Below are 56583 nucleotides of genomic sequence, written 5' to 3'. Positions count from 1 at the left end.
GATCGAGGTGCGAGACCGCGCCCGGCGACCGCTGCGGACCGGGGCCCGGCGCTCTTCGGGCCGACCTGGGACCCGCTGGCTGCGGGTCTGCCGAAAGCCGTTGTCTACTGAGCTCCGGGCCCCGCCCGGGTCGCACCAGCCGACCAGACGAAACCCTCCGCCCCCGTGCCGCAGGCGCTGGACCTGGCTCACGGGTGGCGCTGTGCCGGTCCTGGCACCTCGCCCTCTGGCCCAGCAGCGTTCGACATGACTGCGCGAAAGGAGCGTCGGCCGGACGTCCCGTGGTGGACCCGGCCGAACCTACCGGTCGACGACCGCCGCCTGTCAACAGCTCTCTGACCTGCTGCTTCTCGCCAAAGAAGCAGGTCAGTGCGGAACGCCCGCCGCGGCCCGACAGGCGCAGGGCACGTCGTTCGGCGGTATGGCGTAACGCTGGATCACTCGTTCAGCCGCTCACCCGTCAGGTCGACGACGTGAGATCGAAGACGGTGCGGCCGGCGACCACCGTGCGCAGGCAGACGGGCGGCTCTGCTCCCGGGTCCAGGGCGGGCAGGCCCGGCGTGCGGGAGCGGGGGTCGGTGGACCAGCGGGAGATCCGCTCGTCGGGGGCCTGCACGACGAGCTCGCCCGCCTGCCACACGGCGTAGTCGGCGACGAAGCCGGGGGCCAGCACGCCGCCGTCGTCGCGGCCGATGGCGCGCCAGCCGCCGCGGGTGTGCGCGGTGAAGGCGGCCCGCACCGGTACGCGGTGCCCGGGGGTGCGGTGGAAGGCGGCGGCGCGCACCCCGCCCCACGGATCGAGCGGGGTGACGGGGGCGTCGGAGCCGAGGGCGAGCGGAACGCCGGCGCGCAGCAGCGCGGCGAACGGGTTGAGGGCGCGGGCCCTGTCCGGGCCCAGCCGCCGGGCGTACATGCCGTCCTCGCCGCCCCACGCGGCGTCGAAGGCGGGCTGCACGGAGGCGGTGAGGGCGAACTCGGCGAAGGCGGCGACGGCGTCCTCGCCGGTCATCTCGGCATGCTCGACGCGGTGCCGCAGCGCGCGGACCCGGTCGGCGCCCAGCCGGTCCGCGGCGGCGCGCACGCCCGCGACGACGGCGTCGACGGCGGCGTCGCCGATGGCGTGGAAGCCGGCCTGCAGCCCGGCCTCGGTGCAGGCGGTGACGTGGGCGGCGATCTCCTCGGCGGTCAGGTACGCCGCACCGGTGTGCGCGGCGTCGGCGGCGTCGGCGTAGGGGGCGCGCAGGTGGGCGGTGTGCGAGCCGAGGGACCCGTCGGCGAACAGGTCGCCTCCCGCCCCTGCGGCGCCGAGCTCGCGGATCCGCTCGGCTTCCTTCGCGTTCGTGACGAGTTCGCCCCAGTAGGCGGTGACCCGGGGGCCGGGTTCGGCGGCGGCGAGGGCCAGCAGCCCGGCGAGGTCGTCCTCGCTGGAGATCTCGGGCCCGGCGCACTCGTGGACGGAGCCGATGCCGAGCGCGGCGGCGCGGCGCAGGGCGGCGCGCTGGGCCCCGGCACGCTCGGCGGGGCCGAGGGCGGCGTCGGCGGCGCGCCGCACCGCGTGGTGGGCGTCGCCGGTGAGAGGGCCGTCCGGGTGGTGGCCCGGCAGCTCCCGCACGCCCGGGACCAGGTCGAGCAGGGCGGTCGTGGCCAGCGCGGAGTGGGCGTCGACGCGGCTGAGGTACAGCGGGCGTCCCTCGGCGGCCCGGTCAAGATCGGCGCGGCTCGGCGGGCGCCGCTCGCGCCACGCGGTGGCGTCCCAGCCGTGCCCGATGAGCACGCGGTCGGCGGGGCGGGCGCGGGCGTGGGCCCGGATCCGCGCCAGCGCCTCGGGCAGCGAGGCGGCGCCGGCGAGGTCGAGGCCGCTCAGGCTGAGGCCGGTGGCCGTCGTGTGCACGTGCGCGTCGGTGAACGCCGGGGTGACGAGGGCGCCGTCGAGGTCGACGATCTCGTCGGCCGCCCCGGCGAAGGCGTCGGCGGCCGTCTCCGAGCCCACCCACGCGATGCGGTCCCCCTGGACGGCCATGGCCGTGGCGAAGGGGTCGGCGGCGCTGTGGACGCGGCCACGGCGCAGCAGGACGGTGCGGGGCGCGGTGCTGTCGGTCATGGCTGCCAGTCTCCCCCGCTCCGCTCGCGCGGTCGGACGCGGCCGGGCACCGGCCAGATGCCGTCAGACGCGGGTCAGACGCGTTCAGATGCGCGGCGGGCGGGCCTCGTAGGGGGTGGAGAGCACGACGGTGGTGCGGGTGGAGACGCCCGCGAGGGTGCGGATGCGGGCGAGCAGGAGCTCCAGCTCGGCCGGGGTGGCGACGCGGATCTTGAGGATGTAGTTCTCGTCGCCCGCCACGGAGTGGCACGCCTCGATCTCGGGGACGTCCGCCAGCCGGTCCGCGATGTCGTCGGGGGCGCTGGGGTCGAAGGGCTTGACCGAGATGAACGCCGTCAGCGGCAGTCCGATGGCGTCGGTGTCGACGATGGCGGCGTAGCCCCGGATGACGCCGCGCTGCTCCAGCCGCCGCACCCGTTGGTGCACCGCCGAGGTGGACAGCCCGGTGGCCTTGCCCAGGTCGGTGTAACTCATCCGCCCGTCCCTGACGAGCAACTCCACGATCCGCCGATCCAGTTCCTCCACGGGCCGTAACCTACCCGGTACGGAGGCCGGGCCGCGCGCGGGGCGTACCACGGCGCGTGTGAGAGGAGGGCGGAGCGGACGAACGCAACCGTTCTGTGACCAACGCCACAACCGCACGTCGGCGTGCGGTTGGCCGCCGCGATTATCCCGCGGAGCTGCCGGGAAATGCTGCTGCTGTGGCCAAGGGCCAGCGCCATCCGAGGGGGATGTCAATGCGCACCACGAAGCAAGACCCGCACGCCGGGCCCGCCGGGCTCCTCGACGCGGAGGATGTGGATCCGGCACTCGACCCGGAGGCCGGGACCGAGGGGGACGCCGAGGCGGAGGGGGACCTCACGCGGGTCGCCTGCCCCGACTGCCGACAGCCGATCGCGCTCTCCGCCGAGGCGGAGGCCCTGCCGGAGCACGCGCTGTGCCCGACGCGGTGGAACCCGTTCGGCCTGACCGTCTGCCCCGGCTCGGGGCGGAACGTGGCGGGCGGCGCGGGGACCGCGCCGGTCCCGGCCGAGCCCCGGCGCGGGGAGTCGGCCGCCCGCCTCACGCTGCCGGAGGGCCTGGACTGGCGCCTCCAGCCGTTCTCCGACCCACCCGTCGCGCGTCCGCTGGTCCGCCAGGCGGCCTGAGCTCCCGAGCCCCACCCCGCCTCTCCCCGCCCCAGCGCACGCCGACGGCGGCCAGCGCCTGCTGCTGCGCCGCCGGCAGGACCCAGGACTTCGGCCACGGCGAGATGATCCGCGACGGCTACGACCAGACCCTCACCATCGACCCCCGCAACCCCCAGTTCCTCTACCAGGGCCTCGACCCCGCCGCCACGACGTTCCCGGCATGTGTGAGGAGCGGGAACCGCCCGTGGCGGTTCCCGCTCCTCCGGGGTCCGATCCGTTTCCTCAGCCCTTGAGCCCTCCGGCGAGGAGGTCCGCCCGCCAGAACCGCTGCAACACCAGGAGCAGGGCGATCAGGGGGAGGATGGAGATGGCCGAGCCGACGATGATGAGCGGGTAGAGGTCGGTGTCCCCCGCCCCCTTCGCGATGAAGGAGTACAGGCCGAGCGTCATCGGGTACTTGTCCTGGTCGGACAGCATGATGAACGGGAGCAGGAAGTTGTTCCAGATCCCGACGAACTGCAGCAGGAACACGGTGACGAGGCCCTGCGTCATCATCGGGAGCACGATCGTCGCGAAGATCCTCATCTCCCCGCAGCCATCGACGCGTGCCGCTTCGAGGCTCTCGGTCGGCACCGCCGTCTGCGCGAAGACCCGGCAGAGGAAGATCCCGAAGGGGTTGATGACGGACGGCAGGAGCACCGACCAGTACGTGCCCGCGAGCCCCACCTTGGCGAGCAGCAGGTACTGCGGGATGGCCAGGACGATCCCGGGAACGAGGACGCCGGCGAGGATGAAGCCGAAGAGGACCTCGCGGCCGCGGAAGACGAATTTCGCCAGGGCGTAGCCCGCCATCGCGGAGAGCAGGGTGGACGCCAGGGCGCCGACCCCGGCGTAGATCACGCTGTTGAGGCCCCAGCGCCAGAACTGCCCGTCGCCGTAGGTGCTGATGTCGGCGAGGTTGTCCCACAGGCCCGTGCCCGGGGCGAACGAGAAGCTCGTGAAGAGCTCACGCGGCGACTTCGAGGACGCGACCAGCACCCACACCACCGGCACGAGGCAGTAGATCGCGCCGACCAGGAGCACCAGGGTCGCCACCGGAGCCACGCGCGGCCGCGGTTGCCTTCGCGTGACGCCGCCGCTCATGAGGCGCCGCCGAACGTGCGCCTCTGGAAGAAGCGAAGGATGACGAGCGAGACGAGGAGCGTACCGACGGCCAGGACGACCGACGCGGCTGCGGCTCCACCCAGGTTGTCGTTCATGAACGCCTCCTGGTAGATCTTCATCAGCGGCACCCACGTCGAGGAGATGGTCGTCGAGAGCGGCCGCAGCGTCGTGGGCTCGCTGTACAGCTGAATGGTCCCGATGATCGAGAACAGGCCCGTCAGAACGAGAGCCGGGGCCACGAGAGGCACCTTGATACGCCAGGCGATCGTCCATTCCCCGGCGCCGTCGATCCGCGCGGCCTCGTATATCTCCGAGGGAATCGACCGCAGCGAGGTGTAGATGATGATCATGTTGAAACCGACTCCCGACCACAGGGCGATGTTGGCCAGGGCGAAGTAGAGGGTCGGGTAGGACAGCATGTCGAGCGGGCCGTGGCCCAGCGACCGTGCGAGGTCACTGATCGGGCTGGTGCTCGGCAGGTAGAGGAAGCCCCACAGCAGGCTCGCGATCACGCCGGGCACCGCGTACGGCAGGAAGATCGCGGTCCGGGTGAAACTGGCGAAGCGGACCCGGGGGGTGTCGAGCAGCAGGGCGAAGAGCAGCGCGAGGCCCAGCACGCTCGGCACCGCGATGAGGCCGTAGACGAGGAGCCGGCCGAGACCGGCCGCGAACTCCGGGTCGGTCAGCACGCTTTCGTAGTTGTCGAGCCCGATGAATCCCTCCACCCGGCGGCCGTACGCCCCGCCGCCCTCGACCCGCAGGCCCCGGAAGCTCAGGTAGAGCGCGTAGCCGATCGGCACCAGGAGGAACGCGACGAAGAAGGCCATCGCCGGGGCGACGAACAGCCACGGGACGAGGCCCCGCCGGACCCGGCCGCGGCGGCGGGGCCGCGCCGGGCCCCGCCGGGCGCCGACCGCGGTGGGATCACCTGGGGGGAGGGCGGCGCCACCCTCCCCCAGGCTGCTCTGACCGAGGGTCATCGCCTCACCGTGTATCCGGACTTCTCCAGGTCCTCGATCACAGCCTCCTGCGTGTCGATATAGACGTCGCGGAAGGAGGTGCCGTCGAGCGCCGCCTGGTTGAGCGCGTCCCCGAACGCGCTCTGCGCCACGTTGACGTTCGGACCCCACGTCACCGGGATCGTCGTGTCCTCGATGACCTGGTCGGCGATCTCGTAGAAGTTCCTCTGCTCCGGCATCAGACGCGGCGGATCGCTGGCGAGCGTCGCCTCACGTCCCCCGTTGCCCGCGGGGTAGATGTCGAGGTCGAGGAGCAGCTTGGATCCCTCGTCCGAGGCGCCGAGCCAGGCGGCGAACGCGGCGGCCTCCTCGGCGTTGTCCGACTTCTCGGGAACCAGGAAGGTGGACCCGCCGAGGAACGGCACGGACGGATCGCCGGGCGTCCACTGCGGCAGCGGCGCGGACTCCCACTTCCCGGCCGTGTCGGGGGCCACGGAGTAGATGACGCTGGGCGCCCAGGCGGCGGCCGGCCAGCTGAGGATCCTGCCGTCGTTGACCTTGGCGTTCCACTCGGGCGTCAGCAGCGGCTCGACGGAGACGAGGTCGCGCTCGACGAGGTCCTGCCAGTAGTCCGCCGTCTCCAGGGACGCCTCGTCCGCGATGCCAACCTGCCACGCCTCGCCGTCGGTGCTCCACCACTGGGAGCCGGCCTGGGCGGCCTGCGCGGCGAAGATCTCCAGCCCGGTGGCCGAGAAGCTGGTGATGTAGACGTCGGGGTCCTGCTCGTGGATGGTCTCGGCGGCCTGCGCGTACTCCTCCCAGGTCGTGGGCACCTCGACCCCGTACTGCTCGAAGAGGTCCTTCCGGTAGGTGAGCATCATGGGCCCGATGTCCTCCGGCACGCCGTAGACGCGGCCGTCGAGGCTGCTGAGCGCCCAGATGTTCTCATCGATGCCGTTCTTCGATCCGGCCACGTCGTCGGTGATGTCGCGGACGGCTCCGGACACCACGAGCGAGGGCAGGCCCCGGTACTCGACCTGCACGATGTCGGGCGTGTCGTCCGCGCGGTCGGCGGCCAGGAGCTTGGAGGAGGTCTCCTGGGTGCCCCCGACCTCCGAGAGCTTGATGTTGACGCCCGGGTTCTCCTCCTCGTACCGCTCGATGATGGCCTGGGCGGCGGGATCGGCGGCCTTCAGGCTCCAGGTCCAGAACTCCAGCGTGACGGGATCTCCCTCTCCGTCCGATCCGCCGCCGCACCCGGCAAGGGCGGTGGTGACCCCCGCGATGGCCAGGGCCGCCAACGCACGGGCGAGGCGGGAAGCGCCGATGGGTCTACGAGTTCGAGGCGGCGCGGGCATTGCACATCTCCTTTGACGCGGGGGAAACCATCCGGCTTGTCCCTGCTTGGGGTTGCCCTATGCTCATGGAAACGTTGTCACTCGTCAAGCCCTCGCTTGGCGACAGCCCGGGGAGCCGCTGTGCCCGCTGCCGTGCCCGCCGCCGAGATCAACCCCGTCATCGCTGGCTGCCACCCGGATCCGTCGATCTGCCGCGTCGGAGAGGACTACTACCTCGTCACGTCCTCGTTCACGTACTTCCCCGGGCTTCCCGTCCACCGCAGCCGGGACCTCGTGCGGTGGGAGTGCGTCGGGCACGTCCTCGCCGAGCCGTCCCACGTCGACCTCGACGGCCTCGATGTCTCCGACGGCGTCTGGGCGCCCACCATCCGGCACCACGACGGCCTTTTCTACGTCGTCTACACGGTCGCGGAGGACCGCCAGGGCCGTGGCACCTTCGTCACGACCGCCTCCGACCCGGCCGGCCCCTGGTCCGCGCCGGTCGACCTCGGCGCCGAGGGCATCGACCCGTCGCTGTTCTTCGACGACGACGGCCGCTCGTGGTTCACCGCCACTCGTGACACGCTCACGCCCGACGCCACGGGCCCCGGCGAGATCTACCTGCGCGAGTTCGACCACCGCGCGCTCCGCCTCACGGGCCCGACCCACGTGCTCTGGCACGGAGCACTCGCCGGCGCGTGGGCCGAGGCCCCCCACCTGTACCGGCGGGGCAACCGCTACCACCTGCTGGCGGCCGAGGGCGGCACCGGGCACCACCACTCCGTCACCGCCGCCGTGGCGAGCTCACCCACCGGGCCCTACGCGACCGACCCGCGAAGCCCGCTCCTCACCCACCGCCACCTCGGCGCGCTCACGCCGGTCAGGAACGTCGGCCACGCCGACCTGGTCGACGCCCCGGACGGGGACACCTGGGCGGTAGTGCTCGGAGTCCGTCCCGTGGACGGCGTCCACACCCTCGGCCGCGAGGTCTTCCTCGTGCCCGTCTCCTGGGAGCCGGAAGGACCGGTGTTCGCCCCCGGTGTCGGCGCGGTCACCGGCCTGGGTGGCCGTGCCGGCCTGGGAGACGGCACCGAAGGCGGCACCGCGGACTGGGTCGGCGTACGGGGTCCCGTCCGCCACCGGTGGGACGGCAGCGATCTCTTCCTCGCTCCCTCACCCGACGACCGTGCCTCGCGGGGTCGCCCCGCGTTCCTCGGCCGGCGCCAGGACCGGCACGCCTTCGCGTTCTCCGCGACCGTCCCCGCCCCGGCCTCGGCGGAGGAGCACAGCGCGCTGGTGGCGTTCCAGAGCCAGGACCACTTCGTCACCCACACGGTGCGGCACTCCTCCGGCGGCATCGTGGTCGAGACGGTCCTGTGGGCCGGCGGGGAGCACGCCCTCCTCGCCCGCCGCCCGGGCTCGGGCCGGCAGCGGCTCGGCATCCGCTCCGACGGACAGCGCTACGCCTTCGGCACGGTGACGGGCGGCGCCTTCGACGCCCACGCCACGATCGGCGCGCGGGTCCTCAGCAGCGAGGAGGCCGGCAGCTTCGTCGGCGTCCTCCTCGGCGTGGCCCACCACGGGCCGGCCGGAACGCCGTGGGTCCGCGTCGAGGGCGTCACCTACGCGGGCGCGGGCACGGGCGCTGTCCAGGACGAGCCCGTCACCGGGGCGGCGCCGCCGATCTCCGGACGATGAGGGTCGGCGCGATGAGGTGGTGACGCGGCCGCGCCCCGCCGATCATGCCGACGAGCACCTCGATGGACGTGCGGCCGAGCGCGACGAAGTCCTGGCGCACCGTCGTCAGGGAGGGGACCAGGTACTCCGACCCCTTCATGTCGTCGAAGCCGACGAGCGAGACGTCCCCGGGGACCGCCACGCCCTCCTCCGCGAACGCCGCGAGGACACCTATCGCCATCTGATCGTTCCCGGCGAAGACGGCCGTCGGCCGCCGCCTGCGGCGCGCCAGTTCCAGCCCCAGCCGATAGCCGCTCGCGGCCGTGAAGTCGCCCTCGAGCATCTCCGGCGACGTCACCCCCGCCTCCCGCATCTCCGCGCGCCAGCCGTCCACGCGCGCGCGGGCGTCAAAGACCGCCAGGTGACCCGTCAGGTGCACGATGTCCCGATGACCGAGCTCGAGCAGATGGCGCGTGGCGAGCCGGGCGCCGAGCTCCTGGTCCAGCTCCACCGAACCGATGGCCGGATTCGTCAGGTCGCCGGACGTGACCACCGTCATGGGCACGCGCGTGACCATGCGCTCCAGGGCGCCGGCCACCAACGGACGATCGGCGATGACCGCGATGCCCTCGGCCGCCTGGCTGATCAACCGGTCCACCGTCGCGGCGAGCTGGTCGGCGTCGCCCCCCTGCCAGCTGCTCATGTTCACCCAGTAGCCGGACTGCTGTGCGGCTCCCTCGACGCCGCGCAGAGTGCGAGGGAGCTCGAAGAGATCGGACCCCGCGATGACCAGGCCGATGGCCATCGACCGCCCGCTCTTCAGCGACCGCGCCAGGTCGTTGCGGCGGTACCCCAGGCGCTCGATGGCCGCGACCACCCGCTCCCGGGTCTGCGGGCGCACCGAGGGGTGACCGTTGAGCACGCGGCTGACGGTGACGTGCGCCACGCCCGCTTCCCTGGCGACGTCCACCATGCTCGGGGGACGCGTAGAACGCGCCGAATCCTGCCCGGACACACCGCTCCACTCCCGGCCGGCCCTCGTGGCCGGCGACGATGGCACTGTATCTCCCCTCCGGAAGACCCGGCATGCAGGGGTTACTCGCAGTATCCCGACGATTCCGTCCGTACGGGTTTCGGCGACGCCTACCGGACGGGGACCAGGCCCGTCGCTCGTATGGGTCGCGTCGCGTACGCCGGTGTGCATGCGTGACCCGCCCAGGGGCCATCAGAAGGGCCGCCTCGCCCACCAGACGGCCGGAGGTTGCCGGGATTGTTGCCGAAGTCGGTGACCCCGACGAGACCGCCCCTGCCAATACTCCTTCAGCCGCCGTACCTGATGCATTGAGCCGTTCGGACAGACGCCGCTCATCGAACCTCCCCGAAGATGCGATCCCGGGCTGAACGTACCGCCGACCACCGACAAGGACGGGCCGAATCCGGACATGACAACGAGCCTCACCTGTCTCACAGGTGGGGCGTTGCGCTCATCCTCGGCCCGGCGCTGAGGGCTGGACTGCTTCCGTGGCCACTGCACCCACCTCCCGTGCCATCGTCCGATTCCGGCGCGTCACTCGGTGGTCACGCGGGGAGATATGGCTACGTCATTGAGCTACGGCAGCAGGGGGCGATACATGGCGTTCGGCGCTCGAGACATCAAGGCAGCACTTGGCCGCATCGAGACGCAACTCACGACCCTCACCACCTCAACGCTCACGGCGCTGAGCAGCGCGATCAGTCAGGGCATCGAACGTCTTGCAATCGCCATCAGCAGCACCCAGAAGTCCATCAGCGACGCCCAGGAGTCGATCAACGCCAGAATCAGCGCTGTGAACACCCGCATCGAGGCGGTGAATTCGGACATCAACGCCCTGCGGTATTCGGTACAGACAACCGCAGACGCCCGGGAGATCCGGCGCGACATCGCCGCACTCCACGCGCTCATCGCCGAATGGAAAGCTGAAGCCGCAGAAGCACGCCGCCGCTACGAAGCTGCCCACCAGCAGATCCCACCCGGACCACCAACCGAAGACGCCGATCCTGCACCGGCCGGCGAACCGGCACGCACCGACGAGCCAAGCCAGAGCCAACTCCTCCGCACCGCGGCTGGCATCTCCTCCGCCACACTCACCTGTCACCGGGACCTGTGGGCGTTCTTCGTCGAACGCTCAGCGGCCGGTCGCCACTTCCGGGTACCCGGCCTCGTCAAGCAGGTCGGTGACGGGAACGTGGAGGTCAGACTGTCTGGCCGCACAATCATCGCCTCCCTCACGGCACTCGACCAGGTCCGACGCGACCACGAGCGTGACGAGAACGAAGACTGGGCACTCGCGAGCGAGTTGTACGACGCGATCGCCGACGTTGTGAAAGCCGCAGGCAACGGCCCACGCTCCGGAGCCGAGGGACAGGTGGTCATCGTGATCGACCGCAAGCCGGGTGTCGAGGCCCAGCCGACCATCGCAGAGGAAGGCGGGGACGACGAAGGCGAGGACGACGAAGGCGACGACAGCGCAACGGGCTCGGAATCTGACAGTTGAGTGAGCCAAGCCACGAGACGCCCCGCTCCGAGTTGGGAGCGGGGCACACCGATGTTCGGCGGGCCTGTCAGGAACCTGATCGAAGATGTCGCCGTGCGCGACTCACGCGACTTCGGCGATCTTCTCCTGGTCGCCCACGGTCGCCTCGCCGGAGTCGGGGGTCACCTCGGCCGCCACGTAACTCATCTGCCTGCCGACGGAGCACCAGGAGGACACCGCCGTCGCGGACGATGGTGGCGGCGGAGATGAGCACGGTCACAACTCTGCCGTGAGGATGTAGCTCTGCTTGAAGAGCCGAACGGGACGCGGCAGCCAAGAAGGCCGCCGACGAGACCCCTCCGGGTCGAGTACGTCGATGCCCGGCTACATGCGGGCGTACCGAGAACGGCTTGCTGCCGCTGCCGGGCGCCTCGCCACGGTGTCGCTGGAGTGCCTGCCCGCGCTCGACCTCGGGGCCAAGTACGGGCGCGGCGTCGACGTCCTGCTGTACGTCGACCCGCAGATTCTCGGCAGCACCCGGCCGCCCTCCAACCACCGCGTGGAGATGGCTGGCGAGGACGACCACCGGCACCTCGAGGCCGCGCTGCACGCCTGCCGCGCGGCGGTCGTCCTGTCTGGCTACGACTCGCCGCTGTACGCCGAGTTGTACGGCGGCTGGCACCGCGCCGAGCGCAGCACCGTGACCGGCAAGGCGCAGGGCGCCAAGGGCCGCGTCGAGGTGCAGTGGTCGAACCGGCCCGCCGCCCTGCTCCCCCGCGCTGCCGCCTACACGGGCCGCGAACTCGGCCCGCTCCCCGCCGTCCTCGGCGAAATCGCCGCCGAACACGAGCGGCAGGACGGCCGATGGGGTGAGCAGAACCACCCCGACGGTACCGGTCTGCAGGGCGACGAGGGACAGGCCATCATCGCCCGCCGCTGAGGGTGCTCTCGCCCGGCGCCACGTCCTGCAACAGGAGTCCGCGAAGCTATCGCCGGGACCGCACTCGCCGACGCATACGACCGACTCCGCCGCCACATGCCCAAGCATCCCGAGAAGCATGCTGCCCGTGGGGGCCTGCGCGGGTCGGGATGCCCGAGGGCGAAAACGGGCCGCAGCCGGACGCACGCAGCGGCTCACCTCGGACGAGATCCCCGACCAACTCGACGAGTTCATCGCCGACACCGGGCAGCGCGGCGCCGACCCGGCATGGCTGCGCGGAGCCCGCTGTATCCCCGGACGCCTCCGCCTCTCCGACCCTGGCGCGCTGGCGACCTGAGCCGGGCGGCGTGCTGCGCGAGCGCATCGCCGACGCCCTGTGCGACTGCGCGATCCCCTGCCACGGCACCGAGCCCGCGTGCGCCTCGTGGGACGGCACCGCACCCCCATGACGGAGGTCGAGCCCGAGCTGAACCGGCTCCGCGAGCAGTTCATCGACTCCGAGACGCTCCGGGCCGGCGAGGCCGACGCCACCGACGAAGCCAAGAAGCAGCGGGGACGCGCCGAGCGGGCCGAAGCCGCACTGAAGCGCGTGCGCGCAAGAGCGCGACGCCATCGACCGCGACCGCGACCAGCCTCGACACCGACGGCGGTCCTTCGGTGACGGGATGGCCGACGCCCGTCGCCCGCATCCTCCTCGCCCTCGACGACACCGACACCCCCACCCCATGACCGCGGCCCGGGCCAGGCGCCGGGCCACCTACGGGGCGAGCACGAAGATCCCGAAAGCCATGAAACCGCCACCAGCCGCCAGGATCGCCAAGGCGACCGCGATCTTCGTCCCAAGACTGGGCTCACGACGGCGCCCCCACGCGGACCGGCTGAAGATGCCAGGAGGATACATCTGCATCCCCTCCCTCTCCACGTCCGAACATCGCCTACCTCACACCGCTACTGCCACACCCCGAGCCCGAAACCAGCCGACAGGGGCACCACCGCCAACCGCCCGCCCGACCTGGGCACGACGTGACCAACACCCGTTCGGGCATGGCCGCAGGATGGCACGGGCGCGCATGTGCGGCGCGGGGGCGGGATGCCGTAGAGTGGTTCCCACATCGCGAGGTGGAGCAGCTCGGTAGCTCGCTGGGCTCATAACCCAGAGGTCGCAGGTTCAAATCCTGTCCTCGCTACGACAGAAGCCCCGGACCGTCTGGTCCGGGGCGTCGTCGCGTCCTGGGGCCGGAAGGCGACTCCCGGCGGGGAGGCCCACACCGCCCGGCCAGCGGCGGGAGCGCGAAGGGTCGCGACGCCGACCCACGCAAAAACGTTCCCCTACGTGCGGCGCTGGTCGCGCTCCTGACGCTCGAGCCGCCGCAGGACCAGCTTGCACTCCCACAGCGTGTGCCGCTGCTCGCGAGTCAGGTGGTGAGGCAGCAGCTGCCTCGCGCACATTGCAGCTGTGGCAGAGCAGGCCTTCTCCGAACGACGACTGCTCTGCCTTGTCGGGCTCAGAGAAGGAACACGTAGACAGGTCGACAGCCTCAAGTTCGGCCAAATCCGGGCAGTCGGACCTCCGCGCCTTCGGAACGGCAGACCGAGGGCGTCGGCCCTGGCGGCAGCGGCGCGAGCGAAGACGCTGTGATACTCCCCCGCCAAGGCAGCCACGCCCAGGCGAGCCAGTTCATCTACGGCCGCCGCGGCCCTCCGTGGATCTGCCGCGGTGTCTCGTACCACCAGCTCGAGTGGCCTTCCGACGATCCCGCCAGCGGCATTGACTTCGCGAACGGCCATCTCGAGGCCGGCGAGCAAGTGCTGGCCTGCCTCGACCCAGCCAGGCCGGGTCAGTGGAACGAGAGCGCCGATCTGCGCTGATGATGCTTCAGTCCATCCCGCGCCAGATGACGCTAGTGACGTGTTCATGCGTTGGCGTCTCCCGCCTGACGATTCGGTCGCAGGTTGCCCAGATCGCCGAGCGGTTTGTCCAGAGGGCCGGCGTCGGTCTCCCGGCTCTCGAGGTCCGCCGGACGGGCCAGTACCAGCAGGCGGGCTTCAGCATGAGGAAGCGTTCGATCGCGGCTTGGCGCCCGACTTCGGCCTTCCGGACCTCGCGGTCGTACTCCGCTCGCTCCTCCAGCGTCAGGTGCCCGCAGCCTCGAGGCCGTCGCGACGGAGGAGCGCCTGGTCGGGCTTGGGACGTGAGGCGAGCTTGCCTCCAGCCTTCCGATGGTCGGTCAATACTGGCCGTTCACATCCTCCTCACGGGCCTTTTCGGTTGCTCAGGCGGGATGAGTTGGCGGGCTTGCCGAACCAGCGGGAGAGGTGGTCGTCCAGGTCCTGCTGATCGTCGCCGATCCAGGCGACGTGGCCGTCGGGGCGTAGCAGGACGCACGGAACATCCAGTGCCGCAGTGGGATCCGCGAGGTAATCGACCCGGTCTGACCAGCCGCCGACGGTCAGGCGTTCGGTGCGGTCCAGCAGCAGGCCGCGGCCGCGATGCAGCAGACCGTAAAGGTGGCCCTGTTTCACGTCGATGTCGCGCAGGCGACGGCCGAGCAGGGCGGGGCCTTCGCCGAAGTCGTAGCGGATGCCGATCGCGGTGATCTTCTCGATCAGATGGCGGTTCACCTCGTTGAAGTCCATCAGTTCGGTGAGCAGCCTGCGCACGGCCTGCGGGCCCGGTTCGGTGGACAGCAGTTCCATCTGGGCGCGGGTGTTGTCCAGCACGTCCTCGGCGACCGGATGACGTTCGGCCTGGTAGGTGTCCAGCAGTGTCTCCGGCGCCCAGCCGCGGATCTGTGCGGCCAGTTTCCAGCCGAGGTTGAATGCGTCCTGAACGCCCAGGTTGAGGCCCTGTCCGCCGGTGGGTGGATGGATGTGTGCCGCGTCGCCGGCCAGCAGCACCCGCCCGACCCGATAACGTTCGGCTAGCCGGGTGGCATCCCCGAAGCGGGACAACCAGCGCGGGGAGTGTACGCCGAAATCGGTTCCGGCGATGGTGCGCAGCTGTTGTTTGAAATCCTCGAGGGTGGGCGGTTCCGCGCGATCGCTGACTCCCGCGGCGGGGACTACGACGCTGTAGACGCCTTCGCCGAAGGGCCGGAGCCAGAATCGCTGATGTGTCTCGCGGACTTCGGCCATCTTGGCGGCGATCTCCTCCTGCGGCACACCCACTTCCATCTCGCCCATCAGTGTCTCGTTCCGCGAGGGCTCGCCGGGGAAGCCGACGCCGAGCAGTTTGCGCACCGTACTGCGACTGCCGTCACAGCCGACGAGATAGCGCGAACGCAGCTGTTCGCCGTCGGCAAGTTCGACGGTCACACCCTCGTCGTCCTGCTCGAAACCGGCCACCGCGCAACCGCGCCGGACCTGCGCACCCAGTTCGATCGCATGGTCTTCGAGCAGGTCAACGATGACCGGCTGCGGAATGCCCAGCAGATAGGCGTACGCGGAATCCAGGCCCCTGGGCGCGGGTTTGGGGATGGCGGCGAAGAAACCGCCGGCCGGACGCCGTCTTCCGCGTTCGAGAATGCGATCCAGCAGTCCGCGCATTGCCATCAGCTCGATACTGCGAATATGCAGACCGACTATGCGGGCGAACGACACGGGCTCGGTTTCCTTCTCCAGAACGAGCACCCGCACATCGTGCAGCCGCAGTTCGGCGGCCAGCATCGCGCCAGTCGGCCCGCATCCGGCAATGATCACGTCGAACATGAGGGGCGCGCGATCGGCGCCGGAGGCCGAGGACCGGAGTCCGGGGGCGTCGCCCACGGTGAAGTCTCGCTCGACCGTATCGCTCGACGACGGCTCGGCGGTGAACTGCGGAGAGTGCACAGGTGTTGCCTTTCGGGAGTGCCTTGGTGGCGAGGCGCTCCCGGCGACACCTACGTCAATCGCCCGGCCGTGACGGGAAGGGGGAGCACCCACATCGATACAGCGTTCATGGGTCTCACCTCCTCGGGCGGTGTCACGGTCCACTGCAAGCTATAAGCCCGAGCATCGCCCCGTCCACTCCTTTCCCAGCCACGTGATCACGACTCCGAACGGGCCCGTGCGGTTGCAGGGCGAACCCGGCGTGGCGGCCCAACTGGTAGCGGTCAGGCCGACGATCTGATCCTTGGCCGCTCCGAGGTGGAGACCGGAGGCCTACTTGCCCCACCCGCTGCGCAGGGTGTTTGATTCTCTTTCATTCTGTTCTTCGGGATTGTTCTTATCGGATGGATCCGTGCGAGCTTTCCCGGACGCCGCATCTCCGTCAAGAACACCGACAGGACCGGTACTCGTCGGCAAAGCAACGAGACATCCGATGTAACCCAGAGGCCCTTGCCGGGAGTTCCGGGGGCGTGACCTGCGGCGTTGGAGAAATCCCGTCCGCCCCTCTGGACAGAGGAGGGGACGGGCGTCGTTAATACATCCCATGTGCCCTGGCGGAGCGCGGCCTGCCCGTGCGCATCCCCTGCGCCCTGCTGCCCGTAGGCCCTTCGTCCGAATCTGTCGCATCTCAGGTTCGAGCCGCAGCACCGATGGTGCTGGACAGACAGGAGAGGAATCACCATGCCAGGACCGACACGCCGAAGCGTGCTCACGGCCATGGCCGCGACGACCGTCGGCGCCGCCACGGCGGCGACCATAACCACGCGCGCGGCCGCGGCGGCGCCGGGCAGTTGGACATCGGTCCAGCCCGGCGTCCCGTCATCCGGCTGCGACGGCGTGCGCGCCACCGTGGCCCTGGACGCGAACGGGGCGCTCACCCTGGAGGCCACGTGGGACTGCCAGCCGGTCCTGTTGCCCGCTCCGATCGGGCTGGTGACCGCGGAGGCCGACTACACCACCGGGCTGGAGTTCGTCAGCCGCGGCGACGAGGCCAGCTCGTTCACCTACGACGTCGTGGCGGGGAAGTCCCGCGTCCGGGAGCGGACCGCCACGGAGACGCGGCTGGTGTTCGCCAAGGGCTCCGCCGAGATCACCGTGTGCGTGCGTACCTCCGCGGACGGCGTGGCGCTGCGCTACGAACTGCCGTCGGACGCCACGGTCCTGGGCGAGGCGACGTCGTTCGAGCTCCCGGCCGACGCCCAGCTGACCTGCGAGCCGTTCGCGAACGACCACGAGAACCTGTACACGACCTCGGCGGTGTCCTCCGTGCCGAGCGGCGAGTACGGCATGAGCATGTTCGCTCAGCTCGCGGACGGCGCCAGCGTGCTGCTGGCCGAGTCCGGCGTGGACGGCGGCTATTCGGGGGGCCGGTTCGCCCACGACCAGGGCACGGGCCGGTTCACCGTGGCGCTGGCCGACGCGGAGATCCAGCGGACCGGGCCCTTCGCGACCGCGTGGCGCGTCGCCGTCATCGGCACCACCGGGACCGTCGTGGAATCCACGCTGGTCGATGACGTGGCGGCGCCGTCGCAGGTCACGGACATGTCGTGGATCCGGCCGGGCGTCTCCGCGTGGCCCTGGTTCGACGGCATGCACGAAACCCAGCGCGACCTGGAGAAGCTCAAGCAGTGGGCCGACTACGCCGCCTCGCAGGGCTGGCCCTACCTGCTGGTGGACGACGGCTGGAAGGAGTCACCCTCGATCATTCCCGAGCTCGTGGCCTACGCCGGCGACCGGGGCGTGCGGATCATGCTCTGGTACCACTGGCTGGACCTGGACACCGCCGACAAACGCCGGGATCAGTTCACCACGATCACCGAGTGGGGCGTGGTGGGCGTGAAGCTGGACTTCATGGGCTCGGAGACCCAGGCCCTCCACCAGTGGTACGACGCGACGCTGGCCGACGCCCGCGACCACCAGCTGATGGTCGACCTGCACGGCTCGCGCCTGCCGGTCGGGGTGCACCGGACGTGGCCGCACGTGCTGACCTCCGAAGCCATCCGGGGCGAGGAGTACGGAGCGGACCGCACCATCGAGCACGTGGCCTCGATCCCGTTCACGCGCGGCGCGATCGGCCCGACCGACTATTCGCCGATGAGCTTCCAGATGTCCAACCCGAACAGCGACGGCGCGGAACTCGGCCTCGGCGTGGTGCTCGACAGCGGCATCCTGCTGCCCGGCAGCACGGTCCCGGACTACCAGGCGCGCCCGGAGGCGCAGCGATGGCTGCGCACGCTGCCGAGCGTCTGGGACGAGACGCGGTACGTCTCGGGCGATCCGCTCACCGGCGCCGTCATCGCCCGCCGCAACGGCGACCGGTGGTTCGTCGGCTCGTTCCGGCGCGGGGGCGCCGGCACCACGTCGTACCCGACGGCCTTCCTCGGGGCGACCGGAACCTGGCAGGCCGAGATCACCACCGACGGGCCCGACGGCCTGGTCCGCACCAGCCAGGTCATCGCGGCCGGCGACCCCCTCAGCGTCGAGGAGGTGGCTGACGGTGGTCACGCGGTCAAGCTGACCAGGGTCCCGTCCGTCGCGGCGGGATATCACCAGGTGACCGTCGCGGGCAGCGACCATGTCCTCGGCGTCGAGGGCGGCTCGGACGCCAACGACGCGAAGATCGTCCGGTCGCCGGGCAGCGACAGCCCGCACCAGCGGTTCGAGTTCACCCCGGTCGCCGGTGGGTACACCCGGCTCGTCATCCAGGGCAGCGGCAAGGACGTGGTCATCGGCAGCGCGCCCCGTGACGCCGGCGCGACGGTCATCCAGTACGAGTACGCCGCCGGGTCCGACACCAACGACGAGTGGCTGGTGGAGGACGCGGGCGAGGGCCGGATCCGCCTCGCCAACCGCTTCAGCGGCCTCTACCTCACGGCCGGCGACGCCGAGGGTGCCCCGTGCGAGCAGCGCCCGTACGACGGTGGCGACCACCAGACGTTCACGATCGGCTGAGATCGGCCGATCCCTGGCGGCTCACCTCCGCCGCGAGCCGGCCCCGCGGTCGCGGCCACCGCGTCGTCATCGGCCCACCGGATGGCACGCTCGTCCCGCCGATGACCAACGGTGGCCGCGCCCGCAGGCGGGCAGCAGGCCCTGTCCGGGGCCAGCGCTTCCGGACGATGGTGCACGCCCACGGACGCGAGTGCACGACGTTGGGCTGCGGAAAGAGCCGCCGGGAAGTAGAGGTAGCAGACGCCGCCGGTGCCGGAGGCGACGGTGCCATGGTCGCTGAACCCTGACCTCTTCGACATCATCGGCGTCCTGGTCTGTCTCGCTGGCATGCCCCTCGTCATGTTCGCCCCACGCAGGCTGGAGGACCACTTGGCAGCAGAGCTGGTTGAGGCCCGTGGGGCGGGCGAGGTTGCACCAGGACAGGCTGGGGCAGCCGAGGCGCTTCGATGACGGATAGACTGCGGCCCCCGGTTGGCAGGTAGCAGCGGCGTCCGGTGGACAGCGCTAAGGGGGCATCCTGTGTCGTGGACCGTGCCTGACCAGATCAAGCTCACGATGCTGCACCAGATGGAGCACAAGCACGAGCCCGGCCTGTCACGGACCAAGATCCGGGAGACCTCGTATGTGGTGCGCCGTCCTGACCACGGCGAGGCGCGGGTGGCCGTGCGGTGCGGACACTGCGGGCGCGAGGGCATGTTCATCATCCAGGACCTGGGGACCACCAAACGCCTCCGCCGCGGCCCGGTGATCCGCTCCCTGGTCTCGGCCGTCGCCCTTCTGACAGGGATCGTGTCGTTGTGGATCACCGGGTTGGCGGGCGAGAGTGCCCTCTTCCTGATGCTGGCCTTCGTCGCCTCGCTGGTCCTCGGGCCGGTCGGGATCTACCTGGTGTGCGATCCCAGCAGCAACATTGGCGTGCAGGCACCGGAGTTGGTCCACTTCGACAGCACCACCCGACGCCAGGGACTCTCGTATGTCACGCGCAGCTCCCGCCGGGGCGAGGGCGTGGCCTGCAGCGGATACGCCAAACCCGCTCGATGAGCGAACGGTTCCACTCGTGGAGAGCCACCTGTCTCCTAAAAGATCTCCCCAGATTCTCCCCAGCACCTAAGTGATCACGAAAGATGGCCCCCGTGTGGTGTCGCACGAGGGCCATCGCGTGGCTGGTCAGCGCACGCCCACGGACGCGAGTGCACGGCGTTGGGCTGCGGAGAGAGCCGCCGGGAAGTAGAGGTAGCAGACGCCGCCGGTGCCGGAGGCGACGGTGCCGTCCTCGCGGTAGCGCTGGGTGCGCAGCCAGATGTTCTCGAACTGCCGCCTGGGGTAGACGCGCCGGACCTCGGCGTTGGAGTCGCTGGCCGGGTCGTTGGCGATGACGTCGCCGTCCTCGGTGAAGCCGATGACGGTCATCAGGTGCCCGGAGGTGCCGTACCCGGCGCCGTCGAGCTCCGCCTCGTAGAAGGACTGCGAGGTGATCAGCGGGATGCCCGCCTTGATGAGCCGCTCGGCGTCGGTGAGAGAGGCGATGCGGGTGACCACGCCGCGCATGTCGCGGTAGGTGGCGGCGTAGGCGGCGTTGAAGGGCCAGTTGCCGCAGCCCTCGTACTGGTAGTCGTAGGTGAAGCGGGCCGCGTGGCAGACCTGCGGGTCGGCGAAGTCCGGGTTCACCCAGGCGACGTCCTCCGCGCTGGGGCGGCGGCCCCAGTACTCGATGATCATCTGCGAGGAGGTCGGGCTGCACCACGCCTCGCCGCCGTTGTCGTACTCCGGGTACTGACCGATGTGGATGTTCTGCGAGTACGACGGCACGTCCAGCTCGACGCCGGCGGCGACGCCGGGGGCGGTCTGGGGGACCTCGAAGCGGGCGGGGACGTCCGAGGTCATCGCGCCCAGCCGCCACACGGTGGGCGTGGCGCCGCTGCCGGGCGCGCGGTAGAGCGTGAGCCGGAGCCGGTAGGAGGCCAGGCGCAGCGCGCTGTCGGTGTCGTCGATGGCGACGGTGTCGGTCCAGACGGTCGACTTGCCGTCCTCCTGGCCGTCGACGGAGGTGCGGCGGATGTCCGCATCGCCCGAGGCCCATACGCCCAGGGTGTACCAGGGGGTGTCGGTGCCGTCGCTGTAGCTGCCGAGCATCTCGACGCGGATGAACGTTCCGGCGGGTGTGGCGGCGTTCCACGAGGCGATCAGCTCGCTGGCGGGGGTGGCCGCGGTGTGGACGGGCGAGAGCCAGCGGGCGTACTCCCAGGAGGCGGTGGTGCCGGTGTGCGGGTCGGCGTAGTCCACGGTGCCGGCCGGGCTGGCGATCGCCACGCCGGGGCGCTTGCCGTCGGCGACGGAGACGCCTTCGGCGGTGCCGCCGCGCCAGTCGGCCGCCGTGGCCCAGCCCCGGTACTCGATGGTGGAGGCGGCGGCGTCGCCGGGGCGGGGCCGGTAGGGCCGGGTGCCGCCGGCGGGGGCGGGGGCGGCCGTGCCGCTGGCGGCGTCGGCGGTGGCGGCGAGCGCGGCGGGGGTGCCGACCGCGGCGGCGACGGCGGCGGCGAGTACGGTACGGCGTGGCGTCATGGTCACGGTGATGGTCTCCCGGTCGTGTCCTTGGGCCCCGGCGCGGCGGGACGAGGTCGGCAGGGCACCACTATCTCCGCTCACGGAGCTGACGAGAAGTAATACCGGAGAACAGCCAAACAGCAATATTGGTCTGACCTGTGGCACGCCGCGCGGGCTGTCCGCCGTGACCTACGCTGTCGCGGTGAACACCCTGCCCCGGCTGGCCGCCCGGCTGAGCTCCCTGCCGCCGTCCTGCGGTCCGGTGCGGCTGGTCGCCGTCGACGGACACGCCGGCTCGGGCAAGACGACGCTGGCGGGCGCGCTGGCGGCCGAGCTCGGCGGCGCGCCGGTGCTGCACCTGGACGACGTCGCCAGCCACGACGCCCTCTTCGGCTGGACGGAGCGGGTCACCGGCGGCGTGCTCGGCCCGCTCGGCCGCGGCCGGACCGCCCACTATCCCGTTTACGACTGGGAACGCCGGGAGTTCGCGCGTACCGCCTCGCTTCCGCCCGCGCCCGTGGTCCTGGTGGAGGGCGTCGGCGCCGGCCGCCGGGCGCTGCGGCCGCACCTCGCCTTCCTGATCTGGCTGGCGGTGCCCTCGTCCGTGGCGTGGGAGCGGGGCAGGCGGCGGGACGGCCCGGGGCAGGCGGACTTCTGGCGGGAATGGACGGCGGCCGAGCTGCGGCACTTCGCTGATGATCCGTCAAGCCCCTTTGCCGATATCCTGATAACGCCGAGGGGCGCCAGTTACGATGCCTGCGCGTGATTCCCTCCCGGCGCCGGGGGTGGCCGGCGGCAGGCGGAGCACCCGTGAGTGGGGGTCAGCATGGATTCAGGCACGCAGGGCGGCCACGTGTCGCACGGCCCGGCCGATCTGGCGTGGCTGCGCGGCGTGGACGCGTACACGGCCGCCGCCTACCCCGAGGCCGAGGAGGAGTTCCGCGCCGCGGTGCGCCAGGACCCCGGCATGGCCGACGCCTGGCTGGGCCTGCACGCGCTGCGCGCCGACGTGCCGGTCGCGCTGCAGCAGATGCACCGCAACCGGGGGCGCTTCGGGGAGCAGCGGGCGCGCCACGGGCGTCCGCTGAGCTCCTGGTACTGGCTGGGCTGGTGGGTGCAGCCGGTGCTGGAGACCCAGCGTGACCTGCTGCTGGCGTACGCCTCGCAGCTGCTGGACGGCCGCCGCATGGCCGAGCTCGACCTGGCCCTGGCCGCCTGCCCCTCGCCGCAGTCCGACCCCGGCACCCGCTTCCTGCACGCCTGCCGGTGCTACCTGGCCAAGGACTGGGAGGGGCTGTTCCGCTTCACCGCCTCGCTGGTCGACGACCCGCAGCTGGGGGTGGAGGCGGGCCTGTTCGCGGGCATGGCGCGGGTGCGGCTGGAGATGTACGACCAGGCGGAGCCGCTGCTGGCCGCCGCGCTGATGCGGTGCCGCACCGAGCAGCCGCAGCGCAAGGAGCTGCGGTACTGGCTGGCGCGGGCGCGGGAGGGCAGCGGGCGCAGCGCGGCGGCGCTGCCGCTGTACCGGGCGGTGCACGAGGCCGACCCCGAGTTCATGGACACGGCGGAGCGGCTGGCGGCGATGGCGGAGGAGGACCCGGACGCCGCCGCGCTGTTCGCCTCCCCGGCCGGCGGACTCGGGGGTCTCGGGGGCCCCGGAGGCCTCGGCAGCGGGCTCGGCGCGGACGCCTGGCCCGGCGTGGGGGCGGGCGTGGGGGCGGGCGCGGGCGGCGTGCCGCCGCCGGGCGCGCTGACCTCCCCGGAGCCGCTGCCCTACGCCGCCGACGACGGCCTCTCCCCCGCCTCGCCGTCCGCGCCCTCGGCCCCCCTCTCCCCCGGCCAGCCCGCCTCGCCGAGCCCGGCGCCCGAGCGGCTGGTGCCCTCGCCCGCCGCTCCCGCGGGCGCGGCGTGGCGGTATCCGGCCGGGCCGGGCACGACCGGGGACCACGGGGCGGCGGGCGGCGGCGTTCTCGCGGGCGATCCGGCGCTGCTGGAGCGCTCGCTGAGGGAGCTGGACCGCATGGTCGGGCTGGAGCCGGTCAAGGAGCAGGTGCGGGCGATGTCCGCGCAGCTGCGGATGGCCCGGCTGCGATCCGGGCAGGGCCTGCCGGTGCAGCCGCCGAAGCGGCACTTCGTCTTCTCCGGCCCGTCGGGGACGGGAAAAACGACGGTGGCGCGGATACTCGGGCGGATCTTCCACGCGCTCGGGGTGCTCAGCCACGACAGGCTGGTGGAGGCGCAGCGGGCCGACCTGGTCGGGGAGTTCCTGGGGCAGACGGCGGTGAAGGCCAACCGGCTGATCGACTCGGCGCTGGGCGGCGTCCTCTTCATCGACGAGGCCTACAGCCTGGTCCACTCCGGCTACAGCAAGGGCGACGCCTACGGGGACGAGGCGTTGCAGGTGCTGCTGAAGCGGGCCGAGGACAGCCGGGAGCACCTGGTCGTCATCCTCGCGGGGTACCCGGAGGGCATGGACCGGCTGCTGGCGGCCAACCCCGGCCTGTCCTCGCGCTTCGCGGCCCGGGTGGAGTTCCCCAGCTACCAGCCGGCGGAGCTGACGGCCATCGGCGAGCTGCTGGCCGCCGAGCACGGGGACGTGTGGGACGAGGAGGCGCTGGAGGAACTGCGCAGCATCGGCGAGCACGTGGTGGCCGAGGGCTGGATCGACGAGCTGGGCAACGGCCGCTTCCTGCGCACGCTGTACGAGACGAGCTGCTCCTTCCGGGACATGCGGCTGTCGGAGTCGGCCACGGCGCCGACCCGGCAGGAGCTGTCGACGCTGCGGCTGCCGGACCTGATGCAGGCCTACGGCGAGGTGCTGGCCGGGCGGGGCCGGGACCGTTCGCAGGGCGGCGAGGGCGGGGGCGCGGCGGAGCTGTGATGCGCGCGGCGTCGGCCGCCCCGGGCGCAAACGTCGGGGAGCGTCGGGGATCCGGGGCGGGGCCCCTCAGCCGCCGTCGCCCGGCGGGGTGGCCGTGCCGTGGGTCTCGGCCAGGGCGCGCAGGGTCCGGGCGTCGGCCACGGCGCGGCGGCGGGCGACGCCCGGCTGGATCGCCATCACCGCCAGGGTCGTGCCGTCGGCCAGGTCGAGCGTGACCCACGGGTCGCCGGGCCGGAGCGAGACCCGCAGGATCTCGGCCCAGGCCAGCCGGCGCCGGGTGGTGAGGTTGACGACGGTCAGGCCCTCGGCGTCGGCGACCGCCTTGGGGCGGCTGAGCAGCGCGAGCACGCCCCAGGCCAGCAGGCCGCTGGAGCTGACGGCGATGCGGTCTCCCGGGCTCCAGCTCACCGCGCCCCGGGCGGGCAGCAGGAGGGCGACCAGCGTCAGGACGCCGAAGGTGGCCGCGCCGACGCACATCAGCACGATGCGGGTGACCACGGGACGGAAGGTGACGGGCAGGCCGGGCGGCTCGGGGAGCTCCGGCTCCGGCCCAGGCTCGGGCTCCGGCCCGGGCTCCCGCTCCGGCCCAGGGGGCGTCACAGCCGGGCGGCGTGGATGCCGGTGGTCAGGATGGCGCGGGCGCCGAGCTCGTACAGCTCGTCCATGACCCGCTGGGCGTCGCGCACCGGCACCATCGAGCGGACCGCGACCCAGCCCCTGTCGTGGAGCGAGGAGACGGTGGGCGACTCCAGGCCCGGGGTGAGGGCGACGGCCTTGTCGACCAGCTCGGCCCGGATGTCGTAGTCCATCATCACGTATCTGCGGGCGACCAGGACGCCCTGGAGGCGCCGCAGGAACTGCTGCACCCGGCCGTTGGCCGGGTCGCCGCCCTCGTGGCGGATCACCACCGCCTCGGACTCCAGCACCGGATCACCGATGATCTTGAGCCCGGCGTTGCGCAGCGTGGTCCCGGTCTCCACGACGTCGGCGATGACCTCGGCGACGCCGAGCTGGATGGCGGTCTCGACGGCGCCGTCGAGGGGGACGACGGAGGCCTCGACGTCGTGCTCGGCCAGGTGGCGGGCGACGAGCCCGGCGAAGGAGGTGGCGACCCTCAGGCCGCCGAACTCCCGCACGTCGGTGACGGTGCCGGGGCGGGCGGCGTAGCGGAGGGTGGAGGCGCCGAAGCCGAGCTGCATGATCTCCTCGGCCGGGGCGCCGGCGTCCAGCAGCAGGTCGCGGCCGGTGATGCCGATGTCCAGCGTGCCGGAGCCGACGTACACGGCGATGTCGCGCGGCCGGAGGTAGAAGAACTCCACCTGGTTCTCGGCGTCGATCAGCACCAGTTCCCTGCGGTCCTTGCGCTGCAGGTAGCCGGCCTCATGCAGCATCGCCGAGGCCGGCTCGGAGAGGGTTCCCTTGTTCGGGACGGCGATGCGCAGCATGGACGGGGGTTCCTTTACGGCTCGGTGCGGGGGACGGGAACGGGGACGGGACGGTCACGTCGCGGCGGTCAGAGGTGAGCGTATACGTCGTCGAGGGAGATGCCGCGCGCCACCATCATGACCTGCACGTGGTAGAGCAGCTGGGAGATCTCCTCGGCGGCGCGGTCGGCGTCCTCGTGCTCGGCGGCCATCCACACCTCGGCGGCCTCCTCGACAACTTTCTTGCCGATGGCGTGGACGCCGGCGGCGACCAGTTCGGCGGTGCGGGAGGTGGCCGGGTCGCCGGTGGCGGCCTTGTGCTGGAGCTCGGCGAAGAGGCCGTCGAATGTCTTGTTCGCCATGGTGCTCTTAGCCTACGGCCTCGCGGGCCGGGTTCCGGTCCCGGGGCCCGGCCAGGGACCGCAGGGTGGCGGCGGTGGCGACGGCCGCGGTGGCGGCCTCGTGGCCCTTGTCCTCGGCGGAGCCGGGCAGCCCGGCCCGGTCCAGGGCCTGATCCTCGGTGTCGCAGGTGAGAACGCCGAAGCCGACGGGAACCCCGTGGTCGACGCCGACCTGAATGAGGCCCTGGGTGACGCCCTGGCAGACGTAGTCGAAGTGGGGGGTGCCGCCCCGGATGACGACGCCGAGGGCGACGACGGCGTCGTAGCCCTTGGCGGCCAGCGCGCGGGCGGCCACGGGCAGTTCGAAGCTGCCGGGGACGCGCAGCAGGGTGGGCCGGTCGACGCCGAGCTCGTCCAGCGCCCGCAGCGCGCCGTCGACGAGGCCGTCCATCACGGTCTGGTGCCACTGCGCCGCGACCACGGCGACGCGCAGTCCCTCGCTGTCCTCCACCGCCACTCGTGGCGCGCCCTTGCCGCTCACCGCTGCTCCTCTCGTTCGTCGTTTCCGTGGTTGGTGCCGTCGGTGCCGTCGGTGCCGTCGGCGTCGTTGGCGTCGTTGGCGTAGTTGGCGTTCACTGGTTGCCGCAGGGGGAGACCGGGGCGGCGTCCAGCCAGGGCAGGTCGTGTCCCATCCGGTCCCGCTTGGTGCGCAGGTAGCGCAGGTTGTGGCGGCCGGCCGGGACGGGCGCGGGCTCGCGGCCGGTGACGCGCAGGCCGTGCCGCGCCAGGGCGTCGGTCTTGTCGGGGTTGTTCGTCATCAGCCGCAGCGAGCGGACGCCGAGGTCGGCGAGGATCCGGGCGCCGGCGGCGTAGTCCCGGGCGTCGGCGGGCAGGCCGAGCTCCAGGTTGGCGTCGAGGGTGTCGCGGCCCCGCTCCTGGAGTTCGTAGGCGCGCAGCTTCGACAGCAGCCCGATGCCCCGGCCCTCGTGGCCGCGGAGGTAGAGCACGACGCCGCGGCCCTCGGCGCTGATCCGGTCCAGGGCGGCCCGCAGCTGGGGGCCGCAGTCGCAGCGCTGCGAGCCGAAGACGTCGCCGGTCAGGCACTCGGAGTGGACGCGGACCAGGACGTCCTCGCCGTCGCCGATCTCCCCGGCCACGAGGGCGATGTGCTCGACCCCGTCGGGGGTGGAGCGGTAGCCGTAGGCGCGGAAGTCGCCGTGGCCGGTGGGCAGCACGGTCTCCGCCTCGCGGCGTACGGCCGGGGCGGGCTCGCGGCGTACGGGCGGCGACGCCTCGGCCTCGCCCGCGCGGCGGCGGTAGGCCACGAGATCCTCGATGGAGATGACCGCCAGGCCGTGCCGCCGGGCGAAGGCGGTGAGTTCGGGCAGCCGGAGCATGGTGCCGTCCTCGCCCGCGATCTCCACGACGACGCCCGCCGGGCGCAGGCCCGCCAGCCGCGCCAGGTCGACGGCGGCCTCGGTGTGGCCGGGCCGGGTCAGCACGCCGCCGGGGCGGGCGCGCAGCGGGAAGACGTGGCCGGGGCGGGCGAAGTCGGCGGGGGTGGCGTCCGGGTCGGCGAGCAGCCGGATGGTGGCGGCCCGGTCGGCGGCGGAGATGCCGGTGGTGACGCCGTGGGCCGCGGTGGCGTCGACGGAGACGGTGAACGCCGTGGCCATCGACTCGGTGTTCTTCTCGACCATCTGCGGGAGCTCGAGCCGGTCCAGCTCGGCGGGCTCCATCGGCACGCAGATCAGGCCGCGGCACTGGCTCATCATGAACGCCACGACCTCGGGCGTGATCAGCTCGGCGGCGATCACGAGGTCGCCCTCGTTCTCCCGGTCGGCGCTGTCGACGACCACGACGGGGCGGCCGAGCGCGATGTCCGCCACGGCGCGCTCGACCGGGTCGAGCGCCACGTCGAACGCAGGCCCAGCGGGGGCAAGGTGTGTCACGGTCATGCTGCCACTCCATCGGTTGCGGGCGTGAGGCGGGCGGGCCGGGGCGCTGCCTCGCGGGAGCGCAGCCACCAGGCGCGCATCCCCCACAGCACCAGGCCGAAGTAGACGACGTAGACCAGGCCGGAGAAGGGCAGGCCGGAGGAGAACGCCAGCGGGACGCCGACGACGTCGACCAGCAGCCAGGCGAACCAGAACTCCACCAGGCCGCGGGCCTGGGCGACCATGGCCACGAGCGTGCCGACGAAGATGTACGCGTCGGGCCAGGGGTTCCAGGACAGGTCGGGGAAGGCCGTGAACAGGCCGCCGACGGCCAGCGTGCCGACGGCCGCCCCGGCCGCGAGGGCGCCGCGCTCGCGCCAGGTGGCGAAGCGGACCGCGATCTGGCCGTCGTGGGAGTCGCGGCGGCCCCGCTGCCAGGCCCGCCAGCCCCACAGCGCCACGACGATGACCAGGAGTTGCTTGCCCACTCCCCCGCCGAGCTGCGCCGAGGCGTAGGCGGCGACGAGGATGACGCCGGAGAGCAGCTGGACGGGCCAGGTGAGCATCGAGCGGCGCCAGCCGAGCGCGAGCGCGGCCAGGCCGGCGAGGTTGCCGGCCATGTCGGACCACATGACGTGCTGGTCGAAGGCGGTGAACGCCGTGGAGTTGAGCTGGTCGAGCACGCTCATGGCGCGCTCACCCCGCTGCTCACCCCGCGGTCGGCCAGCAGGCGTTCGACGTACTTGCCGACGATGTCGACCTCCAGGTTCACCACGTCGCCGACGCGCTTGCGGCCGAGGGTGGTCAGCTGGAGGGTGGTCGGGATGAGGCCCACGGTGAAGTGGTCGTCGGCGGCGGAGACGACGGTGAGGCTCACGCCGTCCACCGTGATGGAGCCCTTCTCCACCACGTAGCGGGCGAGGTCGGCGGGCAGCGCGAAGGCGACGGCCTCCCAGTTCTCGCCGGGGGCGCGGCTGAGGATGGCGGCCGTGCCGTCCACGTGCCCCTGGACCAGGTGACCGCCGAGCCGGCCGCCGAGCCGGGTGGGGCGTTCGAGGTTGACGCGGTCGCCGGGGGCGAGCGTGCCGAGGTTGGAGCGGGCCAGCGTCTCGGCCATCACGTCGGCGGTGAACTCGCCCTCGCCGGTGGCGACGACGGTCAGGCAGACGCCGTTGACGGCGATGGAGTCGCCGTGGGCGGCGTCCTCGGTGACCACGGAGGCGCGCAGCCGCAGCCGCGCGGAGTCTCCCTCGCGTTCCAGGGCGAGGACCTCGCCCAGCTCTTCGATGATTCCCGTGAACACTCAGGTCTCCTTGGGGAGGGGTACGGCGGTGATGCGCAGGTCGGGGCCGAGGGGGACGACGGCGTCAACCCTGAGGCGCAACGCCTGTGTGATGGTGGTGATTCCGGCGTCGGCCAGGGCGTGGGGGCCTCCGCCGAGCAGGGCGGGGGCGAGGTAGGCGGTGATCTCGTCGACGTATCCGGCGGCGGTGAACGCCCCGGCGAGCGTGGGCCCGCCCTCCAGCAGGACGGAGCGGACGCCGCGCCCGTACAGCGCGGCGAGCAGCGCGGGCAGGTCGAGGCCGCCACGGCCGCCGTCGGCGCGCGGCAGGCGGGCCACCTCGGCGTGGCGCTCCAGCGGCGCGGTGCGGCCGGCGGGGGCGTCGGCTGCCACGGCGATCAGGGTGGGCGCGGCCCCGTCCAGGACGCGGGCGCCGGGCCGCACGGCGCGGGCCTCGGTGTCGACGACGACGCGCAGCGGCTGCACGGCGCCGGGCAGGCCCCGGGCGGCGAGGTGGGGGTCGTCGGCGCGGGCGGTGCCGGAGCCCACCACGACGGCGTCGGCCTCGGCGCGCAGCCGGTGCACGTCGGCCCGGGCGGCTTCGCCGGTGATCCAGCGGCTGGTGCCGTCGGCGGCGGCGACGCGGCCGTCGAGGGTGGCGGCGTACTTCCAGCGCACGAAGGGGCGGGAGCGGCGGACGGCCGTCAGCCAGGCGGCGTTGACGGCCTCGGCCTCCTCCGCCAGCAGCCCGGCCTCGGTGTCGATGCCGGCGGCGGCGAGGGTGGTGGCGCCGCCGCGCGCGGTGGGGTTGGGGTCGGCGACCGCGTAGACGACGCGGGCGATGCCGGCGTCGATGAGGGCCTGTGCGCAGGGGCCGGTGCGGCCGGTGTGGTTGCAGGGTTCGAGGGTGACGAGGGCGGTGCCGCCGCGGGCGGCGTCGCCGGCGTCGGCCAGGGCGTGGATCTCGGCGTGCGGGCCGCCCGCGGCGCGGTGCCAGCCCTCGCCCGCGAGGCTCCCGGCGGCGTCGAGGATGACGCAGCCGACGACGGGGTTGGGGCTGGTGGCGCCCAGGCCCCGGGCGGCGAGCGCGAGGGCGCGGCGCATCGCCTCGGCCTCCCGGCCGCGGGGGTGCGTGGCGCTGTCGTCCGCCACCGGATGCCTCCTGCCTCGTCGGGCACGGCTCCGGGGCGTCATACGGGACAGGGCGAGGAGGGGCGGGGGCGGCGGGCGCCCGGCCGGTGACGCGGCCACCCCTGGGGGTGGCCGACGGCTGGGGCGTCGTGTGCCCGTCCCGCTTCGCCGCGCACTGCCTCCCATCCGGACTTTCACCGTCGGTCCAGGAGTTCCACCTGGTCAACCGGCCGCTGGCGGCGGCCGGGTCGCGGACTGTTACCGCCGGTTCGGACTTTCACCGACCCCGGAGTGCGCTACGTCGCTGATACGGCATCCAGTGTGCCATGGCCGGGCGACGACGCGGCCCGGCTGTGGGAGGGTTCACAACGCCCGGGCGGCGCCGACGGGGTCGAACAGGTCCCGCCGGGCGGCGTCCAGGGCGGTGAGCAGGCCGCCGTGGAGCACCGGGCTGCCGGTGAGGGTGGCGGCGCGTACCTCGGTGCGCAGCGGCGAGAGGACCTCGTGGCAGCGCTGGACGCGGACGGCCAGCGCCGCGCCGCCGGCCCGGCCCAGCTCGCCGCCGAGGACGAGGCAGCCGGGGTCGAGGACGACGGTGACCGAGGCGACGGCGACGGCGAGGCGTTCGGCCAGCTCGCTGAGGAACGCCTCGTGCGGCTCGGCCGCACCGGAGCGGCGCCGCGCGCGGTTCGGCGGCGGAGCCGCCGCGCCGCCGGCATCGGCGCCGGGGGCCGCCGCGCCCTCCCCCGCCGTCGCGGCGCCGTTTGCGGCTGCGCGGCCCGGCGCGGCACCGCCTGCGGCTTCGGCACCACCGTTCGGCGGGACCGCGGCACCGCCCGCATCGGCGCCGACGGAGGCCGATGCGCCCCCGCCCCCCGACGCGGCACCGTCGAGGATTCCCCCGCCCGGCGCGGCGGCCGACGCGGCATCACCCACCGCGTCGGCGTCAGCCGACACCCCGGCACCGGCTGCTTCGCCCGCGGCGGCCCCTGCGGGGCGAGCGCGGGCGCCGTTCGGCGGGACCGCAGGAGCGCCCGCATCGGCGTTGGCGGAGACCGATGCGCCCCCGCCGCCCGGGGCGAGGTCGGCTGCGTCGTCGCCTTCCCGCCCCTCGGCGCCGGCCGCCTCGGCGGCGCCGGACGGGTCAACCGCCGCGCCGTCGTCCAACGCCTCGGCGGCGCGGGCCACCACGGCCACCGCCTCCTCGACGCCCTCGCCCTCCACGGCCAGGCCGTGTGCCCGGGCCAGCGCGAGGACCGCGTCGGAGCCGGCCAGCGCGTGGAGACCGCCGCCGCAGTCGACGGCCGAGGGCATGCCGCCGGTCCCCGGCACCGGGAGGAAGCCGAGTTCGCCGGCGCCGCCGGAGGCGCCACGGCGCAGCGTGCCGTCGAGGACCACGCCGGCGCCGATGCCGTGGCCCAGCCACAGCAGGACGAAGGTGTCGCGGTCGCGGACCGCGCCCAGCCGGTGCTCGGCGATGGCAGCGAGGTTGACCTCGTTCTCGACGGCCACCGGGCAGCCCAGCCGCTCCCGGAGCGTGGAGAGCAGTTCGGCGTGCCAGCGGGGCAGGTCACCGGTGGGGCGCAGGGCTCCGGTGGCCGGGTCCGCCAGGCCCGGGGCGCCCATGACGGCGGTGTGCAGTGTGGTGACCCCGGCCTCGCGCATGGCGCCCTCCAGCGAGGCGACCGCCGCGCCGACGACGCCGGCCGGGTCGCGACCCGGGCCACGCGCGGCCGGCAGCCCGGCGCCGCCCACCGCCTGGCCGGCCAGATCGGCCAGGACGAACGAGACGCCGTCGGTGCGCACGTCCAGGGCGGCGACGTGGGCGCGCTCGGCGACCAGCCCGTAGAGGCGGGCGTTGGGCCCCCGGCGCTGCGCGCCCGCCTCGCCGACGACGGCGACCAGGCCGCCGCGGCCCAGGCGGTCGAGGAGGTCGGCGACGCTGGGCCGGGACAGTCCCGTCAGCTCCCGCAGCTGGGCCGCGGTCAGCGGGCCGCGGTCGGCCAGCAGGTCCAGCGCGATGCGGTCGTTGATGGCGCGGGCCGTGCGGGGGGAGGCGGTACGCGCTGTGGTCATGCGACGAATCCTCGCCGGGTCGGGGGAGTTTTCCAAAACAACTTCTATTAGGAAGCCTTCCTGATAATATCCCGCCATGTCTTCGACTCGGTCGTCGAACCCCTCACCCACCGACCCCGTGCCCACCGACCACCCCGCCCGCATGCGCCGGTCCCGCGTGGCCATCAGCCTCGCCTTCGTGCTCCACGGCGTCGTCGCCGGCAGCTTCGCCACCCGCATCCCCTGGCTCACCGACCGCCTGGACCTCACCACCGCGCAACTCGGCCTCGCGCTCGCCTTCGCCCCGGTGGGCGCCGCGCTCGCCATGCCGCTGGCCAGCGGCGTAGCGCACCGCCGTGGAGCGCGCGCCGCGGTGCGCGGACTGCTGGCGCTGTGGTGCGCCTCCCTCGCACTGCCCGTCCTGGCGCCCTCGCTGCCGGTGCTGTGCCTCACGCTCCTCGTGCAGGGCGCGGGCGCGGGCATGGCGGACGTGGTGATCAACGCCCAGGGCGTGGAGGTGGAGCGGCGCTACGGCCGGTCGATCATGTCCGGGCTGCACGGCATGTGGAGCGTCGGCGCCCTCAGCGGCTCGGCGGTCGGCGTGGCCGCCGTCCACGCCGAGGTGGACGCCCGCGTCCACCTGACGCTGGTCGCGCTGGCGCTCGTCGCCACCACGCCGGTGGCCTGCCGCGGCCTGCTCGACACCCGGCCCGAGCCCGAGGAGGAGCCGCCTCCGCGCTTCGCGCTGCCGCCCCGCTCCGCGCTGCTCATCGGCGCCGTCGGCATGTGCGCGATCCTCGCGGAGTGGGCCAGCGCGGACTGGTCGGGGGTCTACCTCCGGGACGCCACCGGCACCTCGGAGACCATCGCCGCGGCCAGCAACACGGCGTTCAACGCCACCATGGCAGCCGCCCGCCTCGCCGGTGACCCGGTGGTGCGGCGCCTCGGCCCGGTCCGCACCGTGCGCCTGAGCGGCGCGGTGGCCCTGACCGGCGCGGTGCTGGTGGTGACCGCCACGGTCCCGGCGGCCGGTCTGGCGGGGTTCGCGCTGCTGGGCGTCGGCGTCGCGGTCGTCGTGCCGCTGTGCTTCGCCGCCGCCGGGCGCACGGGCGACAACGCCGGCCAGGCGATCGCCGGGGTGGCCACCGTCACCTACACCACCGGCCTCGTCGCCCCCACGCTCATCGGCGGGGTCGGCGAACTCGCCTCGCTGCGCGTGTCCTTCGGCGTCGTGACGGCGGCCCTCGCCGTCATGGTGCTGATCGCCGGGGCGCTGCGGCCCCGGCCCCGGAGCCGGCGGGCCCTGCGCGCGGGCGGCCGGAGCTCACCCGCCGCCGGCGCCGGCGGCAGCGGAGGCGACGGCGGCCATCCGGCGCACGGCCTCCGCGATCACCTCGGGTGAGGCCGCCAGGTTGAGCCGCACGTGGCCCTCGCCGCCGGTGCCGAAGTGGTGGCCCGGCACGAGGGCCAGCCGGCCCCGTTCGAGGAACGCCGCGGCCGGGTCGTCGCCCAGGCCCAGGCGGCGGCAGTCCAGCCAGGCCAGGTAGGTGCCCTCGGGCGGCCGGCAGCCGACCACGGGCAGGTGCTCGGCCAGCAGCTCGCCCAGCAGCGCCCGGTTCTCGTCCAGGCCGCGCAGCACCGCGTCCAGCCACGGCCCGCCGTCCGACAGCGCGGCGGTGTGCGCGATCACGCCGACGTGGCTCGGCCCGTGGCTGACCTCCTCGGGCATCCGGGCCAGGTCGTCCGCGGCGTCCTCGCCCGCCACCGCCAGCGCCGCCTTGAGCCCGGCGAGGTTCCACGCCTTCGACGCCGACATCAGCGAGAACGCGTCCGAGCCGCCCGCCAGCGAGAGGTACGGCACGTGGCTCGCGCCGGGCAGCACCAGCGGAGCGTGTATCTCGTCGGCGACGACGCGCACCCCGTGGGCGCGGGCCAGCTCCGCGACCGACGCCAGCTCCTCGGCGGTGTGCACGGTGCCCGTGGGGTTGTGGGGGCTGCACAGCAGGTACGCCGCCCGCCCGCCACCGGCCGTGGCGCGGCGGAACGCCTCCCGCGTGGCGTCGGGGTCGATCCGGCCGCCGGGGTCCAGGGGCGCCTCGACGACGCGGCGGCCGGCGTTCCGCACGAAGGCGTAGAACGGCGGGTAGACCGGGGAGTTGACCACGACGGCGTCGCCGGGCCCGGTGACCAGCCTGAGGATCTCGACGACGCCGAGCATGACGTCGGGGACGATGGCGGTGCGCTCCACCGCCACCGGCCAGCCCCAGCGCCGCCGCGCGAAGGCGTCGAGCGCCTCGGCGTACCGCGTGCCCGCCGGGTAGCCGGTGTCGCCGAGTGCCATCGCCCGGTTCACCGCCTCGACGACCGGCTCGGCCAGCGGCACGTCCATCTCCGCCACCCACAGCGGCAGCACGTCCTCGGGGTAGGCCCGCCACTTCATGCTGGTGCGGCGGCGCAGCTCGGCGAGCGTGAGCCGCGACAGGGGGTTGGCGACGGGGTACGCGGTGAGGGCGGTCTCGCTGGGACGGGGACCGGTGGCTGTCACGGGCTGCCGCTCCTTCACTCCTCGTGCGGGCCTGTGGGGCCAAGGATGCCAGCGCCGGGCGGGCGGCGCCTGACCGGCGCGGCCCGCCCGGCGTTACCGAGGCGGCGGGGTCTGCGGGTGTCCGTCAGCCGAAGGCCCTGACCGCCTGGTAGTAGGTCCAGGCCAGGCCGTCGCAGGCCGTCGCCGTGGCGCCGGAGTAGCCGTCGCAGACGCGCTTGAGGTCCTCGTAGAACGCGCTGTCCAGGCGGTCCTTGTTCGCGTCGAAGGCGCCCATGGCCTTGTAGTTGCGGTACCCGAAGTCATGGCGTGCGCATGACACCTCAAAGGGGAAGCCGAAGGGGTTGTCCGGGGAGGAGGAGCAGTAGTCGGTGGACCAGTCGAACCCGTAGGCGGACCAGGCCGACTGGTTGTTCCGGGCGGAGAGCCAGGCGCTGTAGCTGCTGGAGCTCGTCTGGGTCCAGCTGGAGAGAACCTGCGGCTTGTCGGCCGGTGCCGCGCTGGCCGGGGAGGCCGTGGTGGCGACGGCGGCGACAGCGAGGGCGGAAGCGGTCAGAGCCGTGGCGAGCCGATGACGTATGCGCATGCGCGTCCTCCGGTGAGGGGGGCGGCCCAAGTGGGCGGCGGTCTACGCGAATTGACGCTACGCGTGAGTAATCGCCCGGACAACCCCGCCTCGATGCACGGAGGTTGACCTGTCGGAGAACGCGGGGGAATGGAAGGTGACGAATCAGGAGACGGGCCTGGCCCGCACCCAGGTGCCGTCGTCGGTCAGGACCCGGTCCACGGCGAGCCCGGCCCCTGCCAGGGCGCGTTCGAAGGCGTCGCCGGTGTAGCGGTAGGAGAGGAAGGTCTGCGTCCAGCGGGCGTCGGGGTACTCGTACTCCACCCGGACGCGCGAGGTGTCCGGCAGTCCGGCCGGCTCGGACGCCGCGACCCGCACCAGGCCGCCGTCGCCGGTGCGCCGCTCCCGGGGGACGCGCGCGTGCCAACCCTCCCCCTCCCGCTGGATGAGCACGCAGCCGTCGTCCGCGACGTACCGGCGGCAGGCGCGCAGCATGCCCCGGCGCACCCGCGGGTCGCCGTTGTGCACCAGGAAGGAGGCGAGCAGCACCACGTCGAAGCGCTCGTCCCCCAACTCCAGCGTCTCGACGGGGCTCGCGACGGTGCGGGCGCCGCGCACGTGCCGGAGCATCTGCGGCGACTCGTCGACGGCGGTGACGGCGAAGCCGCGCGCCAGCAGCGGGTGCGTCATCCGCCCGACGCCGCAGCCGAGTTCGAGGATGCGGGCGCCGGGCGGGACGGCGGCCTCGATGATGTCGGGCTCCTCGCCGGGCGGGAGGCGCAGCCACAGCTCCACGGCGCAGCCGTCCGGGGTGATGGCGCCCGGCCCCGTGCCGGCGTAACCCTCGCGTGCCCGCTGCTGGTTCATGCCCGCCATCCCACCACACCGGGACGGAGGGCGGGCCTCACCCCTCAGCGCTTCAGCCCTTCAGCCGCTCAGTCCCAGCTGACGTGAAGTGGCTGGCCCTCGGCGTATCCGGCGGCGCTCTGCACGCCGACCACCGCGCGCTCGGCGAACTCCTCCAGGGTGCCGGCTCCGGCGTAGGTGCAGGCCGAGCGGACGCCCGCGATGATCGAGTCGACCAGGTCCTCCACGCCGGGGCGGGCGGGGTCCAGGTACATCCGGGAGGTGGAGATGCCCTCCTCGAACAGCGCCTTGCGGGCCCGGTCGTACGCCGAGTCCTCGCCGGTGCGCTTGCGCACGGCGCGGGCGGAGGCCATGCCGAAGTTCTCCTTGTACAGCCGCCCGTCGCTGTCCTGCTGCATGTCGCCGGGCGACTCGTGGGTGCCGGCGAACCAGGAGCCGATCATCACGTTCGACGCGCCGGCCGCCAGCGCCATGGCCACGTCGCGCGGGTGCCGCACGCCGCCGTCGGCCCACACGTGCCTGCCCAGCCGCCGCGCCTCGGCCGCGCAGTCGAGCACGGCGGAGAACTGCGGGCGCCCGACGCCGGTCATCATCCGCGTCGTGCACATGGCGCCGGGCCCGACGCCGACCTTGACGATGTCGGCCCCGGCCTCGATCAGGTCCCGCACCCCCTGGGGGGAGACCACGTTGCCCGCCACCACCGGCACCTGCGGGTCCAGGCCGCGCACCGCCGCGAGCGTCGAGAGCATCGACTCCTGGTGGCCGTGCGCGGTGTCCACCACCAGCACGTCCACCCCGGCGTCGAGCAGGCCCTTGGCACGGGCCACGGCGTCGCCGTTGATGCCGATGGCCGCCCCGATGCGCAGCCTGCCGGTGGCGTCGGTCGCCGGGGTGTAGAGGGTGGCGCGCAGGGCGCCGCGCCGGCTGAGGATGCCGACGAGCCGGCCGTCGACGTCCACCGTCGGGGCGATCTTGCGGTGGGCGGCGTCGAGCGTGGTGAACGCCTCGCGCGGGTCGATGCCCGCGTCCAGCACCAGCAGGTCCTTGCTCATCACCTCGCTGAGCTGCGTGAAGCGGTCGACGCCGGTCAGGTCGGCCTCCGTGACGATGCCCACCGGGCGGTGGCCGGAGACGACGACGCCCGCGCCGTGCGCCCGCTTCGGGAGCAGCGCCAGCGCGTCGCCGACCGTCTGGGTCGGGTCCAGCACGATCGGGGTGTCGAAGACGAGGTGGCGCTGCTTGGTCCAGCCGATCACGTCGGCGACGACGTCGAGCGGGATGTCCTGCGGGATCACGACCAGGCCGCCCCGGCGCGCCACGGTCTCGGCCATGCGCCGGCCGGCGACCGCGGTCATGTTCGCCACCACGACGGGGATCGTGGTGCCGGAGCCGTCGGAGGTGGCGAGGTCGACGTCGTGCCGGGAGGCGACCGCGGAGCGGCCCGGGACCATGAAGACGTCGTCGTAGGTCAGGTCGTACGGGGGCCGTGCGTCGCCGAGGAACTTCATGGCTCTCCTCACCTGCTTCTCAGGCGGTCGGTGCGGGTGGGGACCGTGTGGCTCCTACGCCATTATCGCCGATCAGGGATGTTTCGGCCCCGCCCGGCCCTCCGGGCCGCTACTCGCGGTCGGGGTCGGCCCGCTCCAGCGCCGGGCGGCGGCCCGGGTCCTGGGCGAGCAGCCGGTCGGCCGCGACCGTGTCCGTGACCAGGCTCGTCACCAGCCCGGAGCGCAGCACGGCGGCGATGGCGTCGGCCTTGCGCCGGCCCCCGGCGATCGCGACCACCTCGGGCACCCGGCGCAGCCGGTCGGCCTCGACCGTGATGCACCGCTCCCCCAGGTCCCGCCCGATCCGCCGCCCGTCGGCGTCGAAGAGGTGCGCCGACATCTCGGCGGCGACGCCGAGCGAGTCGTAGTGCTCCCGCTCCTCCTTGCCGAGCATGTCGTGGACGGCGGAGACGCCCGGCTCCCAGGAGCCGATGGAGACGGCCGCGATCGTCACCCTGTCGAAGAACTCGAACGCCGCGGCGATGCCCGGCTGGCCGCGCAGCGCCGCGGCGGTCGCGGGATCGGGCAGCAGCATGGGGGCGTAGATCGGGTGGGCCTGCCCACCGGAGACGGCGGCGGCCCGGCGTACCGCCTCGACCGAGCCGCGCTCGGCGGCCCCCGCGTCGTACACCCCCGTCAGCTGCACCACGGTGCACGGCGGCAGCTCGCGCAGCGCCGCCGCCATGTGGATGGTGGACCTCCCCCAGGCCAGCCCCAGCACGTCCCCCTCCGCGACCAGCTCGCGCAGCAACTCGGCCGCGACCTCGCCCAGATGCTCCGGGTCGGGGTTGTCCTCGATCGCGTCCGAGGGGGACTGGGCGACCACGACGTGCCGCAGGCCGTACCGGGCGCGCAGCGCGTCGGAGCGCTCGGCGTCGAGCTCGGCCGGGACCCGGATCTCGATGCGCACCAGGTCGTGTTCGACGGCGGACTCCAGCACGCGGGCGACCTTGAAGCGGCTCACCCCGAACTCGTCCGCGATCTGGATCTTCGACTTCCCCTCCAGATAGAAGCGGCGGGCCATCGCCGCCGCCTGCATCAGCTCGGCCGGTCCCATTCGTGTGGCTGACCTTCCGGCCGACACCGCACTCACCTCACAGTCCTCACGGCTCGCGTCGCGCTCATGTCGTGCGTGTTTCATCCTCGCAGATGTGCACGGGTCTTGACGGCCTTCGGTGCATGGTGCAGGCGGTCAGCCGGCGGTGGCGCGGGAGGCCGCCGCGCGCTCGGCCCGCTCGCGCAGCGCCCGCACCGCCCCGGCCGGATCCTCGGCGCCGTAGACGGCGGATCCGGCGACGAAGACGTCGGCCCCCGCCTCGGCGCAGCGCTCGATGGTGGCCGCCGAGACGCCGCCGTCGACCTGGAGCCACAGCGGCAGGCCGTGGCGGTCGATGAGCCGGCGGGTGCGGCGGATCTTGGGCAGCATGATGTCGAGGAAGGCCTGCCCGCCGAAGCCCGGCTCGACGGTCATGATGAGCACCATGTCGAACTCCGGCAGCAGGTCCTCGTAGGGCTCGACGGGGGTGGCGGGCTTGAGCGCCACGGCGGCGCGCGCGCCCTGGCGGCGGATCTCGCGGGCCAGCCGGACGGGGGCGGCGGCGGCCTCGGCGTGGAAGGTGACCGAGCCGGCCCCGGCCTCGGCGTACTGCGGCGCCCAGCGGTCGGGGTCCTCGATCATCAGGTGGCAGTCCAGCGGGGTGTCCGTGGACTTGCGCAGCGACTCGACGACGGGGAGGCCGAGCGTCAGGTTCGGCACGAAGTGGTTGTCCATGACGTCGACGTGGAGCCAGTCGGCGCCCTCGACGGCCCTGGCCTCCTCGCCCAGGCGGGCGAAGTCGGCCGAGAGGATGCTGGGGTTGATCTGTGCCATGACCCCCAGTATTCAGCACCCCGCCCGGCGCCCGGGTCGCGGGCCGGGTGTCACGCGGTGCGGCGCAGCAGCGCCAGGTACATGGCGTCGGTGCCGTGGCGGTGCGGCCAGAGCTGGACGTCGGGGCCGTCGCCGAGGCCGGGCACGCCGGGCAGCAGCGGGCGGGCGTCGATCCACTCGGCGGCCGGCTCGCCGGGGCGTTTCAGCACATCGGTGACGGCGGAGCGGGTCTCGGCCAGGTGCGGGGAGCAGGTGGCGTACGCCACCACGCCGCCGGGGCGGCAGGCGGCGAGCGCCTCGCGCAGCAGGGCGCGCTGGAGCGGGACGAGGCCGTCGAGGTCGCCGGGCTCGCGCCGCCAGCGGGCCTCCGGGCGGCGGCGCAGCGCGCCCAGGCCGGTGCAGGGCACGTCCACCAGGACCCGGTCGAAGGCGCCGGGCCGCCAGGCGGGCCGGGTGCCGTCGGCGGCGACGACCTGGTACGGGCCGGGATTGCCGGCCAGGGCGCGGGCCACGAGGCGGGCGCGGTGGGGGCGCAGCTCGGCGGCGAGCAGCGCGGCGCCGCGCTCGGCGGCCAGGGCGCCGAGCAGCGCGGCCTTGCCGCCGGGGCCGGCGCAGCCGTCGAGCCAGCGGGCGTCGGGGCCGTCCAGCGGGGCGCGGGCGAAGGCGAGGGCCACGAGCTGGCTGCCCTCGTCCTGCACGCCGGCGCGGCCCTCGCGCACCGCGGGGAGGCCGCCGGGGTCGCCGCCCTCGGTCAGCCGCACGGCGTGGGGGGAGAAGCGGCCGGGGCGGGCGCGGCCGGGGTCGCCGGCGTTGGCCGCCGCGAGCAGCTCGGGGGCGCTGCTGCGTCCGGGCCGGGCGGCGAGGGTGACCTCGGGGCGTTCGTTGTCGGCGGCGAGCAGGCGCTCGATCTCCTCCCGGCCGCCGCCGAGGGCGTCCCAGAGGGCAGAGACGATCCAGCGGGGGTGGGCGTGGACCAGGGCCAGGTGCCCCTCGGGGTTCTCGTCGTACGGCGGGGCGAGGCGTTCCAGCCAGCCGTCCAGGTCGTGGCCGGCGACCCGGCGCAGCACGGCGTTGACGAACCGCGCGCGCCCGTCGCCCACGACGAGCCGGGCGAGCTCGACGCAGGAGCTGACGGCGGCGTGGCTGGGGATGCGGGTGCCGAGGAGCTGGTGGGCCCCGATCCGCAGCACGTCGAGGACAGGCGGGTCGACGGCCTCCAGGGGGCGGTCGACGCAGGCGGCGATGACCGCGTCGTAGGTGCCCTGCCGGCGCAGGGTGCCGTAGACGAGCTCGGTGGCCAGCGCGGTGTCGCGGGCGTCGAGCTCGCCGGACTCGCGGGCCCGGCGCAGCAGCGGGGGCAGCACGAGGTTGGCGTACGCCCCGCGCTCGGCGACGGCGCGCAGGGCGTCGAAGGCGAGCGCGCGCACCGGGTCGCGGCGCGGGGGGCGCCGCTGGGGCCGCCGGGCCCGCTCTCCCGAGGGGTGGTGGCGGGGCCGTTCGCTCACGGCTGGCCTCCGTTCGCCCCGCCGCGGCAGCGGCTGTTCACACGGCCGTCCGCGCGGCGTTGTGCGCGCGTCGTCGCTGACCGCGGCCCGGCAGCCGCGCTGGGGGTACCTCCCGCGTGCGGAGGAGCGTCGCTCACCGCTGCCCGCCCGGCTCGCCCAGTCGCTCGCCCGGGGCGACGCGGACGCCGCGCGCCCAGTCCTCGGCGCGCATGGGCTTCTTGCCCTGCGGCTGCACCCAGCGCAGCGCGACGGCATGCGAGCCGGTGCCGACGTGCACGGCGTGCTTGCCCGCGGCGATCTCCCCCGGGGGCAGCCCGGTGCGCTCGGGGTCGGGGGCGAGCTCGCGCAGCTTGAGGCGTTCGCCGCGGAAGACCGTCCACGCCCCGGGCGCGGGGGTGCAGGCGCGCACCAGGCGGTCGACGCGCAGCGCGGGCGCCTCCCAGTCGACGCGGGCGTCCTCGGCGGTGATCTTCGGCGCCGTGGTGACGCCCTCGGCGGGCTGCGGGGTGGCGCGCAGCGTGCCGTCGGCGATGCCGTCCATGGTGGCGACCAGCAGCCCCGCCCCGGCCAGGGCGAGCCGGGTGAGGAGGTCGCCGCTGGTGTCGCGGGGGCGGATCTCCTCGGTGAGAACGCCGAAGACGGGGCCGGAGTCGAGCCCTTCCTCGATCTGGAAGGTGGTGGCGCCGGTGATCTCGTCGCCCGCGAGCAGGGCGTGCTGCACCGGTGCGGCGCCGCGCCAGGCGGGGAGGATCGAGAAGTGGAGGTTGACCCAGCCGAGGCGGGGGATGTCGAGGGCGCTCTTGGGCAGCAGCGCGCCGTAGGCGACGACCGGGCAGCAGTCGGGGGCGATCGCGCGCAGCCGGGCCTGGAAGCCGGGGTCGCGGGGCCTGTCGGGTCGCAGGATCTCCACGCCCGCCTCGCGGGCGCGCTCGGCCACCGGACTTGCGGCCAGCCGCCTGCCCCGGCCCGCGGGGGCGTCGGGGCGGGTGACGACGGCGGCGACCTCGTGGCGGTCCGATGCGAGCAGCGCGTCCAGGGCGGGGACGGCCACCTCCGGGGTTCCTGCGAAGACGAGCCTCATCGTGGGTCGGTCACCTGATTCGTTCGAAGCGTTTCTGATGCTGTGTGATGCTGCGTGAGGAGGGCCCGGCGCCCGCGCGCGGCGCGCGAGCGGGGGGGTGCCGAGTCTACGGTCCGCCGGTGCCCCGCGCTTCGGGGGCGTACGGCTCGCGCCGCGCTCCGTCTCGGCGTACGCCGCGCCCCACGCCCGTGACTCCGGCGGCTGGTGGCGCGTTGGTCAAGTCAGATTGACCACGACGGGCCCTCATCTCGCTTCCTCCCCGGCCCGTTTTTCCTTCCCTGACGCCGGTTCGAGAGGCTTGTTCATGGCCGACCACGCCACCCCTGATGCTCAGGCACGGGCCAGTCTGCATCTGCTCGTGCGGGACATCGAACGGGTCCGCCGCCAGGTGGACGCACTGCGCACGCTCTCCGCGCAACTGGGAAACGTCTACCGCCCCCGGCGCACGGGGCACGCGGCCGGCTTCGTCGTCTACGGCCGCGCCCCGGCGCCGACCGTGCGGCTCGCCCAGGAGCTGCGCGACAGCGTCGAGGCGCTGGTGACCGCCGCCGTCGACTTCGACCGCTCGCTGGGCTTCTCCTGGGACGCGGTGGGGTCGGCGCTGGGCGTCACCAAGCAGGCGGTGCACCGGCGGTACGGGGCACGCCGGGCGGCGGCGCAGTCCGGCGGCGCGGCGGCCGGGCGGGAGACGCCCGGTCAGGCGCGCACGGAGCCGGCGGCCGCCGGCCCGGCCGCGCGCCCCCTGCCCGCGGCGCAGAACGTGCCGCCGGCCCGTGGCGGCGTGCCGTCCAGAGCCGCCCAGACGGTCCCGGGCGAGGCGAGGACGGGCGCCCTGCCGGCGCCGCGCAGCGGCTGACCGGCCGCGGCCGCGTACGCGGCGGCGTACGCCGCATGAGGCGGCGTCGGCCCCGGCCGTCCGTCGGCCGGGGGCCGAGCACACCGCCCCGGCCGACGGGCGGGCAGCCGCCGTGGACCCGGCGCGCGGGGCCCCGGCGCGCGCCTGACCCACACCCCACGGCGACATCGGAGGCCGCGCCGGTCCGGGCGCCCCTATACCGGCCGGGGACGGACGAGTGGGGCGCCGGCGCCCGGTGGGGCCGGGGCCGGGGCAACGGCCCTGCCGCTCGCCTCGCGGCCGTTGCCCCCTTCCGGCATCGCCGCGGGGAGCCCGGGGGCGCCGTCCGCCCCCGTCACCCGATGTCGGGCGGATCGATGCGCACCCACGCGGCGCGGCCCTCCCGCCGGGCGAGCCGGGCGGCCTGCGCGTTCTTCAGTGCGGCGGCGAGCGCCGCGCCACTGCCGGGGGGAACGCGGACCAGGGCGCGCTGCCACTGCTCGCCCGGCGGCGGGTGGCCGGTGCGGCGGGGGCTGCCGGCCGGGGCGACGGGCATCGGGACGGGGCCGAGCACATCGGCTTCGGCCGGGAGGCGGGCGGCTCGCAGGAGCTGGTCGGCCGTCTCCCCCGGGCCGCTGACGGCCGCCATCCGGGAGACGGGCGGGAAGCCCAGGAAGGCGCGCTCGGCCAGTTCGCGGCGGGCGTGCCCGGCCGGGTCCCAGCGCAGCAGGGACTGCACGGGCGTCAGCGTGGGCTCGGCCGCCAGCACCACCACCGTGCCGCCCTCGGCGTGGGGCCGGACCAGGGCGGCGGCGTTCAGCCAGCGACGCAGCGCCTCCTCACCGGCCCGCAGATCCCGGCGGCCCAGCAGCGCCCAGCCGTCGAGCAGCAGCGCGGCGGCGTACCCGGGGCCGTCGGCCACCGGCTCGGCGCCCGGGGTGGCCACGACGAGCGACGGGCGGTCCGGCACGGTGGCCAGGACGTGGTCGCGCCCGGAGGTGCGCACGGGGACGGCCGGGAAGGCGCGGCCGAGCTCCTCGGCGGTTCGCCGGGCACCCACGACGACGGCGCGCGGCCGGTTGCCGCCGCACTCGCCGCAGCGCCAGTCGGGCTCGGTGGTGCCGCACCAGCCGCAGTGCGGCGCCTCGCCCCCGCTCTCCAGGGCCAGCGGCCCGTGGCAGCGGGCGCAGCGGGCCGGGGCGCGGCAGCGCTGGCACGACAGCCGGGGCAGGTACCCGCGCCGGGGGACCTGGACCAGCACCGGGCCGTGCGCCAGGGCGTCGCGGGCGGTGCGCCAGGCCAGGCTCGGCAGCCGGGCCGCGCGGGCCTCGGGGTCGCGGGAGTCCTCGGCGTCGCCGACGGTGCGCACCAGGGGCGCGGCGGCGCGCACCGTGTCCCGGTCGGCGGCCAGCGGCCGGGCCCAGCCGGTCTCGACGAGCTGCGCGGCCTCGGCGGTGACGGTGTGGCCGCCGAGCAGCAGCGCCGCCCGCTCCTGGGCGGCCCGCAGCAGCAGCACCTCGCGGGCGTGCGGCTGGGGGGCGTGGTCGTCGCTGTGCGAGGAGTCGGCGTCGTCCCACAGGGCGGCCAGGCCCAGGTCCCGCACGGGGGCGAACATGGCGGCGCGGGTGCCGACGACGCCGCGCACCGCGCCGCGGCTGACCGCGAGCCAGCGGCGGTAGCGCTCCTCGGGCCCGGCCTCGGCGGTGAGCAGCACGTGGTGCCCGTCGCCGGTCAGCGCGCGCAGCGCCGCGTCGACGCGAGCGGCGGCGCGGCCGTCGGGCAGCACGGCCAGGGCGCCGCGCCCGGCGGCGAGCGCGGTGGCCAGGGCGCGGGCGAGCTCGTCGGGCCAGGCGGGGCCGGGCAGGGCCGACCACACCGCGCGGGGGGCCTCGCCGCCGTGGAGCGCGGCGAGGAAGGCGGGGCCCCGCGGGTAGCGGGCCCAGCCGCCCGGCTCGGGCGCGGCGGGCGGCGCGGGTGCCGGGGCGGAGGGCTCCTGCTCGACGCGCGCCATCCGGGGCGGCACGGCGAGCTGCACGACGTCGGCCAGCGCGCCGGCGTACCGGTCGGCGACGGCGCGGCACAGCGCCAGCAGCCCGGGGCCGAGCACCGGCTCGGTGGAGAGCACCTGCGCGAGGGGGGCGAGCGTGCCGGGGAAGTCGCTGTCGGCGCGGCGCTCGACGATGAAGCCGTTGATCAGCCCACCGCCCTCGCGGCGGCCCTCCCGCTCCCCCGCGCCGAACCGGACGCGCACCCGGACGCCGGGGCGCGCCTGGTCGTCCATGGCGGCGGGGACGGCGTAGTCGAAGAACCGGTCGAGGTGGACCAGGCCCTTGTCGACGAGGACGCGGGCCACGGGCAGCCGGTCGGCCAGGGCCGCGCCGCGCCACGTGCGCGGCCGGGCCCTGGCGGGCTTGCCGGCCTTTCCGCCCTCGCCAGCCCTTCCGCCCTTGCCCGCAGGCGCGCTCTCCCGGATGAGCGCGAGCTGCTCACTCCCCCGGGCCTGGCGCTCCTGCTCACCGCTCACACGGCCAGTACACCAGACGCCTCGGACAAGCCCGGCCCTCCACGCCCCGGCCCGTCACCGACGCGGCGCACACGTCGGCCCGAGGCGGGCCGGGCCCGCCCCGGGCCAGGGCGTGGAGGGCCGGGCGAGCCGCCCGGCGAGGGCTACGCGCCGGCCGCGCCGCGCAGCGCGTCGACGCGGTCGGTGCGCTCCCAGGTGAAGTCCGGCAGCTCGCGGCCAAAGTGCCCGTACGCCGCGGTCTGGGCGTAGATCGGCCGCAGCAGGTCCAGGTCGCGGATGATGGCCGCCGGGCGCAGGTCGAAGACCTCGCCGATGGCGCGGACGATCCGCTCGGGCGCCACCGTCTCGGTCCCGAAGGTCTCCACGAACAGCCCGACCGGCTCGGCCTTGCCGATGGCGTACGCCACCTGGACCTCGCAGCGGGCGGCCAGCCGCGCGGCCACCACGTTCTTCGCCACCCAGCGCATGGCGTAGGCGGCGGACCGGTCCACCTTCGAGGGGTCCTTGCCGGAGAACGCGCCGCCGCCGTGGCGGGCCATGCCGCCGTAGGTGTCGATGATGATCTTCCGCCCGGTCAGGCCGGCGTCGCCCATCGGGCCGCCGATCTCGAAGCGGCCGGTGGGGTTGACCAGCAGCCGGTACCCCTCGGTGTCGAGCTTGATGCCCGCGTCGACCAACGCCGCCAGCTCCGGCTCGACGACGAACTCGCGGATGTCCGGCGCCAGCAGCGAGTCCAGGTCGATGTCGGAGGCGTGCTGGCTGGAGACCACGACCGTGTCGAGCCGCACCGCCTTGTCGCCCTCGTACTCCACCGTGACCTGCGTCTTGCCGTCCGGCCGCAGGTAGGGGATCGTGCCGTTCTTGCGCGTCTCCGACAGGCGGGACGCCAGCCGGTGGGCCAGCTGGATCGGCAGCGGCATCAGCTCCGGCGTCTCCTCGCAGGCGTAGCCGAACATCAGGCCCTGGTCGCCCGCGCCCTGGCGGTCCAGCTCGTCCGTCACGCCCTGGACCCGCGCCTCCCAGGCGGAGTCCACGCCCTGCGCGATGTCCGGGGACTGCGCGCCGATGGAGACCGACACGCCGCAGGACGCGCCGTCGAAGCCCTTCTTGGACGAGTCGTACCCGATGTCGATGACCTTGTTGCGCACCAGGGTGGCGATCGGCGCGTACGCGCTGGTGGTGACCTCGCCCGCCACGTGCACCAGGCCCGTGGTGATCAGCGTCTCGACGGCCACGCGCGAGGCCGGGTCCTCCTTCAGGAGGGCATCAAGCACCGTGTCGCTGATCTGATCGGCGATCTTGTCGGGATGACCCTCGGTCACCGACTCCGAGGTGAAAAGACGGCGGGACACATCGCTCCCTGGGGTCGCAGCGGCTGCTGACTGATCTGGCGACCGCCCGGCTCGTCCGTGGTGGCGGGTCGTCCGTCGGCGATCCGGGCCATTCTATCGGTCGCCCCCGACGCTGGGGAGGGGTGATCATTGTGCGAGACGGGACGAGACGGGAAGTGAAAGGCCCGCCTCAGTTGCGGCCGGCAGCCTCACGTCGCCGCACCACCGCGTCCCAGATGCGGTCCGCCAGCGCCTCCTTGGGGCCGCGGGGCACGGGCGTCTCGCCGCCGCCGGCCTCGAGGATGACCGCCTCGTTCTCCTCCGTGCCGAACGCCCGGCCCTCGCCGACCTGGTTCACGACGAGCAGGTCGCACCCCTTGCGGGCCAGCTTCACGCGGCCCTGGGCGAGCACGTCGTGGGTCTCGGCGGCGAAGCCGACGACCACCTGGCCCACGGGGCGCGCGGCCGACAGCTCGGCGAGGATGTCGGGGTTGCGCACCAGGGCGATGGGGTCGGGGTCCTGCCCGTCGCGCTTCTTGATCTTGATGTCGGAGCGGGCGGCGGGCCGGAAGTCGGCGACGGCGGCGGCCATCACCACGGCGTCGGCCTCGGCGCTCGCCTTGGTCATCGCCTGGCGCATGTCCTCGGCCGTCACGACCCGGACGACCTCGGCTCCGGCCGGGTCGGGCAGGGCGGCGTTGGCGGCGACCAGCGTGACGCGGGCGCCGCGGGCGAGGGCGGTGCGGGCGAGGGCGTAACCCTGCTTGCCCGAGGAGTGGTTGCCGAGGAACCGCACCGGGTCCAGCGGCTCGCGGGTGCCGCCCGCGCTGATCACCACGTGCCGCCCGGCCAGGTCGAGGGGGAGGCCCGCGGTGCCGCGCGCCAGGACGCGGCGGCAGACCTCGAAGAGGGCGTCGGGCTCGGGCAGCCGCCCCGCGCCGGAGTCGGCGCCGGTCAGCCGCCCCACGGCGGGGTCGACGACGAGGGCGCCGCGGCGGCGCAGCGTCGCGACGTTCTCCCGGGTGGCCGGGTGCTCCCACATCTCGGTGTGCATGGCGGGCGCGAAGACAACCGGGCACCGGACGGTGAGCAGCGTGTTGGTGAGCAGGTCGTCGGCCCGGCCGGTGGCCGCCCTGGCCAGCAGGTCGGCGGTGGCGGGGGCGATCACAAGCAGGTCGGCGCGGCGGCCGAGCCGGACGTGCGGCACCTCGTGAGCGCGTTCCCAGACCTCGGTGGCGACGGGGTTGCCGGACAGCGCCGACCAGGTCGGCTCCCCGACGAAACGCAGCGCCGAGTCGGTCGGTATGACGTGGACCTCGTGGCCCGACTCGGTCAGCCGGCGCAGCAGCTCGCACGCCTTGTAGGCGGCGATGCCGCCGCCCACTCCCAGGACGACCCTGGGCTTGTCCATCGCTCGACCCCTTCCGCGCCGCGCGAAGGACTACTCCGTGGGGCCCTCGACGGCCTCGGAGGTGAGCAGGCCGGCGTTGATCTCGCGCAGCGCGATGGACAGCGGCTTCTCGTGGACGTGGGTGTCCACCAGCGGGCCGACGTACTCCAGCAGGCCCTCGCCGAGCTGCGAGTAGTACGCGTTGATCTGGCGGGCCCGCTTGGCCGCGTAGATCACCAGGCTGTACTTGGAGTCGGTGGCCTCAAGCAGCTCGTCGATCGGCGGGTTGATGATGCCCTCGGGCGTGGTGATGGAGGAGGACACGCTCTGCCTTCCGCTGGGTGCTCAGGGGGCCGCACTCGTCACGTGAGTCCCCGTTCAGTTCACCAAGGCTAGCAGCTCGGCCGCGACGTCCTCGACGGAGGTGTTGACCAGGGTGACATCGAACTCGGACTCGGCCGCGAGCTCGTCACGGGCCACGGCCAGTCGCCGCTCGATCACCTCGGGCGGCTCGGTGCCCCGGCCCGTCAGCCGGCGTACGAGCTCCTCCCAGCTCGGCGGCGCGAGGAAGACCAGCCGCGCCTCGGGCATGGACTTGCGCACCAGGCGGGCGCCCTGGAGGTCGATCTCCAGGATCACGGGCTCCCCCGCCCGCAGCCGTGTCTGAACGGCCCGGCGGGGGGTCCCGTAGCGATGGCCGGCGAACTCGGCCCACTCCAGCAGCTCACCGTTGGCGATGAGCTTGTCGAACTCCTCGTCGTCCACGAAGTAGTACTGCACGCCGTGCCGCTCCCCCGGACGTGGGCTGCGGGTGGTGGCTGAGACGGACAGCCACACCTCCGGGTGCGCCTTGCGCAGGTGGGCGACGACCGTGCTCTTGCCGACCCCGGACGGGCCGGAGAGCACGGTCAACCGTGGACGATCGTTCATGCGGCGATTATCCCGGTTCCCGCTCGCACGGGAAAATCTCAGGAGGGGGCCTTGCCGAACTCGCGCTCCAGCGCCGCGATCTGGTTGGTGCCCAGCCCGCGGACCCGGCGGCTCTCGGAAATTCCGAGTCGCTCCATGATCTGGCGGGCGCGGACCTTGCCGACGCCAGGCATCGACTCCAGCAGTGCGCTGACCTTCATCTTGCCGATGACATCGTTCTCCTGGCCCTGCTTGATGACCTCGTGCAGGGAGGCGCCGGAGTGCTTGAGCCGATTCTTGACCTCGGCGCGCTCCCGGCGAGCCGCGGCGGCCTTCTCAAGCGCGGCTGCGCGCTGTTCAGGGGTAAGGGGCGGAAGAGCCACGCCTACGTCACCTCGGGTGTCGAACTGTCGGATACGGAATCGGTGAGGAACCTACTGGCACCGCACCAGTGGAGCAACGAGCAACGCGCCCGGGGCTCCGCTCTCGACGGAGACTAGCGGCCGTCACGCCCTCAAGTCAGCGAGAATCGACAAAAAGTCCTGGTCAGCTGTGAACTCGCTCGGACCTTTCGGGCAAATCACCACCACCGCATCGTCTTCGGCAGCGACACGGATACGGAGGGTGACCGTGTTTCGGGCGGGAAAGGCGGTGCGCGGAACGCCTACGAGCCGGCGGCGGCCAGCACACGGGCGATTCTCCCGCTCTCGCGTCCGGCGGCGGCGCGAAGGGCGGCAACCGACGGGCCGTGGCGGAGGATGTCGCGGCTGAAGCTCGGCAGCACGTTGCCGAGGGCGGCGCCGAAGACACGGGGCAGGTCCTCGGCGGTGGCGCCCTGGGCGCCCATGCCGGGGGCGAGCAGCGGGCCGTTGATCGCGAGCGCGCCCCTCAGGGCGGCGGCGTCCTCCTCGCCCAGCGTCGCGCCCACGACGGCGCCCGCGGAGCCCAGCGGCGCGGCGCCGGCGTTCTCCTCGGCGAGGCGCTCCAGCATCCGGCGGGCGACGGGCGTGCCGCCGGGCGCGGCCGCCGTCTGCACCTCGGCTCCCTCGGGGTTGGAGGTGCGGGCCAGCACGAAGACGCCGCTGCCGCCGGCCCGCGCGAGGTCGAGGGCGGGGCGCAGCGCGCCGAAGCCGAGGTAGGGGCTCACGGTCACCGCGTCGGAGAACAGCGGCGAGCCCTTGTCGAGGTACGCCTCGGCGTACGCCGCCATGGTGGAGCCGATGTCGCCGCGCTTGGCGTCCATCAGCACCAGGGCGCCGGCGGAGCGGGCGTCGGCGACGGTCCGTTCCAGGGCGGCGACGCCGCGCGAGCCGAAACGCTCGAAGAAGGCGGACTGCGGCTTGAGCACGGCGATCCGGTCGGCGAACGCCTCGACGACGGTGCCCGCGAAGCGCTCCAGGCCGCCGACGTCGTCGCCCAGGCCCCAGGCGGCGAGGAGGGAGGGGTGGGGGTCGATGCCGACGCACAGCGGGCCGAGGCGGTCCACGGCGCGCCGCAGCCGGGCGCCGAAGGGCTCCTGGGGGGTCATGAGGCTTCCTTTCCGCTGGTGTTTCCGCTGGTGCTTCCGCCGGTGTTTCCGTCTGCGTGCTCCGCGCGCGTACCGGCGCCGACCGCGTCGGCGAGGGTGGCGTACGGGCTGGCCGCCAGGCGTTCGGCGAGCCCGCGGTGGATGGCGCGCGGCCAGGCGGCCCCGGCGTAGACGAAGCCGCTGTAGCCCTGGACCAGGGTGGCGCCGGCGAGGATGCGCTGCCAGGCGTCCTCGGCGGTCTCGACGCCGCCGACGCCGATGAGTGTGACGCGGTCGCCGACGCGGGCGTACAGGCGCCGCAGCACCTGAAGGGCGCGCTCGGCGAGGGGCGCGCCGGACAGGCCGCCGGCGCCCAGGGCGCTGACGGCCTCGGGTGGGGTGGCGAGGCCCTCGCGGGCGATGGTGGTGTTGGTGGCGATGACGCCGTCCAGGCCCAGCTCCACCGCGAGGTCGGCGACGGCGTCGACGTCCTCGTCGGCCAGGTCGGGCGCGATCTTCACCAGCAGCGGCACCGGCCCGGCGGCGTCGCGGACGGCGGTGAGCAGGGGCCGCAGGCGGCCGGTGGCCTGGAGGTCGCGCAGCCCGGGGGTGTTGGGCGAGGAGACGTTGACGACGAGGTAGTCGGCGTGCCGGGCGAGCCGCCGGGTGGAGGCGACGTAGTCGGCGATGGCCTCCGAATCGGGGACGGCCTTCGTCTTGCCGATGTTGACGCCGACGAGGACGCCGGGCGGCCGGCGCGCCAGGCGGGGCGCGACGGCCGCGGCGCCGTCGTTGTTGAAGCCCATGCGGTTGAGCAGCGCGCGGTCCCGGGTGAGGCGGAAGAGGCGGGGCCGCGGGTTGCCGGGCTGCGGGTGGGCGGTGACGGTGCCGACCTCCACGTGGTCGAAGCCGAGCATGGCCAGGCCCGCGATGCCGGTGGCGTTCTTGTCGAAGCCCGCGGCGAGCCCGAAGGGGCCCGGCATCTCCAGCCCCAGCGCGCGGACGCGGAGGTCCGGGTGGGCCGGGGCGAGCCGCGCCCGGACCGCGGCGCGCAGCCCCGGGACGCGGGCCACGCCCCGGATCAGCCCGAAGGCGAGCCGGTGGGCGCGCTCGGGGTCGATCCGCCGCAGCACGAGGGCGAAGAGCAGGCGGTACGCCGGCATGCCGCTCACCGCTCCCGCGCGGCGGTCAGGTGGCGGGCGTGGTCCTGCAGGGAGCGCACGCTGACCTCGCCCCGGCCCAGGGCGTGGATGCCCTGCACGGCGGCGGCCAGCGCCTGGACGGTGGTCAGGCACGGCACGCCGCGCGCCACGGCGGCGGTGCGGATGTCGTAGCCGTCGAGGCGGCCGGTGGTGCCGTAGGGCGTGTTGACGATGAGGTCGACCTGGCCGTCGTGGATGAGCTGCACGATGGTGGGCTCGCCGTTCGGGCCCTCGCCCTCGCCGTGCTTGCGCACCACGGTGGCGTGGATGCCGTTGCGCAGCAGCACCTCGGCGGTGCCGGAGGTGGCCAGCAGCTCGAAGCCCGCGTCGGCCAGGGCCCGCGCGGGCAGGATCATGGCGCGCTTGTCGCGGTTGGCGACCGAGACGAACGCCCGGCCCTTGGTCGGCAGCGCGCCGTACGCCGCCGCCTGGGACTTGGCGTACGCCGTGCCGAAGACGGCGTCGATGCCCATCACCTCGCCGGTGGAGCGCATCTCCGGGCCCAGCACCGTGTCGACGCCGCGGCCGTGCACGTCCCGGAAGCGGGAGAACGGCATGACGGCCTCCTTGACGGAGATCGGCGCGTCGAGCGGAAGGGTGCCGCCGTCGCCGCGCTCGGGCAGCAGGCCCTCGGCGCGGAGCTGGGCGATGGTGGCGCCCAGCGAGATGCGGGCGGCGGCCTTGGCCAGCGGCACGGCGGTGGCCTTGGAGGTGAAGGGGACGGTGCGGGAGGCGCGCGGGTTGGCCTCCAGGACGTAGAGGATGTCGCCGGCCAGCGCGAACTGGATGTTGATCAGGCCGCGCACGCCGACGCCCCGGGCGATGGCCTCGGTGGAGGCGCGCAGCCGCTTGATGTCGTGGCCGCCGAGGGTGGTGGGCGGCAGGGCGCAGGCGGAGTCGCCGGAGTGGATGCCGGCCTCCTCGATGTGCTCCATGACGCCGCCGAGGTAGAGCTCCTCGCCGTCGAAGAGGGCGTCGATGTCGATCTCGATGGCGTCGTCGAGGAAGCGGTCGATCAGCACGGGGTGCTCGCTGATCAGCCCGGCGTGGCGGGTGAGGTACTCGCCGAGGGTCGGCTCGTCGTAGACGATCCGCATGCCCCGGCCGCCCAGCACGTAGGAGGGGCGGACCATGACCGGGTAGCCGATGCCGGCGGCGATGGCCCTGGCCTCGTCGAAGGAGAACGCCGTGCCGTACTTCGGGGCCGGCAGCCCGGCCTCGGCGAGGACGCGGCCGAAGGCGCCCCGGTCCTCGGCGAGGTGGATCGCCTCGGGCTGGGTGCCGACGACGGGCACGCCGTTGTCCTTCAGCGCCTGCGCCAGGCCCAGCGGGGTCTGGCCGCCGAGCTGGACGATCACCCCGGCCACCGGCCCCGCCTGTGTCTCGGCGTGCACGACCTCCAGCACGTCCTCCAGCGTCAGCGCCTCGAAGTAGAGCCGGTCGGAGGTGTCGTAGTCGGTGGAGACGGTCTCGGGGTTGCAGTTGACCATGACCGTCTCGTAGCCGGCCTCGGAGAGGGCGAAGGAGGCGTGGACGCAGGAGTAGTCGAACTCGATGCCCTGGCCGATGCGGTTGGGCCCGGAGCCGAGGATGATCACGGCGGGCCGCTCGCGCGGGGTGACCTCGGTCTCCTCGTCGTAGGAGGAGTACAGGTAGGGGGTGCGGGCGGCGAACTCCGCCGCGCAGGTGTCGACGGTCTTGAAGACCGGGCGTACGCCGAGGGCGTGCCGCACCTCGCGGACGACGTCCTCCTTGAGGCCGCGGATCGCGGCGATCTGGGCGTCGGAGAAGCCGTGCCGCTTGGCGGTGGCCAGCAGCTCGGGCCCGAGCCGGTCGGCGGCGGCCAGCTCCTCCGCGATCTCGTTGATCAGGCAGAGCTGGTCGGCGAACCACAGGTCGATGCCGGTGGCGTCCGTGACCTCCTGCGCGGTCGCCCCGGCGCGGATGGCGCGCATCACCGTGCCGAGCCTGCCGTCGGTGGGGGTGGCGGCCGCCCGAAGCAGCGCCGGCTTCTCCTCGGGGTCGGGGGCGCCGGTGAAGTCGAAGGGCGCGTCGGGCTTCTCGACCGAGCGCAACGCCTTGTTCAGGGCCTCGGTGAAGTTCCGGCCGATCGCCATCGCCTCGCCGACGGACTTCATGGTGGTGGTGAGCGCCGGGTCGGCGGCCGGGAACTTCTCGAACGCGAAGCGCGGCACCTTCACGACGACGTAGTCGAGCGTCGGCTCGAAGGAGGCGGGGGTCTCACCGGTGATGTCGTTGGGGATCTCGTCCAGGGTGTAGCCGATGGCGAGCTTGGCGGCGATCTTGGCGATCGGGAACCCGGTGGCCTTGGAGGCGAGGGCGGAGGAGCGGGAGACGCGCGGGTTCATCTCGATGACGACGACCCGCCCGTCGTCGGGGTTGACGGCGAACTGGATGTTGCAGCCGCCGGTGTCGACGCCGACCTCGCGGATGACGGCGATGCCGATGTCGCGGAGGATCTGGTACTCGCGATCGGTGAGGGTCATGGAGGGGGCGACGGTGATCGAGTCGCCGGTGTGGACGCCCATCGGGTCGAGGTTCTCGATGGAGCAGACGACGACCACGTTGTCGTTGCGATCGCGCATCAGCTCCAGCTCGAACTCCTTCCAGCCGAGGATGGACTCCTCCAGCAGCACCTCGCCGACGGGCGAGAGCGCCAGGCCCTGACCGGCGATGCGGGTGAGCTCCGCCTCGTCGTGGGCGAAGCCCGAGCCGGCGCCGCCCATGGTGAAGGAGGGGCGCACGACCACGGGGTAGCCGCCGAGGGCGTCGACGCCGGCGAGCACCTCGTCCATGGTGTGGCAGATCACCGAGCGGGCGGACTCGCCGTGCCCGGTGGCGGCGCGCACGGCCTCGACGACGGCCTTGAACCGCTCGCGGTCCTCGCCCTTCTGGATGGCGGCCACGCTGGCGCCGATGAGCTCCACGCCGTGGGCGGCGAGGGTGCCGTCCTCATGCAGCGCGACCGCCGTGTTGAGCGCGGTCTGGCCGCCGAGGGTGGGCAGCAGCGCGTCGGGCCGCTCCTTGGCGATGATCTTGGTGACGAACTCGGGGGTGATCGGCTCCACGTAGGTGGCGTCGGCGATCTCGGGGTCGGTCATGATCGTCGCGGGGTTGGAGTTGACGAGGATGACCCGCAGCCCCTCGGACTTCAGCACGCGGCACGCCTGCGTGCCGGAGTAGTCGAACTCCGCCGCCTGCCCGATGACGATGGGGCCGGAGCCGATGACCAGGACTGACGTGATATCGGTGCGCTTAGGCACGCTCGCCCTCCATCAGGGAGACGAAGCGGTCGAAGAGATAGGCCGCGTCGTGCGGGCCCGCCGCCGCTTCGGGGTGGTACTGGACGCTGAAGGCCGGCCGGTCGAGGAGCCTGAGGCCCTCGACGACGTTGTCGTTGAGGCAGACGTGGGAGACCGCCACCCGGCCGAAGGGGGTGTCGGAGGCCGCGTCGAGGGGTGCGTCGACGGCGAAGCCGTGGTTGTGGGCGGTGACCTCCACCTTTCCGGTGGTGAGGTCCTTCACCGGCTGGTTGATGCCCCGGTGGCCGTACTTCAGCTTGAAGGTGCCGAAGCCGAGGGCCCGGCCGAGGATCTGGTTGCCGAAGCAGATGCCGAACAGCGGGGTGCCCCGGTCGAGAACGCCGCGCGTGACGGCGACGGGGTGGTCGGCGGCGGCGGGGTCGCCCGGGCCGTTGGAGAGGAACACGCCGTCCGGGCCCGTGGCGTAGATCTGTTCCAGGGTGGCGGTGGCGGGCAGCACGTGGACCTCGATGCCGCGCTCGGCCATGCGGCGCGGGGTCATGCCCTTGATGCCGAGATCGATGGCGGCGACGGTGAAGCGCCGCTCGCCGTCGGCGGGGATGACGTAGGGCTCGGTGGTGGCGACCTCCGGGGCGAGGTGGGCGCCGGTCATGGGCGGCGCGGCCAGCACCCTGGCCAGCAGCGACGCCTCGTCGCCCGGGCGGGCCAGCGCCTCGCCGGAGAAGATGCCGGCCCGCATGGCGCCGCGTTCCCGGAGGTGGCGGGTGAGGGCGCGCGTGTCGACGCCGCTGATGCCGACGACGCCCTGGGCGGCCAGCTCCTCGTCGAGGGAACGCCGCGACCGCCAGTTGGACGGCGTGCGGGCCGGGTCGCGGACCACGTATCCGGCGACCCAGATGCGGCGGGACTCGGGGTCCTCGTCGTTGACGCCGGTGTTGCCGATGTGGGGGGCGGTCATGACGACCACCTGGCGGTGGTAGGACGGGTCGGTGAGGGTCTCCTGGTAGCCGGTCATGCCGGTGGCGAAGACCGCCTCGCCGAAGGTCTCCCCCGCCGCGCCGTAGGCCCGGCCGCGGAAGGTGCGGCCGTCCTCCAGCACGAGCAGGGCGGGTGCGGTGGTGGTGGTCATCGGGCACCTTCTTCCTGTGCGCGGACTGCCTGAGCGGGGACCTCCCGTGGGCGGACCTCCCGTGCGCGGGCGGGGGCGGGGGGGTCGACGGCCCCGGCCCAGGCGGGGTGTTCGGCGGCGCGGTCGGAGCGGAAGCCGGAGTCCGGCAGCCGCTCGCCGTGCGCCCACGTGATCACCAGCAGCCCGCCCTCGGTGAGGACCCTGCCGGCGATGCCCTTCTCCGGCCGGGCGCCGGGCGGGCGCTCGGCCGGGATGAGGAA

General features: G+C 73.8%; 48 protein-coding genes, 1 tRNA gene, 2 pseudogenes and 1 riboswitch. Of the genes and pseudogenes, 14 read left to right on the top strand and 37 right to left on the bottom strand.

From position 1 onward, the window contains the following. Positions 1–460: 460 nt before the first annotated feature. The gene (locus tag ACTWQH_RS23185; RefSeq protein WP_443288626.1) at positions 461–2101 is read right to left on the bottom strand and encodes an amidohydrolase; all 1641 of its coding nucleotides are present in this window, start codon (positions 2099–2101) and stop codon (positions 461–463) included. Between the two features lie 84 nt (positions 2102–2185). Beyond that, positions 2186–2626: an Lrp/AsnC family transcriptional regulator gene (locus tag ACTWQH_RS23180; RefSeq protein ID WP_443288625.1), complete on the bottom strand. Its 441-nt coding sequence runs from the start codon at positions 2624–2626 to the stop codon at positions 2186–2188. A 212-nt stretch (positions 2627–2838) separates the two neighbouring features. On the opposite strand from ACTWQH_RS23180, the gene ACTWQH_RS23175 reads away from it, so the two are divergent. Together ACTWQH_RS23175 and ACTWQH_RS23170 are read left to right on the top strand one after the other, a co-directional pair. Continuing rightward, positions 2839–3249, top strand: coding sequence for a hypothetical protein (locus tag ACTWQH_RS23175; protein ID WP_443288624.1), 411 nt, complete (start codon positions 2839–2841; stop codon positions 3247–3249). 104 nt (positions 3250–3353) lie between these two features. Continuing rightward, positions 3354–3524 carry a hypothetical protein gene (locus tag ACTWQH_RS23170; RefSeq protein ID WP_443288623.1) on the top strand — a complete coding sequence of 57 codons (171 nt, stop codon included), beginning with the start codon at positions 3354–3356 and terminating at the stop codon, positions 3522–3524. Here the strand turns inward: ACTWQH_RS23170 and ACTWQH_RS23165 are convergent. The 3 genes from ACTWQH_RS23165 to ACTWQH_RS23155 are packed head-to-tail and all read right to left on the bottom strand — an operon-like array spanning position 3514 to position 6712. Further along, the gene (locus ACTWQH_RS23165) at positions 3514–4374 is read right to left on the bottom strand and encodes a carbohydrate ABC transporter permease (protein WP_443288622.1); all 861 of its coding nucleotides are present in this window, start codon (positions 4372–4374) and stop codon (positions 3514–3516) included. The two genes, ACTWQH_RS23170 and ACTWQH_RS23165, sit on opposite strands and share 11 nt — an antisense overlap. Beyond that, on the bottom strand, positions 4371–5375 hold the full coding sequence (locus tag ACTWQH_RS23160; RefSeq protein ID WP_443288621.1) for a carbohydrate ABC transporter permease: 1005 nt from the start codon (positions 5373–5375) through the stop codon (positions 4371–4373). The genes ACTWQH_RS23165 and ACTWQH_RS23160 overlap by 4 nt, the downstream gene beginning before the upstream one ends. Continuing rightward, positions 5372–6712, bottom strand: coding sequence for an ABC transporter substrate-binding protein (locus tag ACTWQH_RS23155; protein ID WP_443288620.1), 1341 nt, complete (start codon positions 6710–6712; stop codon positions 5372–5374). Before ACTWQH_RS23155 ends, ACTWQH_RS23160 begins: the two co-directional genes overlap by 4 nt. A gap of 120 nt (positions 6713–6832) precedes the next feature. Here ACTWQH_RS23155 and ACTWQH_RS23150 point away from each other — a divergent pair, with 120 nt between their 5' ends. Continuing rightward, complete coding sequence (locus ACTWQH_RS23150; protein WP_443288619.1) at positions 6833–8389, top strand: family 43 glycosylhydrolase; 1557 nt, start codon at positions 6833–6835, stop codon at positions 8387–8389. Here ACTWQH_RS23150 and ACTWQH_RS23145 read toward each other — a convergent pair. After that, positions 8355–9341, bottom strand: a complete 987-nt coding sequence (locus tag ACTWQH_RS23145; protein WP_443288618.1) for a LacI family DNA-binding transcriptional regulator — start codon at positions 9339–9341, stop codon at positions 8355–8357. The genes ACTWQH_RS23150 and ACTWQH_RS23145 overlap by 35 nt on opposite strands. A 658-nt stretch (positions 9342–9999) precedes the next feature. On the opposite strand from ACTWQH_RS23145, the gene ACTWQH_RS23140 reads away from it, so the two are divergent. The 5 genes from ACTWQH_RS23140 (at position 10000) to ACTWQH_RS23120 (ending at position 13008) form a co-directional block, all read left to right on the top strand. After that, positions 10000–10902: a hypothetical protein gene (locus tag ACTWQH_RS23140; RefSeq protein ID WP_443288617.1), complete on the top strand. Its 903-nt coding sequence runs from the start codon at positions 10000–10002 to the stop codon at positions 10900–10902. A gap of 355 nt (positions 10903–11257) precedes the next feature. After that, positions 11258–11821, top strand: coding sequence for a hypothetical protein (locus ACTWQH_RS23135; RefSeq protein ID WP_443288616.1), 564 nt, complete (start codon positions 11258–11260; stop codon positions 11819–11821). Positions 11822–11939: 118 nt separating this feature from the next. Beyond that, the gene (locus tag ACTWQH_RS23130; RefSeq protein WP_443288615.1) at positions 11940–12158 is read left to right on the top strand and encodes a hypothetical protein; all 219 of its coding nucleotides are present in this window, start codon (positions 11940–11942) and stop codon (positions 12156–12158) included. A gap of 108 nt (positions 12159–12266) precedes the next feature. After that, positions 12267–12482 (top strand): hypothetical protein, encoded by a 216-nt coding sequence (locus tag ACTWQH_RS23125; protein ID WP_443288614.1) that lies wholly within the window; start codon positions 12267–12269, stop codon positions 12480–12482. A 452-nt stretch (positions 12483–12934) separates the two neighbouring features. Next, positions 12935–13008: transfer RNA gene (locus ACTWQH_RS23120), tRNA-Met, on the top strand. Positions 13009–13402: 394 nt separating this feature from the next. On the opposite strand, the pseudogene ACTWQH_RS23115 reads toward ACTWQH_RS23120, so the two are convergent. Further along, positions 13403–13738: pseudogene (locus ACTWQH_RS23115) on the bottom strand (ABC transporter substrate-binding protein); the annotation flags it as partial. Positions 13739–14074: 336 nt separating this feature from the next. Beyond that, a complete protein-coding gene (gene rox, locus ACTWQH_RS23110) occupies positions 14075–15649 on the bottom strand; it encodes a rifampin monooxygenase (protein ID WP_443288613.1) in 1575 nt (524 codons plus the stop codon). A gap of 720 nt (positions 15650–16369) precedes the next feature. On the opposite strand from rox, the gene ACTWQH_RS23105 reads away from it, so the two are divergent. Both ACTWQH_RS23105 and ACTWQH_RS23100 read left to right on the top strand, forming a co-directional pair. After that, a complete protein-coding gene (locus ACTWQH_RS23105; RefSeq protein ID WP_443288612.1) occupies positions 16370–18640 on the top strand; it encodes a glycoside hydrolase family 97 catalytic domain-containing protein in 2271 nt (756 codons plus the stop codon). Positions 18641–19171: 531 nt separating this feature from the next. Beyond that, entirely contained in the window at positions 19172–19681 is a 510-nt protein-coding gene (locus ACTWQH_RS23100) for a hypothetical protein (RefSeq protein WP_443288611.1), read from the top strand. 126 nt (positions 19682–19807) lie between these two features. Here the strand turns inward: ACTWQH_RS23100 and ACTWQH_RS23095 are convergent, their stop codons facing one another. Next, complete coding sequence (locus ACTWQH_RS23095) at positions 19808–21202, bottom strand: peptidase C39 family protein (RefSeq protein ID WP_443288610.1); 1395 nt, start codon at positions 21200–21202, stop codon at positions 19808–19810. A 193-nt stretch (positions 21203–21395) separates the two neighbouring features. Between ACTWQH_RS23095 and ACTWQH_RS23090 the strand changes: the two genes are divergently transcribed. Beyond that, on the top strand, positions 21396–21950 hold the full coding sequence (locus tag ACTWQH_RS23090) for a uridine kinase family protein (protein WP_443288638.1): 555 nt from the start codon (positions 21396–21398) through the stop codon (positions 21948–21950). Positions 21951–22010: 60 nt separating this feature from the next. After that, positions 22011–24065, top strand: a complete 2055-nt coding sequence (locus ACTWQH_RS23085; protein ID WP_443288609.1) for an AAA family ATPase — start codon at positions 22011–22013, stop codon at positions 24063–24065. Between the two features lie 66 nt (positions 24066–24131). Here ACTWQH_RS23085 and ACTWQH_RS23080 read toward each other — a convergent pair whose 3' ends face one another. From ACTWQH_RS23080 to ACTWQH_RS23040, 9 genes and pseudogenes are all read right to left on the bottom strand, one after another. Continuing rightward, positions 24132–24542, bottom strand: coding sequence for a PH domain-containing protein (locus ACTWQH_RS23080; protein WP_443288637.1), 411 nt, complete (start codon positions 24540–24542; stop codon positions 24132–24134). A gap of 119 nt (positions 24543–24661) precedes the next feature. Continuing rightward, the gene (gene hisG, locus ACTWQH_RS23075) at positions 24662–25510 is read right to left on the bottom strand and encodes an ATP phosphoribosyltransferase (protein WP_443288608.1); all 849 of its coding nucleotides are present in this window, start codon (positions 25508–25510) and stop codon (positions 24662–24664) included. A gap of 68 nt (positions 25511–25578) precedes the next feature. Beyond that, the gene (locus tag ACTWQH_RS23070) at positions 25579–25851 is read right to left on the bottom strand and encodes a phosphoribosyl-ATP diphosphatase (RefSeq protein WP_443288607.1); all 273 of its coding nucleotides are present in this window, start codon (positions 25849–25851) and stop codon (positions 25579–25581) included. A gap of 7 nt (positions 25852–25858) precedes the next feature. Beyond that, entirely contained in the window at positions 25859–26371 is a 513-nt protein-coding gene (gene ribH / locus ACTWQH_RS23065) for a 6,7-dimethyl-8-ribityllumazine synthase (RefSeq protein WP_443288606.1), read from the bottom strand. A gap of 91 nt (positions 26372–26462) precedes the next feature. Next, positions 26463–27788 carry a bifunctional 3,4-dihydroxy-2-butanone-4-phosphate synthase/GTP cyclohydrolase II gene (locus ACTWQH_RS23060; protein WP_443288605.1) on the bottom strand — a complete coding sequence of 442 codons (1326 nt, stop codon included), beginning with the start codon at positions 27786–27788 and terminating at the stop codon, positions 26463–26465. Beyond that, positions 27785–28456, bottom strand: a complete 672-nt coding sequence (locus ACTWQH_RS23055) for a nicotinamide mononucleotide transporter family protein (RefSeq protein ID WP_443288604.1) — start codon at positions 28454–28456, stop codon at positions 27785–27787. The genes ACTWQH_RS23060 and ACTWQH_RS23055 overlap by 4 nt, the downstream gene beginning before the upstream one ends. Continuing rightward, positions 28453–29070: a riboflavin synthase gene (locus tag ACTWQH_RS23050; protein ID WP_443288603.1), complete on the bottom strand. Its 618-nt coding sequence runs from the start codon at positions 29068–29070 to the stop codon at positions 28453–28455. The genes ACTWQH_RS23055 and ACTWQH_RS23050 overlap by 4 nt, the downstream gene beginning before the upstream one ends. Further along, positions 29071–30153: a bifunctional diaminohydroxyphosphoribosylaminopyrimidine deaminase/5-amino-6-(5-phosphoribosylamino)uracil reductase RibD gene (gene ribD / locus ACTWQH_RS23045; protein WP_443288636.1), complete on the bottom strand. Its 1083-nt coding sequence runs from the start codon at positions 30151–30153 to the stop codon at positions 29071–29073. It abuts the gene before it with no gap. 195 nt (positions 30154–30348) lie between these two features. Further along, positions 30349–30479, bottom strand: a riboswitch (FMN riboswitch). Between the two features lie 829 nt (positions 30480–31308). After that, positions 31309–32256: pseudogene (locus tag ACTWQH_RS23040) on the bottom strand (ROK family transcriptional regulator); the annotation flags it as partial. Between the two features lie 76 nt (positions 32257–32332). Here ACTWQH_RS23040 and ACTWQH_RS23035 point away from each other — a divergent pair. Continuing rightward, positions 32333–33637, top strand: coding sequence for an MFS transporter (locus ACTWQH_RS23035; protein WP_443288602.1), 1305 nt, complete (start codon positions 32333–32335; stop codon positions 33635–33637). Here ACTWQH_RS23035 and ACTWQH_RS23030 read toward each other — a convergent pair. The 8 genes from ACTWQH_RS23030 to fmt all read right to left on the bottom strand — a co-directional run bounded on the left by ACTWQH_RS23030 (position 33560) and on the right by fmt (position 42212). Beyond that, positions 33560–34675, bottom strand: a complete 1116-nt coding sequence (locus ACTWQH_RS23030) for a MalY/PatB family protein (protein ID WP_443288635.1) — start codon at positions 34673–34675, stop codon at positions 33560–33562. The two genes, ACTWQH_RS23035 and ACTWQH_RS23030, sit on opposite strands and share 78 nt — an antisense overlap. A gap of 229 nt (positions 34676–34904) precedes the next feature. Further along, on the bottom strand, positions 34905–35357 hold the full coding sequence (locus ACTWQH_RS23025; RefSeq protein ID WP_443288634.1) for a phospholipase: 453 nt from the start codon (positions 35355–35357) through the stop codon (positions 34905–34907). Between the two features lie 150 nt (positions 35358–35507). Beyond that, a complete protein-coding gene (locus ACTWQH_RS23020; RefSeq protein ID WP_443288601.1) occupies positions 35508–36209 on the bottom strand; it encodes a methyltransferase domain-containing protein in 702 nt (233 codons plus the stop codon). Between the two features lie 68 nt (positions 36210–36277). After that, positions 36278–37717, bottom strand: coding sequence for a GuaB1 family IMP dehydrogenase-related protein (locus ACTWQH_RS23015; protein WP_443288600.1), 1440 nt, complete (start codon positions 37715–37717; stop codon positions 36278–36280). Positions 37718–37826: 109 nt separating this feature from the next. Then, complete coding sequence (locus ACTWQH_RS23010) at positions 37827–38813, bottom strand: sugar-binding transcriptional regulator (RefSeq protein WP_443288599.1); 987 nt, start codon at positions 38811–38813, stop codon at positions 37827–37829. Positions 38814–38948: 135 nt separating this feature from the next. Next, positions 38949–39626, bottom strand: a complete 678-nt coding sequence (rpe, locus tag ACTWQH_RS23005; RefSeq protein ID WP_443288598.1) for a ribulose-phosphate 3-epimerase — start codon at positions 39624–39626, stop codon at positions 38949–38951. A 50-nt stretch (positions 39627–39676) separates the two neighbouring features. Then, entirely contained in the window at positions 39677–41131 is a 1455-nt protein-coding gene (locus tag ACTWQH_RS23000; RefSeq protein ID WP_443288597.1) for an RsmB/NOP family class I SAM-dependent RNA methyltransferase, read from the bottom strand. Positions 41132–41264: 133 nt separating this feature from the next. After that, positions 41265–42212 (bottom strand): methionyl-tRNA formyltransferase, encoded by a 948-nt coding sequence (fmt, locus tag ACTWQH_RS22995; protein ID WP_443288596.1) that lies wholly within the window; start codon positions 42210–42212, stop codon positions 41265–41267. Between the two features lie 304 nt (positions 42213–42516). On the opposite strand from fmt, the gene ACTWQH_RS22990 reads away from it, so the two are divergent. Then, positions 42517–43068, top strand: coding sequence for a hypothetical protein (locus ACTWQH_RS22990; protein WP_443288595.1), 552 nt, complete (start codon positions 42517–42519; stop codon positions 43066–43068). 334 nt (positions 43069–43402) lie between these two features. Here ACTWQH_RS22990 and ACTWQH_RS22985 read toward each other — a convergent pair whose 3' ends face one another. The 11 genes from ACTWQH_RS22985 to ACTWQH_RS22935 form a co-directional block, all read right to left on the bottom strand. Beyond that, positions 43403–45571, bottom strand: a complete 2169-nt coding sequence (locus ACTWQH_RS22985) for a primosomal protein N' (protein ID WP_443288594.1) — start codon at positions 45569–45571, stop codon at positions 43403–43405. A 143-nt stretch (positions 45572–45714) separates the two neighbouring features. Further along, positions 45715–46923 (bottom strand): methionine adenosyltransferase, encoded by a 1209-nt coding sequence (gene metK, locus ACTWQH_RS22980; protein ID WP_443288593.1) that lies wholly within the window; start codon positions 46921–46923, stop codon positions 45715–45717. 169 nt (positions 46924–47092) lie between these two features. After that, entirely contained in the window at positions 47093–48313 is a 1221-nt protein-coding gene (gene coaBC / locus ACTWQH_RS22975) for a bifunctional phosphopantothenoylcysteine decarboxylase/phosphopantothenate--cysteine ligase CoaBC (protein ID WP_443288592.1), read from the bottom strand. 30 nt (positions 48314–48343) lie between these two features. Further along, a complete protein-coding gene (gene rpoZ / locus ACTWQH_RS22970; protein WP_311704865.1) occupies positions 48344–48616 on the bottom strand; it encodes a DNA-directed RNA polymerase subunit omega in 273 nt (90 codons plus the stop codon). A 54-nt stretch (positions 48617–48670) separates the two neighbouring features. Then, the gene (gmk, locus tag ACTWQH_RS22965; RefSeq protein WP_443288591.1) at positions 48671–49222 is read right to left on the bottom strand and encodes a guanylate kinase; all 552 of its coding nucleotides are present in this window, start codon (positions 49220–49222) and stop codon (positions 48671–48673) included. Positions 49223–49260: 38 nt separating this feature from the next. Further along, positions 49261–49584, bottom strand: coding sequence for an integration host factor, actinobacterial type (gene mihF, locus ACTWQH_RS22960; protein WP_443288590.1), 324 nt, complete (start codon positions 49582–49584; stop codon positions 49261–49263). A 281-nt stretch (positions 49585–49865) separates the two neighbouring features. Beyond that, a complete protein-coding gene (gene pyrF / locus ACTWQH_RS22955) occupies positions 49866–50729 on the bottom strand; it encodes an orotidine-5'-phosphate decarboxylase (RefSeq protein ID WP_443288589.1) in 864 nt (287 codons plus the stop codon). After that, positions 50726–51871, bottom strand: coding sequence for a quinone-dependent dihydroorotate dehydrogenase (locus tag ACTWQH_RS22950; protein ID WP_443288633.1), 1146 nt, complete (start codon positions 51869–51871; stop codon positions 50726–50728). Before ACTWQH_RS22950 ends, pyrF begins: the two co-directional genes overlap by 4 nt. A 5-nt stretch (positions 51872–51876) precedes the next feature. Next, a complete protein-coding gene (carB, locus tag ACTWQH_RS22945; protein WP_443288588.1) occupies positions 51877–55194 on the bottom strand; it encodes a carbamoyl-phosphate synthase large subunit in 3318 nt (1105 codons plus the stop codon). After that, entirely contained in the window at positions 55187–56323 is a 1137-nt protein-coding gene (carA, locus tag ACTWQH_RS22940; RefSeq protein WP_443288587.1) for a glutamine-hydrolyzing carbamoyl-phosphate synthase small subunit, read from the bottom strand. Before carA ends, carB begins: the two co-directional genes overlap by 8 nt. Beyond that, positions 56320–56583: PH-like domain-containing protein (locus ACTWQH_RS22935; protein WP_443288586.1), on the bottom strand; the 264-nt coding region annotated here is incomplete at its 5' end. The genes ACTWQH_RS22935 and carA, both read right to left, overlap by 4 nt.

It is taken from the genome of Streptomyces sp. 6N223, assembly GCF_052246635.1.
Taxonomy (GTDB): domain Bacteria; phylum Actinomycetota; class Actinomycetes; order Streptomycetales; family Streptomycetaceae; genus Streptomyces.
The sequence above is the reverse complement of the archived record's forward strand: the minus strand, read 5'-3'. Positions and strand labels throughout refer to the sequence as shown.

Excerpts from the sequence above, each read along its gene's own strand:
- ACTWQH_RS23015 (WP_443288600.1), bottom strand. The coding sequence starts at position 37,717 with ATGAAGTTCCTCGGCGACGCACGGCCCCCGTACGACCTGACCTACGAC.
- ACTWQH_RS23125 (WP_443288614.1), top strand. The coding sequence starts at position 12,267 with ATGACGGAGGTCGAGCCCGAGCTGAACCGGCTCCGCGAGCAGTTCATC.
- ACTWQH_RS23145 (WP_443288618.1), bottom strand. The coding sequence starts at position 9,341 with ATGGTGGACGTCGCCAGGGAAGCGGGCGTGGCGCACGTCACCGTCAGC.
- ACTWQH_RS22950 (WP_443288633.1), bottom strand. The coding sequence starts at position 51,871 with ATGCCGGCGTACCGCCTGCTCTTCGCCCTCGTGCTGCGGCGGATCGAC.
- ACTWQH_RS23165 (WP_443288622.1), bottom strand. The coding sequence starts at position 4,374 with ATGAGCGGCGGCGTCACGCGAAGGCAACCGCGGCCGCGCGTGGCTCCG.
- coaBC (WP_443288592.1), bottom strand. The coding sequence starts at position 48,313 with ATGGACAAGCCCAGGGTCGTCCTGGGAGTGGGCGGCGGCATCGCCGCC.
- gmk (WP_443288591.1), bottom strand. The coding sequence starts at position 49,222 with ATGAACGATCGTCCACGGTTGACCGTGCTCTCCGGCCCGTCCGGGGTC.
- ACTWQH_RS23185 (WP_443288626.1), bottom strand. The coding sequence starts at position 2,101 with ATGACCGACAGCACCGCGCCCCGCACCGTCCTGCTGCGCCGTGGCCGC.
- ACTWQH_RS22990 (WP_443288595.1), top strand. The coding sequence starts at position 42,517 with ATGGCCGACCACGCCACCCCTGATGCTCAGGCACGGGCCAGTCTGCAT.
- carA (WP_443288587.1), bottom strand. The coding sequence starts at position 56,323 with ATGACCACCACCACCGCACCCGCCCTGCTCGTGCTGGAGGACGGCCGC.
- ACTWQH_RS23135 (WP_443288616.1), top strand. The coding sequence starts at position 11,258 with ATGCCCGGCTACATGCGGGCGTACCGAGAACGGCTTGCTGCCGCTGCC.
- ACTWQH_RS23170 (WP_443288623.1), top strand. The coding sequence starts at position 3,354 with ATGATCCGCGACGGCTACGACCAGACCCTCACCATCGACCCCCGCAAC.
- ACTWQH_RS23080 (WP_443288637.1), bottom strand. The coding sequence starts at position 24,542 with ATGTGCGTCGGCGCGGCCACCTTCGGCGTCCTGACGCTGGTCGCCCTC.
- ACTWQH_RS23030 (WP_443288635.1), bottom strand. The coding sequence starts at position 34,675 with ATGAAGTGGCGGGCCTACCCCGAGGACGTGCTGCCGCTGTGGGTGGCG.
- ACTWQH_RS23130 (WP_443288615.1), top strand. The coding sequence starts at position 11,940 with ATGCTGCCCGTGGGGGCCTGCGCGGGTCGGGATGCCCGAGGGCGAAAA.
- ribD (WP_443288636.1), bottom strand. The coding sequence starts at position 30,153 with ATGCGCCGCGCCCTCGCGCTCGCCGCCCGGGGCCTGGGCGCCACCAGC.
- fmt (WP_443288596.1), bottom strand. The coding sequence starts at position 42,212 with ATGAGGCTCGTCTTCGCAGGAACCCCGGAGGTGGCCGTCCCCGCCCTG.
- ACTWQH_RS23140 (WP_443288617.1), top strand. The coding sequence starts at position 10,000 with ATGGCGTTCGGCGCTCGAGACATCAAGGCAGCACTTGGCCGCATCGAG.
- ACTWQH_RS23060 (WP_443288605.1), bottom strand. The coding sequence starts at position 27,788 with ATGACCGTGACACACCTTGCCCCCGCTGGGCCTGCGTTCGACGTGGCG.
- ACTWQH_RS23155 (WP_443288620.1), bottom strand. The coding sequence starts at position 6,712 with ATGCCCGCGCCGCCTCGAACTCGTAGACCCATCGGCGCTTCCCGCCTC.
- rpe (WP_443288598.1), bottom strand. The coding sequence starts at position 39,626 with ATGGCACAGATCAACCCCAGCATCCTCTCGGCCGACTTCGCCCGCCTG.
- hisG (WP_443288608.1), bottom strand. The coding sequence starts at position 25,510 with ATGCTGCGCATCGCCGTCCCGAACAAGGGAACCCTCTCCGAGCCGGCC.
- ACTWQH_RS23010 (WP_443288599.1), bottom strand. The coding sequence starts at position 38,813 with ATGGGACCGGCCGAGCTGATGCAGGCGGCGGCGATGGCCCGCCGCTTC.
- ACTWQH_RS23105 (WP_443288612.1), top strand. The coding sequence starts at position 16,370 with ATGCCAGGACCGACACGCCGAAGCGTGCTCACGGCCATGGCCGCGACG.
- ACTWQH_RS23175 (WP_443288624.1), top strand. The coding sequence starts at position 2,839 with ATGCGCACCACGAAGCAAGACCCGCACGCCGGGCCCGCCGGGCTCCTC.
- ACTWQH_RS23020 (WP_443288601.1), bottom strand. The coding sequence starts at position 36,209 with ATGAACCAGCAGCGGGCACGCGAGGGTTACGCCGGCACGGGGCCGGGC.
- ACTWQH_RS23095 (WP_443288610.1), bottom strand. The coding sequence starts at position 21,202 with ATGACGCCACGCCGTACCGTACTCGCCGCCGCCGTCGCCGCCGCGGTC.
- ACTWQH_RS23070 (WP_443288607.1), bottom strand. The coding sequence starts at position 25,851 with ATGGCGAACAAGACATTCGACGGCCTCTTCGCCGAGCTCCAGCACAAG.
- ACTWQH_RS23085 (WP_443288609.1), top strand. The coding sequence starts at position 22,011 with ATGGATTCAGGCACGCAGGGCGGCCACGTGTCGCACGGCCCGGCCGAT.
- pyrF (WP_443288589.1), bottom strand. The coding sequence starts at position 50,729 with ATGACCCCCCAGGAGCCCTTCGGCGCCCGGCTGCGGCGCGCCGTGGAC.
- ACTWQH_RS23160 (WP_443288621.1), bottom strand. The coding sequence starts at position 5,375 with ATGACCCTCGGTCAGAGCAGCCTGGGGGAGGGTGGCGCCGCCCTCCCC.
- ACTWQH_RS23035 (WP_443288602.1), top strand. The coding sequence starts at position 32,333 with ATGTCTTCGACTCGGTCGTCGAACCCCTCACCCACCGACCCCGTGCCC.
- ACTWQH_RS23055 (WP_443288604.1), bottom strand. The coding sequence starts at position 28,456 with ATGAGCGTGCTCGACCAGCTCAACTCCACGGCGTTCACCGCCTTCGAC.